The 57,671-nt window shown below is 44.4% G+C and carries 50 protein-coding genes (2 of these 50 running past the window's edge); 18 read left to right on the top strand and 32 right to left on the bottom strand.

Annotated elements, in window-relative coordinates; genetic code table 11:
• Both DXX93_RS07355 and DXX93_RS07350 read left to right on the top strand, forming a co-directional pair.
• A protein-coding gene (locus DXX93_RS07355; protein ID WP_116007529.1) for a M13 family metallopeptidase crosses the window boundary here: on the top strand, nt 1-896 show its 3' end. Its footprint begins 1,165 nt before the window's first position; the window shows 896 of its 2,061 coding nt (coding positions 1,166-2,061); its start codon lies off the left edge, out of view; its stop codon occupies nt 894-896.
• Nucleotides 897-1,200: 304 nt separating this feature from the next.
• Nucleotides 1,201-2,025: an L-type lectin-domain containing protein gene (locus DXX93_RS07350; RefSeq protein WP_116007528.1), complete on the top strand. Its 825-nt coding sequence runs from the start codon at nt 1,201-1,203 to the stop codon at nt 2,023-2,025.
• A gap of 197 nt (nt 2,026-2,222) precedes the next feature.
• Here DXX93_RS07350 and DXX93_RS07345 read toward each other — a convergent pair whose 3' ends face one another.
• Nucleotides 2,223-3,011, bottom strand: a complete 789-nt coding sequence (locus DXX93_RS07345) for a substrate-binding periplasmic protein (RefSeq protein ID WP_181902166.1) — start codon at nt 3,009-3,011, stop codon at nt 2,223-2,225.
• Nucleotides 3,012-3,405: 394 nt separating this feature from the next.
• Between DXX93_RS07345 and ahpC the strand changes: the two genes are divergently transcribed.
• The 4 genes from ahpC to DXX93_RS07320 all read left to right on the top strand — a co-directional run bounded on the left by ahpC (nt 3,406) and on the right by DXX93_RS07320 (nt 6,883).
• Nucleotides 3,406-3,975, top strand: a complete 570-nt coding sequence (ahpC, locus tag DXX93_RS07340) for an alkyl hydroperoxide reductase subunit C (RefSeq protein WP_116009866.1) — start codon at nt 3,406-3,408, stop codon at nt 3,973-3,975.
• A gap of 196 nt (nt 3,976-4,171) precedes the next feature.
• The gene (ahpF, locus tag DXX93_RS07335) at nt 4,172-5,752 is read left to right on the top strand and encodes an alkyl hydroperoxide reductase subunit F (RefSeq protein WP_116007526.1); all 1,581 of its coding nucleotides are present in this window, start codon (nt 4,172-4,174) and stop codon (nt 5,750-5,752) included.
• A gap of 210 nt (nt 5,753-5,962) precedes the next feature.
• Nucleotides 5,963-6,397: a CBS domain-containing protein gene (locus tag DXX93_RS07325; protein WP_220347556.1), complete on the top strand. Its 435-nt coding sequence runs from the start codon at nt 5,963-5,965 to the stop codon at nt 6,395-6,397.
• Between the two features lie 24 nt (nt 6,398-6,421).
• On the top strand, nt 6,422-6,883 hold the full coding sequence (locus DXX93_RS07320) for a GNAT family N-acetyltransferase (protein ID WP_116007523.1): 462 nt from the start codon (nt 6,422-6,424) through the stop codon (nt 6,881-6,883).
• Between the two features lie 296 nt (nt 6,884-7,179).
• Here the strand turns inward: DXX93_RS07320 and DXX93_RS07315 are convergent, their stop codons facing one another.
• Both DXX93_RS07315 and DXX93_RS07310 read right to left on the bottom strand, forming a co-directional pair.
• Complete coding sequence (locus DXX93_RS07315; RefSeq protein WP_116007522.1) at nt 7,180-7,785, bottom strand: DUF2306 domain-containing protein; 606 nt, start codon at nt 7,783-7,785, stop codon at nt 7,180-7,182.
• A 188-nt stretch (nt 7,786-7,973) separates the two neighbouring features.
• Nucleotides 7,974-8,822: an AraC family transcriptional regulator gene (locus tag DXX93_RS07310; RefSeq protein WP_116007521.1), complete on the bottom strand. Its 849-nt coding sequence runs from the start codon at nt 8,820-8,822 to the stop codon at nt 7,974-7,976.
• A gap of 256 nt (nt 8,823-9,078) precedes the next feature.
• Between DXX93_RS07310 and DXX93_RS07305 the strand changes: the two genes are divergently transcribed.
• Nucleotides 9,079-9,546: a YHS domain-containing (seleno)protein gene (locus DXX93_RS07305; protein ID WP_116007520.1), complete on the top strand. Its 468-nt coding sequence runs from the start codon at nt 9,079-9,081 to the stop codon at nt 9,544-9,546.
• A 10-nt stretch (nt 9,547-9,556) separates the two neighbouring features.
• Nucleotides 9,557-9,868 (top strand): thioredoxin, encoded by a 312-nt coding sequence (gene trxA / locus DXX93_RS07300; protein ID WP_116007519.1) that lies wholly within the window; start codon nt 9,557-9,559, stop codon nt 9,866-9,868.
• A gap of 183 nt (nt 9,869-10,051) precedes the next feature.
• Here the strand turns inward: trxA and kdsA are convergent, their stop codons facing one another.
• The 10 genes from kdsA to hemA form a co-directional block, all read right to left on the bottom strand.
• Nucleotides 10,052-10,897 carry a 3-deoxy-8-phosphooctulonate synthase gene (kdsA, locus tag DXX93_RS07295; protein ID WP_116007518.1) on the bottom strand — a complete coding sequence of 282 codons (846 nt, stop codon included), beginning with the start codon at nt 10,895-10,897 and terminating at the stop codon, nt 10,052-10,054.
• A gap of 16 nt (nt 10,898-10,913) precedes the next feature.
• Nucleotides 10,914-12,161, bottom strand: coding sequence for a DUF819 family protein (locus tag DXX93_RS07290; protein ID WP_116007517.1), 1,248 nt, complete (start codon nt 12,159-12,161; stop codon nt 10,914-10,916).
• 14 nt (nt 12,162-12,175) lie between these two features.
• Nucleotides 12,176-12,973 carry a SirB1 family protein gene (locus tag DXX93_RS07285; protein ID WP_116007516.1) on the bottom strand — a complete coding sequence of 266 codons (798 nt, stop codon included), beginning with the start codon at nt 12,971-12,973 and terminating at the stop codon, nt 12,176-12,178.
• 139 nt (nt 12,974-13,112) lie between these two features.
• Entirely contained in the window at nt 13,113-13,700 is a 588-nt protein-coding gene (locus tag DXX93_RS20965; protein WP_258872616.1) for an alpha/beta hydrolase family protein, read from the bottom strand.
• The gene (locus tag DXX93_RS20960) at nt 13,681-14,226 is read right to left on the bottom strand and encodes an alpha/beta hydrolase family protein (RefSeq protein ID WP_258872615.1); all 546 of its coding nucleotides are present in this window, start codon (nt 14,224-14,226) and stop codon (nt 13,681-13,683) included. Before DXX93_RS20960 ends, DXX93_RS20965 begins: the two co-directional genes overlap by 20 nt.
• A 30-nt stretch (nt 14,227-14,256) precedes the next feature.
• Nucleotides 14,257-14,982: a hypothetical protein gene (locus tag DXX93_RS20955; RefSeq protein WP_258872614.1), complete on the bottom strand. Its 726-nt coding sequence runs from the start codon at nt 14,980-14,982 to the stop codon at nt 14,257-14,259.
• 130 nt (nt 14,983-15,112) lie between these two features.
• Nucleotides 15,113-15,475: a SirB2 family protein gene (locus DXX93_RS07275; RefSeq protein WP_116007515.1), complete on the bottom strand. Its 363-nt coding sequence runs from the start codon at nt 15,473-15,475 to the stop codon at nt 15,113-15,115.
• 72 nt (nt 15,476-15,547) lie between these two features.
• The gene (gene prmC / locus DXX93_RS07270; protein WP_258872613.1) at nt 15,548-16,411 is read right to left on the bottom strand and encodes a peptide chain release factor N(5)-glutamine methyltransferase; all 864 of its coding nucleotides are present in this window, start codon (nt 16,409-16,411) and stop codon (nt 15,548-15,550) included.
• Nucleotides 16,412-16,428: 17 nt separating this feature from the next.
• A complete protein-coding gene (gene prfA / locus DXX93_RS07265; protein WP_116007514.1) occupies nt 16,429-17,517 on the bottom strand; it encodes a peptide chain release factor 1 in 1,089 nt (362 codons plus the stop codon).
• Nucleotides 17,518-17,559: 42 nt separating this feature from the next.
• Complete coding sequence (gene hemA / locus DXX93_RS07260; RefSeq protein ID WP_116007513.1) at nt 17,560-18,831, bottom strand: glutamyl-tRNA reductase; 1,272 nt, start codon at nt 18,829-18,831, stop codon at nt 17,560-17,562.
• A 494-nt stretch (nt 18,832-19,325) separates the two neighbouring features.
• Between hemA and lolB the strand changes: the two genes are divergently transcribed.
• From lolB to DXX93_RS07245, 3 genes are all read left to right on the top strand, one after another.
• Nucleotides 19,326-20,081, top strand: coding sequence for a lipoprotein insertase outer membrane protein LolB (lolB, locus tag DXX93_RS07255; RefSeq protein WP_116007512.1), 756 nt, complete (start codon nt 19,326-19,328; stop codon nt 20,079-20,081).
• 90 nt (nt 20,082-20,171) lie between these two features.
• Nucleotides 20,172-21,035, top strand: coding sequence for a 4-(cytidine 5'-diphospho)-2-C-methyl-D-erythritol kinase (ispE, locus tag DXX93_RS07250; protein WP_116007511.1), 864 nt, complete (start codon nt 20,172-20,174; stop codon nt 21,033-21,035).
• Between the two features lie 93 nt (nt 21,036-21,128).
• The gene (locus tag DXX93_RS07245) at nt 21,129-22,079 is read left to right on the top strand and encodes a ribose-phosphate pyrophosphokinase (protein ID WP_116007510.1); all 951 of its coding nucleotides are present in this window, start codon (nt 21,129-21,131) and stop codon (nt 22,077-22,079) included.
• Between the two features lie 256 nt (nt 22,080-22,335).
• Here DXX93_RS07245 and topA read toward each other — a convergent pair whose 3' ends face one another.
• The 4 genes from topA to DXX93_RS07225 all read right to left on the bottom strand — a co-directional run bounded on the left by topA (nt 22,336) and on the right by DXX93_RS07225 (nt 31,608).
• Nucleotides 22,336-25,023: a type I DNA topoisomerase gene (gene topA, locus DXX93_RS07240; RefSeq protein ID WP_116007509.1), complete on the bottom strand. Its 2,688-nt coding sequence runs from the start codon at nt 25,021-25,023 to the stop codon at nt 22,336-22,338.
• A gap of 566 nt (nt 25,024-25,589) precedes the next feature.
• On the bottom strand, nt 25,590-26,633 hold the full coding sequence (hppD, locus tag DXX93_RS07235) for a 4-hydroxyphenylpyruvate dioxygenase (protein ID WP_116007508.1): 1,044 nt from the start codon (nt 26,631-26,633) through the stop codon (nt 25,590-25,592).
• Between the two features lie 408 nt (nt 26,634-27,041).
• Nucleotides 27,042-28,811 carry a DEAD/DEAH box helicase gene (locus DXX93_RS07230; protein WP_116007507.1) on the bottom strand — a complete coding sequence of 590 codons (1,770 nt, stop codon included), beginning with the start codon at nt 28,809-28,811 and terminating at the stop codon, nt 27,042-27,044.
• A gap of 331 nt (nt 28,812-29,142) precedes the next feature.
• The gene (locus DXX93_RS07225) at nt 29,143-31,608 is read right to left on the bottom strand and encodes an Ig-like domain-containing protein (RefSeq protein WP_116007506.1); all 2,466 of its coding nucleotides are present in this window, start codon (nt 31,606-31,608) and stop codon (nt 29,143-29,145) included.
• A gap of 186 nt (nt 31,609-31,794) precedes the next feature.
• Between DXX93_RS07225 and DXX93_RS07220 the strand changes: the two genes are divergently transcribed.
• On the top strand, nt 31,795-33,132 hold the full coding sequence (locus DXX93_RS07220) for a dicarboxylate/amino acid:cation symporter (RefSeq protein WP_116009864.1): 1,338 nt from the start codon (nt 31,795-31,797) through the stop codon (nt 33,130-33,132).
• 222 nt (nt 33,133-33,354) lie between these two features.
• Here DXX93_RS07220 and DXX93_RS07215 read toward each other — a convergent pair whose 3' ends face one another.
• Together DXX93_RS07215 and DXX93_RS07210 are read right to left on the bottom strand one after the other, a co-directional pair.
• Nucleotides 33,355-34,005: a hypothetical protein gene (locus tag DXX93_RS07215; RefSeq protein WP_116007505.1), complete on the bottom strand. Its 651-nt coding sequence runs from the start codon at nt 34,003-34,005 to the stop codon at nt 33,355-33,357.
• Nucleotides 34,006-34,013: 8 nt separating this feature from the next.
• Nucleotides 34,014-34,739, bottom strand: coding sequence for a hypothetical protein (locus DXX93_RS07210; protein ID WP_116007504.1), 726 nt, complete (start codon nt 34,737-34,739; stop codon nt 34,014-34,016).
• 494 nt (nt 34,740-35,233) lie between these two features.
• On the opposite strand from DXX93_RS07210, the gene DXX93_RS07205 reads away from it, so the two are divergent.
• Nucleotides 35,234-35,629, top strand: a complete 396-nt coding sequence (locus tag DXX93_RS07205; protein WP_116007503.1) for a hypothetical protein — start codon at nt 35,234-35,236, stop codon at nt 35,627-35,629.
• A 117-nt stretch (nt 35,630-35,746) separates the two neighbouring features.
• On the opposite strand, the gene DXX93_RS07200 is transcribed toward DXX93_RS07205, so the two are convergent.
• From DXX93_RS07200 to smc, 10 genes are all read right to left on the bottom strand, one after another.
• Complete coding sequence (locus tag DXX93_RS07200) at nt 35,747-36,076, bottom strand: YbaB/EbfC family nucleoid-associated protein (RefSeq protein WP_116002332.1); 330 nt, start codon at nt 36,074-36,076, stop codon at nt 35,747-35,749.
• 96 nt (nt 36,077-36,172) lie between these two features.
• Nucleotides 36,173-38,443, bottom strand: coding sequence for a DNA polymerase III subunit gamma/tau (gene dnaX, locus DXX93_RS07195; RefSeq protein ID WP_116007502.1), 2,271 nt, complete (start codon nt 38,441-38,443; stop codon nt 36,173-36,175).
• A 6-nt stretch (nt 38,444-38,449) separates the two neighbouring features.
• A complete protein-coding gene (gene apt, locus DXX93_RS07190; RefSeq protein WP_116007501.1) occupies nt 38,450-38,995 on the bottom strand; it encodes an adenine phosphoribosyltransferase in 546 nt (181 codons plus the stop codon).
• Nucleotides 38,996-39,050: 55 nt separating this feature from the next.
• Nucleotides 39,051-39,428: a response regulator gene (locus DXX93_RS07185; protein ID WP_116007500.1), complete on the bottom strand. Its 378-nt coding sequence runs from the start codon at nt 39,426-39,428 to the stop codon at nt 39,051-39,053.
• Nucleotides 39,429-39,840: 412 nt separating this feature from the next.
• On the bottom strand, nt 39,841-40,629 hold the full coding sequence (locus DXX93_RS07180; protein WP_116007499.1) for a M48 family metallopeptidase: 789 nt from the start codon (nt 40,627-40,629) through the stop codon (nt 39,841-39,843).
• Between the two features lie 119 nt (nt 40,630-40,748).
• Nucleotides 40,749-41,309 (bottom strand): hypothetical protein, encoded by a 561-nt coding sequence (locus DXX93_RS07175; protein WP_116007498.1) that lies wholly within the window; start codon nt 41,307-41,309, stop codon nt 40,749-40,751.
• A gap of 110 nt (nt 41,310-41,419) precedes the next feature.
• Nucleotides 41,420-41,755 carry a DUF3392 domain-containing protein gene (locus tag DXX93_RS07170; RefSeq protein ID WP_116007497.1) on the bottom strand — a complete coding sequence of 112 codons (336 nt, stop codon included), beginning with the start codon at nt 41,753-41,755 and terminating at the stop codon, nt 41,420-41,422.
• Nucleotides 41,756-41,757: 2 nt separating this feature from the next.
• Nucleotides 41,758-43,791: an NAD-dependent DNA ligase LigA gene (gene ligA / locus DXX93_RS07165; RefSeq protein ID WP_116007496.1), complete on the bottom strand. Its 2,034-nt coding sequence runs from the start codon at nt 43,789-43,791 to the stop codon at nt 41,758-41,760.
• A gap of 95 nt (nt 43,792-43,886) precedes the next feature.
• The gene (zipA, locus tag DXX93_RS07160) at nt 43,887-44,948 is read right to left on the bottom strand and encodes a cell division protein ZipA (protein ID WP_258872612.1); all 1,062 of its coding nucleotides are present in this window, start codon (nt 44,946-44,948) and stop codon (nt 43,887-43,889) included.
• Nucleotides 44,949-44,960: 12 nt separating this feature from the next.
• On the bottom strand, nt 44,961-48,551 hold the full coding sequence (gene smc, locus DXX93_RS07155) for a chromosome segregation protein SMC (protein WP_116007495.1): 3,591 nt from the start codon (nt 48,549-48,551) through the stop codon (nt 44,961-44,963).
• A gap of 195 nt (nt 48,552-48,746) precedes the next feature.
• Here smc and cysZ point away from each other — a divergent pair, with 195 nt between their 5' ends.
• Together cysZ and DXX93_RS07145 are read left to right on the top strand one after the other, a co-directional pair.
• On the top strand, nt 48,747-49,496 hold the full coding sequence (cysZ, locus tag DXX93_RS07150) for a sulfate transporter CysZ (protein ID WP_116007494.1): 750 nt from the start codon (nt 48,747-48,749) through the stop codon (nt 49,494-49,496).
• A 116-nt stretch (nt 49,497-49,612) separates the two neighbouring features.
• Entirely contained in the window at nt 49,613-50,230 is a 618-nt protein-coding gene (locus DXX93_RS07145) for a hypothetical protein (protein ID WP_147302653.1), read from the top strand.
• Between the two features lie 116 nt (nt 50,231-50,346).
• On the opposite strand, the gene cysS is transcribed toward DXX93_RS07145, so the two are convergent.
• The gene (cysS, locus tag DXX93_RS07140; RefSeq protein ID WP_116007492.1) at nt 50,347-51,735 is read right to left on the bottom strand and encodes a cysteine--tRNA ligase; all 1,389 of its coding nucleotides are present in this window, start codon (nt 51,733-51,735) and stop codon (nt 50,347-50,349) included.
• A 202-nt stretch (nt 51,736-51,937) separates the two neighbouring features.
• Between cysS and DXX93_RS07135 the strand changes: the two genes are divergently transcribed.
• On the top strand, nt 51,938-52,429 hold the full coding sequence (locus DXX93_RS07135; protein ID WP_116007491.1) for a peptidylprolyl isomerase: 492 nt from the start codon (nt 51,938-51,940) through the stop codon (nt 52,427-52,429).
• Between the two features lie 115 nt (nt 52,430-52,544).
• Nucleotides 52,545-53,297, top strand: coding sequence for a UDP-2,3-diacylglucosamine diphosphatase (locus DXX93_RS07130; protein ID WP_116007490.1), 753 nt, complete (start codon nt 52,545-52,547; stop codon nt 53,295-53,297).
• Between the two features lie 103 nt (nt 53,298-53,400).
• Here the strand turns inward: DXX93_RS07130 and DXX93_RS07125 are convergent, their stop codons facing one another.
• Nucleotides 53,401-55,314 carry a DUF885 domain-containing protein gene (locus DXX93_RS07125; protein WP_116007489.1) on the bottom strand — a complete coding sequence of 638 codons (1,914 nt, stop codon included), beginning with the start codon at nt 55,312-55,314 and terminating at the stop codon, nt 53,401-53,403.
• Nucleotides 55,315-55,561: 247 nt separating this feature from the next.
• Here DXX93_RS07125 and miaE point away from each other — a divergent pair, with 247 nt between their 5' ends.
• On the top strand, nt 55,562-56,338 hold the full coding sequence (gene miaE / locus DXX93_RS07115) for a tRNA isopentenyl-2-thiomethyl-A-37 hydroxylase MiaE (RefSeq protein ID WP_116007487.1): 777 nt from the start codon (nt 55,562-55,564) through the stop codon (nt 56,336-56,338).
• A gap of 85 nt (nt 56,339-56,423) precedes the next feature.
• Here miaE and DXX93_RS07110 read toward each other — a convergent pair whose 3' ends face one another.
• A protein-coding gene (locus tag DXX93_RS07110; protein WP_116007486.1) for a M1 family metallopeptidase crosses the window boundary here: on the bottom strand, nt 56,424-57,671 show its 3' portion. It continues 594 nt past the right edge of the window; 1,248 of the gene's 1,842 nt are visible here — the last part of the coding sequence; the start codon falls outside the window, past its right edge; the stop codon is at nt 56,424-56,426.

Below are 57,671 nucleotides of genomic sequence, written 5' to 3'. Positions count from 1 at the left end.
AGCTAGTTGAGAATTTACGCAGCGCGTACGGTGCATCAATCGATGATTTGGCTTGGATGTCAGATGAAACCAAGAAAGCCGCTCACGTTAAACTGGCCGCCTTTACACCGAAAATTGGCTACCCAGACAAGTGGGAAGATTACTCATCATTAGCCATTAAAGGCGATGACTTAGTCGGTAATATCATTCGCTCGGGTATGATTGCTCACCAAAAAGAAGTCGAGAAATTAGGTGGTCCAATCCGCAAATGGGAATGGGGCATGACACCGCAAACCGTTAATGCCTACTACAATCCTACGGTAAACGAAATTGTTTTCCCTGCTGCAATCTTACAACCACCATTCTTTAACATGGCGGCTGATGACGCCGTTAACTACGGCGGTATTGGCGCGGTCATTGGTCACGAGATGGGGCACGGCTTTGACGACCAAGGTAGTCGTTACGATGCAGAAGGTAACCTGCGTAATTGGTGGACGGAAAACGATTTAGCGGAGTTCCAAAAACGCGCCGCCAACCTAGTTGAACAATACGACGGTTACCAAGTATTTGAAGATCTGAACGTGAACGGTAAGTTGACCCTTGGCGAAAACATTGGTGACTTATCTGGTGTCACGATCGCGTACAAAGCTTATAAAGCCTCACTTAACGGTAAAGAAGCGCCAATTATTGACGGTTTAACTGGCGACCAACGTTTCTTTATGGGATATGCCCAAATTTGGCGTTCAAAAATCGTTGAGAAATCAATGCGCAACCGCGTAGCGACTGACCCTCATTCACCGGGCGAATTCCGCGCGCTAGGCTCATTATCAAATATGAATGAGTTCTACGAAGCATTTGACGTAAAAGCAGGCGATGCCATGTATATCGCGCCTGAAAAACGCGTGAAGATTTGGTAATGCAAGCATAACGCTCAGGTCAACTAAATAGGCGACATCCTGATTTAGTTGACCTATTGCCTAACACTTAATACCTTTCGACAATTCTCCTCCCCTTCTCGCGCTGGCCTAGCTAAAATCAGGCAACCTCTCCCTTTTACTCAATCGACGGTTCGTCAGAGCGCAGACAACAGGCCAAAAAACTTGTAAATACAATGTTAACACTTTACTGAATTAGCTTTTTCGACTATATTTTGACCGGTTTAATATTCCAGCGATATGCGCTGGAATATTGTTATAAACAGTAGTAACACAAGGACGAAGTATGAAGAAGTTAGCTAGTATCATTGCAATATCATTGCTAAGTTTGCCCGCTTCGGCAGGCATAATATCAAGCCAAACAGACTTTTCTGACACCTCGGCATGGCAACTTAATAGCGATGCCAGCCAAAATAACAATCGCTTAGCGCTCACCCAAGGGTTGAGTCAAAGCGGTAGTGCGTTTTTACGTTCACCCATCAGTCTGTTAAACGACACCTCATTTAGCGCGTTTTTCACTTTTGAAATCTCTCAACCTGTCGGGTTAACCGACGTTGATGGCTTCCAAGGTGCTGACGGCTTAGTGTTTGTCGTGCAAACTAACGATACCAATGTTGGTAGTCAGGGGTTAGGCATCGGTTATCAAGGGATCGCCAATAGTATTGGCATCGAATTTGACACTTGGACGAATACGAGTTTGGGTGATGTCGATGGTAATCATGTTGGTATTAATTTAGGTGGCAATAGCCAATCGGTTGCGCAAGCCTCGGAAAGCTCAGCGTTTAACACCGGCGGTATTTGGTCTGCTTGGATTGATTACGACGGCATTAACGATTTACTCGAAGTGCGATGGTCAGACACAGGCACGCGCTCTGCTGATGCAGGCTTATCATTAAGCGTTGATTTAACCAGTGAATTAGGTAGTAATGATGCGTTTTTTGGTTTCACCTCAGGCACAGCCGCAGGTGGTGGTTTACACGAAGTGATCAGCTATGAGTTCCGCAACACCTTTGCACCGATCCCTTCGGTGACAGCCATTGATGCACCATCAGCCTTGGCATTGATGTTTGCCGGTTTAGCTGGTCTAGGTGTGCGTAGAAAATCGCAATAACCCCGTGTATGCATTTGGCTAAGTTAGTCACTCAAAAACAGCGTAAAAACTGAATAACGCTACATAAACGCCAAATCTGAACAGTAAAACGGCCACATTGAATTGTTAAATGTGGCCGTTTTTTTATCGCTGTGTTTCGCTTGCTTTAATGCTCTTAATTGCCTTAACTAATACCAATTGAAGTAAAGGGCTTTACGCTAATAATCCGCGACATAACGTGCGATTATTTTGTCAATTTCGCCTCGCTGTGCCATCGCGACTAAAGTCATTCGCCACTCTTCAGCCTCGGTAGACGACATAGTCAGTGGCCCGGCCAAATAAAGCTTTGTCTGCATCACAACTTCTTGCTCGATCAGATTCATGGGTGAATAACTAGACTTCTTAGTTAAAAATTGCGCCAAATGAAACTCAGTAAACCAGTGCTTAACTAGCCCTTCTGCCAACAAACTCAAACACGCTTGTTCACTGGTAACGGCAATATAATCAGTTTCGCCATTGCTTTTTAACCAGTCTTCCATCGGCGTATTGTAGTGAACACATAGTTTTGCTCGCACATGTGGTTGACGACTCTGTGGTGATTCTTGACGCTTGTCATGCGCTAGCGATTGGTTGGTATCTACACTTTGCTGATGTGCACTATCTTGCCAGCCCAACATACCAACTTGTACAGGTAAAATGGGGGCAACCCAAGTAAATAAGTGCTCCCTCTCAGCCGTGCGTGCAACGCCAACCATCAACACATTAGGCAAGCGCTCTACCATACTAAACGCTCGCTTTAGCGGTACCACTTGTTGGTGCACCTGATAGCCGAGTTGTTGGCCTGCTTGAGATATCACATCCATGTTGATCCCTCTGACGTTACCTTCCTCTTGCCAAGAAAATGGGGGAACTTGAGGGCCAATAAGCGTAATTTGATCAGCTGTCTCGCTGGCAACAGCGATCCCCATAAAGCTTATCAATAACAGTAGACTGGTTAATTTAGACAAGGCTGATAACGTAATGCGTGACAATAAGTGCTGTAACTTTAAGGGTTTCAACGGGTAAATCAAACCCTTTGGCGAATGTTTTTTGAACAGCCCTGTGTTCACTGAGGTGATAACTAAGTAGCCAACTGGCGACAAGTGTTGGCAGCAAGCGCAAAGTCAAACATTAATTTTTTGTGTTAGTGCGATGACAAGGCTGTTGTTAACACCACAAAAAATAGCTGCAGCCCTTTGAAAATAGCAAGTTCAGAAAAATCGCATCATGATTCAGTTTTTTCGAATATAACTATCTACACAATTAATTTTGACTTGGCAGCAACTTCACCTATCATTCTCCCCGTACTTAACAAACAGACTTTCAAACGTTCACTAGGAACGAATAATACGGAGAATGAAAATGACTCAATCATTAATCAATACAAAATTACAACCATTTACTTCAACTGCTTTCCACAACGGTGATTTCGTTGACGTAACTGAGCAAGACTTACTAGGCAAATGGTCTGTAGTTATGTTCTACCCTGCAGATTTTACTTTCGTTTGTCCTACTGAATTAGGTGACATGGCAGATCACTACGCTAAGCTTCAAGAAATGGGCGTTGAAGTATACTCAGTATCAACTGACACGCACTTCACTCACAAAGCATGGCACGATGCGTCAGACACAATCAACAAGATCAAATTCCCAATGCTTGCTGATCCAACTGGCAAAATCTCTCGCAACTTCGGCGTACTAATCGAAGAAGAAGGTTTAGCATTACGTGGTACTTTCGTTATCAACCCAGAAGGCGAAATCAAAGTTGCTGAAATTCACGACTTAGGTATTGGCCGCTCTGCAGCTGAGCTAGTTCGTAAAATTCAAGCAGCACAATACGTTGCTGAGCACGACGGTGAAGTATGTCCAGCAGCTTGGACACCAGGTGAAGAAACACTAGCTCCTTCTTTAGACCTAGTTGGTAAAATCTAAGCTAGCCTCTAGCTAACCGCTCTACTGATTGATACGGCTTAGGCCTAAGCCTTATCAATTGACTCAAAGAGTTTCTACATGGCTTAGCTCAATGATTTGCATACCTGTTGTTACTTTTACTGCAAATTAGCTAAGCCACCATAACCCTATTTTTTTAGCATTGCTGCATCAATTGATGTGAGCGCAGGAGTTGATCATGTTAAATTCAGACCTAAAAACGCAGTTGAAAACTTATTTGGCGAACATCAAAAAGCAAGTAACTCTTAGCCTTGCCCTTGATGACAGCGCAAAATCACAAGAATTAAAGCAGTTAGCCGAAGATATCGCCTCGTTATCAACGCTAATCACCATTGAAAACAGCACAGACGCCGCAGCACGTAAGCCGTCAATGACGGTTATCTCAGAAACAGGCACTAAATTAGCCTTTGCTGGTATTCCATTAGGCCACGAGTTCACGTCATTAGTGCTCGCACTATTACACTCAGGTGGTCACCCGATCAAAGTATCGGAAGAAGAAATTGAACAAATTAAATCGTTAGAAGGCGAGTTCCACTTTGACACTTACATTTCATTAAGCTGTCAAAACTGCCCAGACGTTGTCCAAGCCTTAAACATTATGGCGGCCATCAACCCGCAAATTACCAGCACTATGATTGACGGTGGCTTGTTCGAGCAAGAAGTAAAAGATCGCAACATTATGGCAGTGCCAAGCGTTTACCTAAACGGTGAAAGCTTCGGCCAAGGCCGTATGTCATTAACTGATATTTTAAAGAAAGTCGATAAAAACGCAGACGCTAAACAAGCACAAAAGCTTAACGAAAAAGAGGCGTTTGACGTATTAATTGTTGGCGGTGGCCCTGCTGGTGCATCAGCCGCTGTTTACGCCGCACGTAAAGGCATTAAAACCGGTATTGTTGCTGACCGCTTCGGTGGCCAAGTATTAGAAACTGTCGGTATCGAAAACTTTATTTCAGTCAAGAAAACCGAAGGCCCTAAACTAGTCGCTAGCCTTGAAGAACATGTAAAAGATTACGATGTTGACATTATGACGGGCGCAAAAGGCGTTAAACTAAGCAAAGATGAGCTAGTCAGCATTGAATTAGACAACGGCGCAACCCTAAAAAGTAAGAGTGTGATTGTTGCCACAGGTGCGCGCTGGAGAAAAATGAACGTGCCGGGTGAAGCGGAATACAGCGGCTCAGGCGTAGCTTACTGCCCACACTGTGATGGCCCACTCTTTAAAGGCAAGAAAGTTGCTGTGATCGGTGGTGGTAACTCAGGTATTGAAGCGGCGATTGACTTAGCCGGTATTGTTGAGCACGTCACGGTACTAGAGTTTGACTCAAAACTACGCGCCGATGAAGTATTACAGCGCAAAGCAAAATCTATGGGTAACATTACGATTTTGACGCAAGCACAGACCACAGAGGTACTAGGCGACGGTAACAAGGTAACTGGCCTTGCCTACACTGACCGCGCAACAGGTGACAGTCACGAACTTGAACTAGCAGGTATCTTCGTGCAAATTGGCTTAGTCCCTAACGCTGAATGGTTAGATGGCGACATTGATTTAACTAATCGCGGTGAAATCATTGTGAACGAACGCGGTGAAACGTCAATGCCAGGTGTATTTGCAGCTGGTGACGTCACCACTTCGCCTTACAAGCAAATCGTTATCGCCATGGGTAATGGCGCCAATGCCAGCTTAGCCGCCTTCGATTACTTGATTCGTCAAGTGGAAGAAACCAGCGACGAAGCGGCAGAGAAAGTCGCCTAACTTGAGCGACTTTCTAGCAACCTAATGGCGATAGTTAGTACGTTAACTAGGTCGCTATGCTCAGATAGGTTACACAGTGTAAAAAAGCAGCTTAGGCTGCTTTTTTCGTTTTTTGCGCTATAATCGGCAAAAGGCAAATTAACATTTACAAACAACAGCTTAGCATTTGATTGAAAGCTCAAAGACAGATTGCGACAGAAAGTGACGACAGTGCCTAATGTTTCTGAATTAATGACCCGCGAGGTGATCAAAATTAACCTTGATGAGCGGCTCGATAAAGTGAAAGAAATTTTTGATCAATATAAGTTCCATCACTTACTTGTGGTTGACAATAATAATGCCCTTTGCGGCGTGCTCTCAGATCGCGACTTGTTTAAAGCACTTAGCCCCAATGTTGGCCTTGCCTCTGAAACGGCAAGAGATGCCGCCACGTTAAATAAGCGTGTCCACCAAATCGCTGCCCGTTACCCTATTTCTTTGCCAGTCAATGCTAGCCTAACTGATGTGGTCAAACAGCTTCACGAACACCAGATCACCTGTATGCCAATTGTGGATGACAACCAGCGCCCCGTGGGTATTATTACCACCAAAGATATTGTGCGCCTACTTCATGATAAAATTGACACCGCAGAAGCGAATATTTAAAACACCCAAGTTAAGAACGATAATATGAACAAGATGACTATTCGGCCTGCAACGCTAGCTGATATTCCAACGCTTGAGCTTTTCGAACAAGGCGTTATTGCCGCCGAGCGACCTGTGGCAGAAAACTTACGTGATGGCAATATCACCTATTACGACCTACCGTCATTAATCACCAATGATACCTGCCAGCTGCTAGTTGCTGAAACCGCTGGCCAACTTATTGCCAGTGGTTATATCAAAGTCAAACCATCACCTGACCACCATAAATACCCGAATCACGGTTATATTGGTTTTATTTACGTTGAACCTGAATTTCGCGGCCAAGGGATTAGCCAACAAGTGATTCAAGCGTTATTTGAGTGGGCTAAGCAGCAAGGGATTGTTGAAGTCTTGCTGGATGTTTATAACGATAATTCACCTGCGATTAAGGCTTATGAAAAGCTCGGCTTTAATAAAAGCCTAGTGCAGATGCGGGTTGAAGTGTAAATAACCTTAGCTCTGGATAACTAATGCGCTTCTAGCGGCAATTTTTACTGCTACCAGCGTTAAATTTACTTGCAATACGCCCCCACGGATGGGGGAGATAGAGCGACGTTGGAACCTGAGCCGAGACTCGCTATTGACGCGCAAATTTGCCTTGATATCAGCAAAAATTTCTCGCTAGAAGATAACGACAAACATAAGTATTTGAATTTATTTATTATTCACTATTTTTATCCAAACCTAAGGTTAAATATCGAAAGCTGCTTTAGTATATTGATTCTGTAGCAATAAAAAGAGTATTAACCTTTTGAGGTTTTATATAGCTGAGTCAAAACAAACCATTCCACCAGTAGCAGATTAGGTACCCAGCAAATCCATGATAAAACAGGATAAAAATCGGAAAATTTAATACCAACAAGCGTGCTTAAACCAAGATACACCCTCAGCGTAACACCCGCTAGGGTTAACGCATAACTTCTAATCATCCAATCACGATGAGCAGTTACATCGCCGTGAAGAATATGCCAATATGCTGTCAAAGTAGTACCCAGCCAGCAAAGCGCCATTAAGCCAAAGCCAAACTGGCTAGCCATTCCACCAAAGGCATTTAATGCGAGAACCAAGCCGGAAAGACCTCCAAGTACTACAGCTAAAACATACAAACGACCTAACCAGCGGTGGACTCCAATATATTTAACTCTTAGCTGACGATTTAATTGTAAGGCACCAAAAATCATGGCACCAATGCCACCAGCTAAATGGAGTGAAATGGCTTCTGGAGATGTATCAAACAAGTTTGCAATAAACTGGCTTCTAAACGTTGGAATTGATAGGTTTAATAGCGCATACACTGCGACGCCAAAAGCCAACACTGTCATTACAGGCCATGCAAAATGCCGAAGCATCTAAACCTCCTTGTTAAATGATTATGAGAAGTTTTTGAAAAGACTGATAGAGAGTCATCCCCATGTAACTTCTAAATCTAGCAGCAAAACATCAGTGTTCAATATTCAAGTGCATTAAGTTCAGGTGCATTAAAAAATTTCGTCTGAATAGTCCAAGCCGTCAATCACTGACCGAACTCAACTTAAACCTAGACGCTCGACTCTGATGCCTCTTCCAGCGTTTTTTTCAACCAAGCCTTGGGAGATAACTGACACGTTTTGTTAAACGCGCGTGACAAGCTTGACGGGCTTTCGTAGCCAACCAATTGCGCGCAATGATCGACGCTCTTACCCGTCAATAAGTGTTTTTGTGCTAGCGATACACGCCAACGCGTTAAATAATCGTTGGGGGTTTCCCCCAGTACTTGTTTAAACAGCGGTGAAAACTTAGAGCGCGACATCAACGCGACCTCTGCCATTTCATCGAGCCCCCACGGGTGCGCAGGTTGACTGTGAATTGCACTGATCACCTTACTTAAAAACGGGTGAGATAAACCGGCTAACAAGCCTTGCTCAATTTTTTGCTCAGTAATTAAATGCCTTAGCAAGCACACAATAAAGACTTCCATTAAGCGATTAAGAATCGTTTGTTTACCCAGATTGTCTGATAGAGCTTCATTCACCATCCAAGCAAAGCTGTCGTTTAACGCCGTTGCTTGCCTCAGCGGCAAAATGATCACGTCAGGCAAAGCTTGCGTTAACGGGCTTTGCTGGCCAATTCCATACTGTACCGTTGCACAGATCACCTCCGCATTGTCAGACTCAGTTGCGGTTAAGCGATGCTGTCTCGGTCTAGGGAAAAAGACAATACTGGGTTCATCAAGCACTTGCTTAGCACCATTATTTTCGCTAAGTAACAAAGTACCTTGATGCAAAATATGAATATGCCCTTCCACTTGGCTTTCTTCACCAAACGTCGATAACCCGCACAGTTGTCCGGTATAAAACACACCGGCCTGAATACTAAAGTCTTGAATTATTTGTGATAACTGATCCATAAAAAATTATTTTTCTGTCAATGCTTAGGGCGTTAACCGCCAAACACTTACATTTGAACATAGGTTTGAACGTAAGGTTTAGACGATTTGCACGATTTTCTGGACGATTGTAGCTCAAGCCATCGCTTTCCGGCAGTACTATTTTCATCACAACGAAGAGCAGCTGCTAACACAGCATATAACTTTGGTTTAGCGCCTTTAGCTAGTAAATAGCCAGTAAAGCTCAACCGCTTACATTTAAATCAGGATATACAAGATGAAAAAATTTAACTTAAAGACAATGACTGCCAGTTTATTACTTGCCGCTTCTAGCATGAGCTTCGCTGCTGATATCGACATGAATGCTGATGCCAACGACCTGGCTATTAAAGGCTACGACCCGGTTGCCTACTTCACCATGGGTAAGCCCGTAAACGGTGACATCAACTACACAGCAACATACAAAGGCGCTATTTACCGCTTTAGCAGCGAATCAAACCGCGACATGTTCCGCGCTGACCCTGCTAAGTTTGCACCACAATACGGTGGCTACTGTGCCTACGGTGTAACGCGCGACAAGAAATTCGATACTGACCCAACAGCGTGGCGCATTATCGATAACAAGCTTTACCTCAACCTTAACAAAAGCGTACAAAAAGCTTGGTTAGAAAACACCCAAGCCTTTATTAATCAGTCTGACGAAAGCTGGTTAGTGATCAAAGACAAAACAGTAGACGAATTATAGGAAGTTAGTCATGGCGGCGATTGAAATAAACGATGTTGAACAATTTGCAGAGCTGATCACGGCGAACGACAAAGTTGTGATTGATTTTTGGGCCCCTTGGTGTGCACCTTGCCGAGCCATGATGCCAGTGTTTGAACAAGTATTTAGCAGTGACACGGTTAATGCCACAGGTGTGAAAGCCAATGTTGATGAACTGCCAATGCTGGCGCAAAAATTTGGTATCCGCTCAATTCCTGCCATTGTTGTGATAGAAAATGGCGAAGTCAAAGCACAAAGTTCTGGCTTAATGAACGAGCAAGCACTACGTGAATTGGTTGCCTAACTAATACCTATTAAATTCTCATCATGTTAAAAGTTAAGGCTAACAGGTTAATGCTGTTGGCCTTTTTTTAACGCTAGGGAAAGTGATAGCTATTTATAAAAAAGCCACTTGTCGATAATCAACAAGTGGCTTCTGATTTTTCAGCCCTGCATCAAGGGCTACGGCAAGTGCAAATTGAACAGCTTAGCTAGCGGTATCCAGTGGTTCAAAACCTTTGACTAAATCATCAATCGCTTTCATCTGTGCTAAATAAGGCTCAAGTTTATCGAGCGGCAGCGCACAAGGGCCATCGCACTTTGCTTCGTTTGGATTCGGGTGAGCTTCAATAAACAAGCCAGCAATACCTAATGCCATACCACTGCGCGCTAATTGCGCGGCTTGTGCACGTCGACCATCCGCCGAGTCACTGCGACCGCCAGGCTTTTGCAAGGCATGAGTTGCGTCAAAAATCACTGGCGCTTGCTGCGTCATTTCATCCATTGCTAGCATATCAACAACGAGGTTGTTATAGCCGTAGCAGCTGCCGCGCTCGCACAACATAATTTGCTCATTACCAGCTTCACCAAACTTGTTAATGATGTGGCGCATTTCGTGAGCCGCTAAAAATTGCGGTTTTTTCACGTTAATCGCCGCCCCCGTTTTCGCCATCGCGACCACTAGGTCTGTTTGTCTGGCAAGGAAGGCTGGTAGTTGAATCACATCGGCAACATCAGCAACGGGCTGCGCTTGATAAGGTTCATGCACGTCAGTAATAATTGGCACCTTAAAGGTGTTTTTGATTTCTTCAAAAATCTTCATCCCTTCATCAAGACCCGGGCCACGGTAAGAGCTCACCGAAGAGCGGTTCGCCTTGTCAAACGACGCCTTAAACACATAGGGAATCCCCAACTTTTGGGTGACTTCCACGTAGTGCTCACAAATTTGCATCGCTAAATCACGCGACTCAAGTACATTCATACCACCAAAGAGCACAAATGGATTGTTATTTGCCACTTCAATGCCTGACACAACAACCTTTTCAATTGTCATAAGTTTTCCTTAAAAATTAACCTGATGCAGCTTGCATTAAGAGGCCACAAAGATACGCCATGTAAGTGCCAACACCGTAGCCTAGCACAGCCAATAGTACACCTACTGGTGCAAGCGATGGGTGAAATGCCGAAGCAACCACAGGGGCAGAGGCCGCACCGCCGACATTAGCTTGACTACCCACAGCCATGTAAAAGAGTGGTGCTTTGATCAACTTAGCCACCGTCAGCATCAATGTGGCGTGGATTAACATCCAAATCGCCCCAATAACGAAATAAATCGGCGTTTCCGCGATGGCTAGAATATTCATATGCAAGCCAATCGACGCAATCAAAATGTAGATAAAACTCTGTGCCACTTTGGAAGCACCATAAGCTTCTATTTCGCGAACGCGGGTAAACGACAAACTAATACCAATAGTCGTGGCGATAACCACTAACCAGAAGAATTTACTGTTTAAGCTAAACTCTTTTGCCCAAGGGAAGGTTTCGCCAAAGTACGGCCCAAGAAAATCTGCACAGAAGTGGGCAAAACCCGTGATGGTAAAGGCAATAGCAATCATACGAATATAATCGTTTAACTGCGGTGTTTTGCTATTTTGTGCTTGGTACTCTTCAACTTTAACTTTTAGTTCTTCAATCGCAGAAGTGTCGGCACCAGTTTTCGCATCAATTTCTTTATGCTTAGCCGCCATAAACAGCAATACCGCCAACCATAAGTTAGCGACAATGACATCAACAGTCACCATGGCTGAGAAAATATCGCCGCCCACTTCAAACATTTCTTTCATTGATGCTTGGTTGGCACTGCCGCCAATCCAGCTACCAGCTACTGTTGTCATCCCACGCCATACCGCGTCTGGGCCATGCCCGCCAATCGCTTCTGGGACTAGCGCGCTCATGATCAAAATAGCAATCGGGCCACCAATCACAATACCTAAAGTACCGGTTAAGAACATGATCAAGGCTTTAGGGCCAAGGTTGATAATGGACTTGAGATCAATACTAATCGTCAACAACACCAAACAGGCAGGTAACAAGTAGCGAGAGGCAACATAGTAAACATTTGAACTATGGCCATCAGCAATACCAAAGGTGTTAAGTAGCGAGGGAATAAAGTAGCACAGCAATACTGCTGGTACATAAGTATAAAACTTACGCCAAAACGGGTGGCTGCTATGCGCGGTTTTAAACACTGTCCCTAGAATAAGGGCCAGCAAACCTAAGACCACCGCATCATTAGTGATTAAAGGATTATGAGTCATTAAGGCTCCGTGAATTAGTGTAAAATTGTATTGGAAATTTTTATATTATCTAATTGTATTTTTAGTATTTGTGCTGCCGGATCTTGTGGGCATTCATTCACAAAATATTGATAATCATCGTACGCCACTTTAAAGCAATCGAGTTGATGAAGCAAAAACCCGCGATCGCGGCGCTGAAAGGGATCATCGGGTTTTAAGGTGATAAGTACATCGACACAGCGCAGCGCTCCCGTGTACTGCTGAGCCTCTATTAAGGCATTCTTCAATGCGTTCAAATACTCAACTAATACTGCTCTGGTATCCATTGCTTCGAGATATTCTGAAGGCTCTTCTGGCAATTCATCTAAACGGGTATCAAGTTCTTCCCAGTTGAGTGATTCACCGTTCAATGGGTCAAAAATAATGGCAAACTGTTGATCGCATATCAGCCTTAACATGACTTTTTCCGGGACAAACACCAAGTCAATTTCAAAACCGCATTGCTCGCCTATCGTTTTAAAGACAACCGCTTTTAACACAGGATGAATTTCGCGATGTGATATGCCATGTGCCAATTGCAAAGCAGCCACGGGCCAAGTTTGTCTTTTCGTCTCAACAAAGAGTAAATCCAGGAATAAAAGATTAATAAAGTGCTCGGCCTGCGCTAATGGCTCTTCAATATCTGCCAGCTCTTGCTCGCAGTATTCAACCATGTCATCAATCAGCGGAAGCACTGACGACTTTTGTTCAAAGATAAATTCTTCAACCAGCATAACTGCACGTAGCAAGTCTTCCTGTTCGGTATTTATTTCAGACAACAGCAAATCATTCATGAAAAGAAAAATATGACCTAGAAAAAACTAAAGGGACAATATGGGGACTGAATGATGGGAATTAAAGAGCTGAATCGAAATGTTCAGCCTCTTTGCTCAAATAACCTACAGCTTGGCGGCTTCAATATAAAAATGTGGATTATTCATTGGTTGGATTATACTGGCCTAGAAACGATTCTATCGCCTTAAATGTTGTTAAACGATGGCGGTTATTACTCAAATAGTGGTCGCCACCGTCAAGTTCAATATATCTAACGCTCTTACCTTCATCTTTTAATTCGTCATACATACGCTCGCTGTGATTAACCCGTACAACACGATCTTTGCTGCCGTGTATCAATAGCACAGGCTTATCAATTTGCTCTGCATATTTTAGCGGCGAGTTGTCCCAAAGTTGATCGTAATCACTGCCGATTTGCTTTTTCACAATGTCGTAATTTGTATATCTTCGAGATTGCTTGACCAAGCGCTCAACATCTGTGACACCAGCAAATGATACAATGCAACGATACAGCTCAGGGGTTTTAACGCCGCCCATCAAGGCAGCATACCCACCATAGCTCGCACCCAGAATACAAATTTTATCTTTATCCGCAATATTTTGATCAATGAGCCACTGAGTGCCATCAGCAACATCATCTTGCATTGCTTGTCCCCAGCTAGCTAAACCTTGTTGCATAAAGTCATGGCCATAACCGGATGAGCCTCTAAAGTTCATTTGCAGCATAGCCTTTGCTTGCTAAGAACTGTGTCCAGTAGTCAAAACCATCGCTGTCGTAACTAATGGGTCCACCGTGCGGGAAAATTATGGTGGGTAGGTTGGTTTCAGGCTTACCTTTTGGCAAGGTGAGAAAGCCTTCAATTTCCAAGCCATCACGTGCTTTGTAACTGATCGCTTTTTTCTCACTCATCACCTCAGGCGATAAACGCTCGTAGCGAGATCCCAAAACGCCCAAAGTATTCTGATCTCTATCACCATATAAATACATGCCTGATTGGGTATCTGATGTGGCATAGACAATATAACGGCGCTCATCTTTACTCACAGAGATAATATGGTTGGTAGTATCGGGTAATGCTTTATCTATGCCCTTTTGAAAGGCTTTCCACACAGGGTGCCAGAAGGTACTACCGACACCAACCACTTCTTTAGTAATGCCTGAACGACGAATATAACCGTCAACATCATAGTTCTCATCAAAGTGCACAAGCTCTTGAGCTAATGTTTTATCGGTTAGGTCAACTTTGAACACAGCATCTTTACCCTTGTGAAGTGCGGATACTTATAGTTCATTGTCTTTTGCGCCAAAGGCAAGCGGCCAAACAGCTTCGCGACTAAACGCTTCAAACTCCCAAAGCGTTCGCCATGAGCTTTCCCATGCCAATTTCGCTCTTATTTTATAAGTCGTATCATCACGAGCGATACCAATACGCACTTTACCTTTAGCGTCGGTCATCCAATCAATCACATTTCTTTTCGTACGCTGCTCAAAGCTGGATTTTCCAGAGCCATTGAGGTTGATTTTTAGCACGCTCTCTTCTGGGCCACTGGCATAGCCCGCAAGAGAAACGAGAATATGATCTTTGTCGTCAGGTAAGAAATCAATCACATTGCTCATGTGATTTGATTGATACTTTTGCTTTCGTAATAAACTTCGTGGAATTACCGCTTTGATTTCACCCGTATTGGTGTCGAGCTTTACGATCCGACTTTCAGTGGTCGGCGTGCCGTAGCGAGATGCTGGAAAATCAGCATAAAGGATAACAGTTTCTTCATTAGCCCACCTTAACCCACGAATTTTGTATTTTTCGTTGTCAGTGAAAGCAATATTTTTTTGCTTACCCGTTTTCGTATTGACTATTTGGATAAGCTGTCCTTGGCGTTTTTCCGTTTCAACTCGCACTAACCAAATAATGTTTTCACCGTCTGGCGATAAACGCACACGGCTAAGATCTGGTAATGAGGCAAAGTATTCTGTTGGTAAATCGGTTGCCGAAGCAGAAGACACAGCAGAGAAGCAGAGAAGCAGAGAAGCAGCCAAACGACAATAAGGCTGCAAACAATAGATTTTGCATAGAACGTCCTTGTTACTTTAGATTTGTTTCTATTTTTTTATGTTAATTACTTAAAATTTTGTTTTAAAAGAAAAATGTTTCTTTGGTATGAGCAATTTTAAAAACTAGCATCACCCAGCCCATCGCACCGACATAGCCGAAAATTTGCATGGTGCGATTGCGAGCAAATTTTAAGACATAAATGCCGGTAAAAATATAAGCGACTATTGCCATCAGCTTTTCCGCTAGCCACAGTTGCTCTGTTGGGTTAAGGGCTAGCTTGACCGCCATCACAACACCAATACCAAGCAAGAAGGTGTCAATCACGTGGGGCGAGATTTTTACCCATTTTTTATCCAGCAGTTGCGGTGCTTTTAGCAGCCAAAAAAAGCGTATTGTAAAAAAGCTTACGCTGATGATGGCCAGCGTCATGTGTAAGTGTTTCATATTTCTACCTTAATGGTGTGCCCTAGAAAATTATTGTTATGAGGTTAAGCCAAAGCTGTTAACTCAGCCTGATTAGGCTAAGCATGCCCAAGTTATGCGATCATTGCCAGCTAAGTCTTGCTCGGTCTGTGCATTTTGATAGCCATTCGCCGTCAGGATATCTCTTACGGCTGCTCCTTGCTGATAGCCGTGCTCAAGATAAATCGCACCACCGCTCACAAGGTAACTTTTTGCCTCGCTAACAATGTGTTCAATATCAGCAAGCCCTTGGTTATTAGCTACCAGCGCAGATTTCGGTTCAAACCGAACATCGCCTGCCACTAAATGTGGATCAGCTTCATCAATATACGGAGGGTTGCTTACAATGATATCAAACTTATCTTCTTCACTTTGTACATTCACCGCGCTAAACCAATCAGACTGATAAATCTTAACGTGAGTTAATGCTAAATGCTGAGCATTACGCTGTGCCAGTGTTACCGCATCAGGGTTAAAATCAACCGCCTGTACATGCCAGCTGGGATTTTCGGAGGCAAGCGCTAAGGCGATTGCACCTGTACCTGTGCCTAAGTCTAATAGTTGCAGGTTATCTTTATCATGATTAGCTAAAACCAACTCAATCAAGGTTTCAGTATCTGGGCGTGGAATGAGGGTTGAAGGCGCAACAAAAAAAGGCAACGACCAAAACTCTTTAACACCGACAATATAAGCAATTGGCTCGCCTGCTAAACGTCTCTCAAGCATTTGCTGAAATACGCTTAATTGAACTTCGGTGAGCGGCTTATCATGCCAAGTAATAAGATAAGTTAACGTTTGCTCAAGTACGTCGGCAAGTAGCACTTTCGCATCAAGCAAGGGAGAGTCTGACACATCAGCAAGCTGCTGGCTTGCTGATGTTAGTATGGCTTCTATGGTAGGAAGTACTTCACTGTTCAAAACCAAAACTCGACAGTTTAGTTTTGATCAGCAAGTGACGCTAATAAGTCTGCTTGGTTTTCTTGCAGGATTGGATCCATCACTAAGTGTAAGTTACCTTCAATTACTTCGTTTAAGCGATATAAGGTCAGATTAATGCGGTGATCCGTCATGCGGCCTTGCGGGTAGTTGTAGGTACGAATACGTTCAGAGCGATCACCACTAGCGACTAGGCTGCGACGTGAAGACTCTTCTTCTGCACGGCGCTTATCGTCTTCCGCTTGTTGCAAGCGCGCTTGTAGTACAGACATCGCTTGCGCACGGTTTTTATGCTGTGAACGTTGATCTTGACACTCAACCACTAAGCCCGTTGGAATATGGGTAATACGAATCGCCGAGTCCGTTTTGTTAACGTGCTGACCACCAGCACCTGAGGCGCGGAAGGTATCAACTTTTAAGTCAGCTTTGTTAATTTCAATCGCTTCAGATTCAGGAATTTCTGGCATCACGACCACAGTACAAGCAGAGGTATGGACACGGCCTTGTGATTCGGTTTCTGGTACACGTTGTACGCGGTGACCGCCCGACTCGAACTTCATCTCACCGTAAACGCCTTCGCCATTGATTTTGGCAATGATTTCTTTGTAACCGCCCTGCTCGCTTTCATTCATGTTCATCACTTCCACTTTCCAGCCTTTTTTCTCGGCATAGCGGCTGTACATGCGGAAAATATCACCAGCGAAAATAGCCGCTTCATCACCACCAGCACCGGCGCGAATCTCAACGAAACAGTTGTTATCATCGTTTGGGTCTTTAGGCAGTAACAGAATTTGTAGCTCTTGCTCTAACTCTTCAATCGCCGCTTTGGCTGCCTTGTGCTCTTCTTGCGCCATTTCGCGCATATCTGGGTCACTGTCTTTAAGCATTTCATTGGCCATTTCCAAATCGTCTTCAGCCGATTGGAAAGTTTGGAACACCTTAGTCGTGCCTTCTAATTGAGAAAATTCTTTTGACAGGGCTTTAAATTTGTCTTGATCAGCAATGGTTTCAGGATCAGACAATAACGCCTGTACTTCTTCAAAACGCTCAACGAGACCTTCGAGCTTGCGGTATACAGATTCTTTCATGGCTTTTCTTATTTAACGTGTATCTTTTAACGGCGCGGGTAATTAGTTTTTGGGCTTATCCAAATCAAAAATGTCGCGCAAGTAAATGAGTTTATCGAGTTCGCCGCCTTGAGCAGCAGATTGCAATGCACTGGTTGGTGCATGCATTAGTTTATTGGTGAGCTTAGTGGCAAGCTCTGCCACTACCGCTTCTGGGTTCTTGTTGTTGTTGAGTTGTGACAGTGCTTTTTCCAACAAGGCATCGCGCTCGCCCATACACTGCTGGCGATAACTTAACACCGCATCTTGGGTATTGAGCCCGCGCAGCCAGGACATAAAGACGCCTGATTGCTCTGTAACGATACCTTCTGCTTGCACCGCAGCTTTACGGCGATTTTCAATGTTTTTGGCAATGATGCCCTGTAAATCGTCGACGGTGTAAAGGAAGACATCTTCTAAATCGGAGACTTGCTCTTCGATATCGCGCGGTACCGCCAAATCCACCATAAAAATAGGTTGGTGCTTGCGTTGTGCCAGTGCACTTTCCACCATCCCTTTACCAATGATCGGTAAGGTACTGCCCGTTGAGCTGATCACAATATCGGCCTTGGCTAAATAATCAGGAATTTGCGCCAGGGTGATCACGTCTGCGCCAATTTGCGATGCCATATTTTCGGCACGAGAAATCGTGCGGTTCGCCACGGTAATACTGCCAACATTGTTGTCGTATAGGTGTTTAGCAACCAATTCGATGGTCTCACCTGCACCAACAAGCAATACGCGCGCATTTTTCAGGCTGGCAAAAATATGTTTCGCCAGATTTACCGCAGCAAAAGCAACGGAAACAGCACTTTCACCAATTTCAGTTTCGGTGCGAACTTGCTTGGCGACACCAAAGGTCCGTTGGAACAAACGATCCATCACCAAGGCCATCGAGCCAGCCGCTTTTGCTTGCGAGTAGGCTTGTTTCATTTGGCCAAGAATTTGCGGCTCACCTAAAACCAGCGAGTCTAAACCACAAGCGACGCGCATCATGTGATTGACTGCTTGTTTGTCGGTATGCCAATAAAGGCTAGGAATAATCGCGCTAGCTGGAATGTTGTGGTATTGCTCTAGCCAGTTAACGACTTTTGCTTGCGTGGCTTCTAAACTTTTATCTTGCACAAGATAAAGTTCAGTGCGGTTACAAGTCGATAATATCGCCGCTTCGTTACATTCCACTTCTGCCAGCATTTCTTGCAATGCTGAGCTTAGCTGATCAGGGTTGAAAGAGATTTTCTCTCGTACCGAAACCGGAGCAGTTTTATGATTTATACCAACAGCAACTATGGACATATTTCGTATTATCAGCCTAACGCAGAATGTATATATGACGCAGAGCGTCATGTGATGGGTACGCTAGAGATTCCTATTTAATCGACAACTGAACTTAACCAAACTTTTAACCTAACTTTATACCAAACTAAAAGTTAAGCCTTAGCGAGTCATCTAGTAAGTATAGGAAAAATACCCAGAAAAAATTTGGCGCTAATTTTACGGAATATTAGCCTTGATTGAAAGTGGCTAACCGACACTATATTCAAATATAATATTCGAAAAAAGCGAATAATGGTTTGGTTTAGCAGATAGTTAGCAATAAGAACTAGCCGCATTCTCATTTAGTGAACTAGAGGCTATTAGCTGGTCATAAGCGAGCAAATTATTATTCATTCATAGCTGATAGGTGTCAGTTGACTATCATTTGCGCTAACATCATGCGCAAACGTGTAAATTTTTGCAGCTTGGTTAACATCAAGTGCTAACTCTGGCTGGTAAGCACAAATATTAAAATGAACATTAGTGCCAGCATTAACATTAGGAAAAATCCGTTGCTACCTGTTACTTCCCCCTCTCTGACACCTGCTGAGCCACTTGCCGAGCCAACTGTTGAGGGGCACTCAAAACAAGCCACTCACCCAAATTCGACACTCAAAACACATCAGCACTATTGGTTGCTATGGCTGATGCTCGTGACGAGTGCTTTTCTTTCTGGCTGCGCTCAACTTGGCGGTGTGGGCAAACCGCAACACTATGACCCAAACCTAGATCGTACTGAATTATTGAGCACGATTAATAATTGGCAAATAAAAGGGCAAATCGCTTTTATACAACCAAGCAAACGTGAGAAAGCGAGCATTTTTTGGCAGCATGATGAAAGCAGTCAATCACTTAACTTAACGACTTATTTAGGCATCAACGTGATGTCACTAGAAAGCGTCAACGGTATTCACCAATTGACGATTGATGGCAAAGATTATCAAACCCGCAACCTCGACCAATTAATTTGGCAACTAACGGGCCTTACGTTTCCCAGCGATGCATTAACGTATTGGGTCAAAGCCGTACCTTATTCAGAAAGCGATGAAATTAACTTATCCGCTGAAAATCAGCTACCTGCCACTATCACCAGTTACTACAATAACCAACAATGGCATGTTCAATACAGTCGCTATCAAGAATTTCAAGGGGTGCAATTACCAACTAGCATCTTGATCAAGCAACAAGGATTAACCATTAAGCTGGCAATAAGGCAATGGCAAATTTGATAAGCCATACCTATATCAATACAAAAATTTAATCTTTTGAAATTAAAACAAAGCATTAACTTCAAATCACTAACTAAAAACACCCATTAAATGACAAATACAACCTACACACTGCCTTCCCCGGCCAAGCTTAATTTATTTTTACACGTTAACGGCCGCAGATCAGACGGTTATCACGAACTGCAAACTTTATTTCAGTTTCTCGACTATAGCGACACCATTTCACTCACGCTAACTGACAATAATAACGTCACTTTAACCACACCGATTGAAGGCGTAGCTCAAGCAGATAACCTAATTGTTAAAGCCGCTAAACTGCTTGAGCCGCTAAAAAGCAATCAGTTAGGGGTCGAAATTGCCATCAATAAAGTGTTACCGATGGGCGGAGGATTGGGTGGTGGCTCGTCGAATGCCGCCACAGTTTTGCTAGCACTAAACGAGCTATGGCAACTTAATTTGCCGCTAGAAAAGCTTGCTGAGCTGGGCTTGTCTTTAGGGGCTGACGTACCCATTTTTGTGCGCGGCTTTGCCGCGTTTGCCGAAGGTGTTGGCGAACAATTAGTGCCCGCAAACCCGACAGAGCACTGGTATGTCGTAAGCAAGCCCGATGTTCACATCGCTACTCAAGAAGTATTCCAAAGTGATGATTTACCTAGAAATACTGAAAAAATTTCAGCTAAAGCGCTAAACACTGATCACCGTCAAAACGATTGTGAAGTGGTGGTAACAAAACACTACCCTGAGGTTGCCAAGCTGTTGGCGACATTGTTAGAATACGCGCCGTCTCGAATGACGGGCACAGGGGCATGTATTTTTACCACTTGTGCCAGTGAACAAGAGGCGCGCGACATTCAGGCTAAACTGCCAACAGGTATAACGTCGTTTGTCGCAAAAGGTGTCAACCAATCGCCTACCCACGTTGCGTTAGAAACACTGCGCAAAAAAGCGGGCTAATTAACTGGCGAAATATGAATAGTTTGCTGATAGTTAAATCACGCTGGCTATCAGTGTTTACGTTTAATGTCATAAGCTTCTGAGGAACTTACAGTGCCTGACATGAAGATCTTTGCGGGTAACGCCACCCCTGAACTGGCTAAAAAAATTGCCGATCGCTTATATATCGGTTTAGGTGAAGCGAAAGTAGGTAGTTTTAGTGACGGGGAAATCAGTGTTGAAATCACTGAAAATGTTCGTGGTGCCGATGTGTTTATCATCCAATCAACCTGCGCACCCACTAACAACAACCTGATGGAATTAATTGTCATGGTTGATGCCCTACGCCGCGCTTCTGCAGGTCGTATCACCGCTGTTATGCCATATTTTGGCTACGCTCGCCAAGACCGTCGTGTCCGCAGTGCTCGTGTACCAATTACCGCTAAAGTAGTAGCGGACTTCCTGTCAAGCGTTGGTGTTGACCGTGTCCTTACTGTTGACCTACACGCTGAGCAAATTCAAGGCTTCTTCGATGTACCAGTGGATAACGTATTCGGTACACCTATCTTGTTAGAAGACATGAAAACCCGCAATTTAGAAAACCCTGTTGTGGTTTCGCCTGATATTGGCGGTGTTGTGCGTGCTCGCGCGGTAGCGAAGTTACTTGATGACGCGGATTTAGCGATTATCGATAAGCGTCGCCCGAAAGCCAACGTTGCGCAAGTAATGCATATCATTGGTGATGTGGAAGGTCGCGACTGTATTATCGTTGACGATATGATTGATACCGGTGGCACATTAGCGAAAGCGGCAGCTGCGCTGAAAGATCACGGTGCAAAAAATGTTTACGCTTATGCGACACACCCAGTACTCTCTGGCAATGCTGCACAGAACTTAAAAGAGTCTGTTATTGATGAAGTGATTGTCACTGATTCAATTCCATTATCAGATGAAATTAAAGCGTTAGGCGACCGTGTTAAGCAATTAACGTTAAGTGGTATGTTATCTGAAGCTATACGTCGCGTAAGCAACGAAGAATCAATTTCTGCGATGTTTGAAGCTTAATCGCAGCAAACAATACAGACGTTAAAAGCCGCGCTCAAGCCAACTGGTTAGCGCGGTTTTTTTTGCCTACAAGTTACCGCTTCACTTTTAGAAAAACACAAAGTAGCCCTCAACCTGTCGCTTTAATTCACCAATCTATTTGCAGTAAACGCTTAATGGCTGTAGAGGCTTAATGATTGTTTAGTGGTTTGTATCTACCATCAAAAACGGCCTCAATTGAGGCCGTTTTTTAGCTTCTTTTAAGAAGGTCTTATCGCTATGACGCTTTTTTCTTAGCTGGTGTTTTCTTGGCGGCAGCCTTTTTAGCTGGGGCTTTCTTGGCAGCGGTTTTCTTGGTCTGCTCTTCTTGCCATTTACCGTCGACATATTTCGCAACCCAGCCAGTCGCTTTACCTTCCACCTCAGTCATGACGTACTGCTCTTTGGTTTTACGACTAAAGCGAACAATGGCTAAATTGCCCTCAGGATCTTGCTCTGGCGCATCAGCTAAGTAATAGAACTTAGATGAAATTCTATCTCTAAAACGCTTTAATTCAGCCACTTTAGGTGCACGTGTCTCGCGTGATTTCGGGAAAGTGCTGGCTGCCAGGAAAATACCCGCTGCGCCATCACGTAAGACAAAGTGCGCTTCCGATTTTTCACAAGACAGCTCAGGCAACTGCACCGGATCTTCTTTTGGTGGCGCAGCTTCACCATTAGCCAATAGCTTACGGGTGTTTTTACACTCGCTGTTAGTACAGTCGAAGTATTTGCCGAAGCGCCCTGATTTAAGCTCCATATCTGAGCTACAGCGATCACATTCTAATACTGGACCATCATAGCCTTTGATCTTGAAATCGCCCTGCTCTAGCTCGTAGCCATCACACACCGGGTTATTACCACACACATGTAATTTGCGCTTTTCATCAATAAGGTAACTGTCCATCGCCGTTGAACACTTAGGGCAGCGATGCATCGCACGTAGCGCTTCGGTTTCTTCATCTTCCGCCAGTACGCTTACCGCTTCTTCACCCGGAATAAGGTTCATGGTGGTGGTACAGCGTTCTTTTGGTGGCAACGAGTAACCTGAGCAACCCAGGAAGACACCAGTTGATGCAGTGCGAATACCCATTTTACGAGCACAGGTTGGGCAATCAATATCAGTTAATACTGGCTCGTTGCTGCGCATACCCCCTTCTTCCAAAGGTTTATCAGCATTTTCTAGCTGGCCTTTGAAGTTGGCATAAAACTCATTAAGCACGGCTTTCCATTGCGCAGAACCTTCCGCGATATCATCAAGCTCTTGCTCCATGTTTGCAGTAAAGTTATAGCTCATCAGGTTTTCAAAGCTTTCTGACAAACTATCAGTGACGATTTCGCCCATTTTCTCGGCGTAGAAACGTTTTTTCTCTAAACGCACATAACCGCGATCTTGAATCGTGGAAATAATTGAGGCGTAAGTCGACGGGCGGCCAATAGAGCGCTTTTCCAATTCTTTTACCAGTGACGCTTCACCAAAACGCGCAACAGGTTTTGTGAAGTGCTGCGTTGGGTCGAGTTTATCAAGGGTAACCGCATCACCTACCGCTAAGTCAGGTAAGTGTTTGTCATCACCTTTATTAAGCTGCGGGTGCACACGCGTCCAACCGTCAAAGCGCATAACACGGCCCTTTGCTTTAAGATCAAAGTCGCCTGCACCTATGGTTAGCGTGGTTACGTCGTAGCGTGCTGCGGTCATTTGACATGCCACAAACTGGCGCCAAATTAATTCGTACAAGCGTTTCGCATCCGCATCAACACCCGTTAGCAATGCCGCTTCTAGTTTAACATTTGATGGACGAATTGCCTCATGCGCTTCTTGCGCGTTGCCTTTGCTGCCGTAAACTTTTGGCTTTTCAGGTAGGTAATCCGCGCCGAATTCATCGGCGATAAAATCACGTGCCATCTTCACGGCATCAGCACTTAAATTCGTTGAATCGGTACGCATATAAGTAATGTGGCCTAATTCATACAAACGCTGTGCTAAACCCATAGTGCGTTTAACGCCATAACCTAGCTTAGTACTTGCCGCTTGTTGCAGCGTTGAGGTAATAAAAGGCGCTGATGGCGAGCTTTTCGAAGGTTTGTCTTCGCGTTTAGCAACCGCAAACTGCGCTTTTTCTATTAGCGCGACGGCTGCCATGGTTTGGGCTTCATTGGTTGGTTTAAACGCTTTGCCCTTCTCGTGGGTAACCGCTAGCGTTAATGCTGTGCCATCAGCCGTTGTTGTATCTGCACTGACTTCCCAGAATTCTTCCGGGATAAAGGCTTTAATTTCGCGCTCGCGCTCAACCACCAGTTTTACTGCCACTGATTGCACACGACCTGCTGACAAACCTCTAGCGACCTTCTTCCACAGCAGAGGGCTAACCATAAAGCCAACCACGCGATCTAAGAAACGGCGTGCTTGCTGGGCATTTACGCCCGGCATACTTAATTCGCCTGGCGTAGCGAACGCTTGTTGAATGGCGTTTTCGGTAATTTCGTTAAACACGACACGCTTAAACTTGTCATCGTCACCACCGATGATTTCTTTTAAGTGCCATGCAATGGCTTCTCCCTCTCTATCCAAATCGGTTGCGAGATAGATAGTGTCGGCTTTATCGGCTAATTTCGTTAACTCACTAACGACTTTTTCTTTACCTGGTAAGATGTGATAAGACGCTTGCCAATCGTTTTCAGGGTCAATACCCATGCGATTTACTAGCGCTTGGCGATCGCGTTTAGCTTTGTATTTTGCTTTCGCTTCAGGCGACATTTTACGTACTTCTGCCGCTGGCTTAGTGGCGACTTTTTTCCCTGTGCTGCCCGTAGGCAAGTCACGTACGTGACCGACACTCGATTTCACAACGAAGTCTTTACCAAGGTATTTGTTAATTGTCTTTGCTTTGGCTGGTGATTCGACAATTACCAATGATTTTGCCATATAGTTTCTAATTCCTGCTTAGACAGCCGACATTTTATGTGTAAGCGATTTAACGCCGTCGAAAAAGTTAAGGTGTGTGCGAGCTACAACTGGACTAACTTTGACGCGAGGCAGATAAAGTTTGTCTTAAATATCGTGTAAATAATTATTAGTAGATATATCCATAATTATGCAAGGTGACAAGTATTTATTCACTTTCGCCAGCTTAAATGCTTTATTTGATTATAATATCCACCAGTTTTCGCGCATCATAATCGACTTTGATGAAAAATTTAAGAGCCGATTGATAATAAAATTAAATCAGTTAGATTTCTAACCAGAAAACTAACAAACATTACGCAAGAGCGGCCAATTAGGCGTTAACGACAGCTGCTGCCGAGATGTTTGCTAGTGAATATAACGAATGGCAGCATAAAATGTATTACTTTTACTAACACTATGCGATTGGCGAAATTTGTGAAGAAATAAGCGAAGGTCGAATTAACTTGGCATAAGAGGACAAAAAAGCTGGCAATGCCGGCTTTTTTAGGTGAATGAGTTCAGTAAGCGATCTGCGAACAAACAGACTAAAGCACCCCTCGTTCCATTTGGTTTAGCTCTATCGACTTAAACAAGGCGGTAAAGTTACCTTCACCAAAACCTTTATCGTCAACACGCTGGATCATTTCGATAAAAATCGGGCCAAAAATATTTTTGGTGAATATTTGTAATAAATAAGAGTTTTCTTTTTGGCTATCCACCAAGATTTGGTGTTGACGAATGCGCTCGTGATCTTCTTTCACCCAGGGAATTCGCTTGAATACATCATCGTAATACTCAGGCACAATATTGAGCGTATCGATAATCTCGCTATCAATTTTATCTAACGAGCTCACTAAATCATCGGTAATAAAGGCCAAATGTTGAACGCCTGGGCCATTGTACTCATCCAAGTACTCATCGATTTGGTTGTTATTGGTGCCCTTGCCTTCGTTGATGGGGATCGAAAAATTACCACAAGGCGATTGCAAGGCATAAGAGACAAGCGCCGTTTTCTCACCTTTAATATCGAAATAACGCACTTCCGTAAAGCCAAAGACCTCTTTGTAGAAATTCGCCCACTTTTCCATAGTGCCTTGATAAACATTGTTGGTTAAATGATCGACCGCTTTAAAGCCTTTGTCTTGCACAAGCACAGGTGCTGGGTGCGCTTCAAAGTCATCTTGATAAATTGACTCATGCGGACCAAAACGGTCAATAAAATAAATCAAACTGTCACCAATGCCATAAATCGCGGGATATGGCAGCTTATTAGCCGCATTTACGGCAGATTTTGCCCCGCGTTTAATCGCTTGCTCAAACGCAAACTCGGCATCTTCTACTCGCCAGCCCATTGAACAAATTGCTGGGCCATGGCTTTTCGCAAACTCTTTTGAAAAACCTGATTGCTCATTATTCAATAAGAAATGAATATCGTTCTGGTTGAAATAGTCGATATCACGGCCTTTAAACTTTTTGGTTTTTGAAAAACCAAAACCGTAAAAAGCCTTCTCCATAAAATCGCTGTCAGGCGTCGCATATTCTGTAAATTCAATACCACATAATTTCAGTGGGTTCGCAGCGTCGTTCATTATTATCTCTCTGTGACCTGTTGTACCTTTCCCTTTATTATTCACGGAAAGTCTGTGGAGAGAAGCTAACTGGTAGCTAAGCGAAATCTGGTCATGTAAATCATGCGATACGTTGGTTTTGCTAAAAAACTGGTTAACACCTAGCCAGCCTAGCTAGGCTCTGTAGCCAGGCTGTAAAGTTAAAGTTACACCTAAATATTTAGTCACCAATTTAGCTCGGATAGTGAGTAACTAGGTTCGCTAAAGAAAGTGAATAAACTTGCACATAAGGCGGCTGGAATGGCATTAGCAAAGGCAGGTGTTCTGATGCTGAACGCTGAAGAAGGGTATTAAAAAAGGTGCTGTAGCCTAGCTAGCAGCACCTTTTCGAATCTATTTTAGCGTAAGGCTTAAAAGCCTTAGTCTTAATTAGTCGTTGTTGCGACGCTCACGACGTTTTGGACGTTCAGTGACAACAGGGGCGTCTGCTACTGAAATCTCTAACGCTTGACGACGAATACGAACGCGCTTTAACTGCTTGAACGAAGCCGTTGGCATACCTTTCGGTAACTGGACAAAGCTATGACGCTCGTGCAAGTTAATCGCACCGATATAACTGCTATCTAGTGAAATTTCGTTAGCAATTGCGCCGACGATATCCCCCGGCTTAGCACCGTGCTCTTTACCGACCTCTAAGCGATAAGTTTGCCAGTCAATATCATTACGTACTGGTTTTGCTTTACGCGGCGCACGTTCACCGCGACCATCGCGCTCACCGCGTTGACCTCGGCCATCACGCATATCGCGACGGCGGCCATCACGGCCACGGTCATTGCGATCGTTACGGTCAAATTCGCGACGCGGTTTTGGATCTTCTTTTGGCTGAAGCGGTTGTTTTAATTGCTTTAAGTAAAGCAATGCTGCAGCTAAATCAGTCATTGACGCTTCTGATGCTTCGGCCATCTGCTCGATAATAGCACGCATGCCGTCAAGTTCCTTTGATCCAATAACGTCAAGCAACTGCTGTTTGGTTTTCTCGATACGCGCTTTGCCAATTTCTTGAATACTTGGTAATTCAAATGGGTTAATAACACCTGAGGTTAAGCGCTCGTAGTGACGTAATTGGTACATTTCTCTTGGGCGAACAAAAGAAATTGCCGTGCCGCTGCGACCCGCTCGACCCGTACGGCCAATACGGTGAACATATGACTCATTATCACCCGGTAGATCGTAGTTAATGACTAAGTCAATACGAGGAATATCTAGACCACGGGCGACAACGTCTGTCGCGATAAGAATTGACGAATGACCGCTCTTGATTTGATCAACTGTGCGCTCGCGCTGCGCTTGGTTCATATCACCGTTTAACGCAACCGCCGGGTAACCTTGGCGCTCTAATTTTTCTGCCACTTCAACGGTATCGTTACGTGTCCGTACGAAAATAATCATGGCATCGTAATCAAACGTTTCAGCGATACGCTCTAACGCCGTTAATTTATTGATACCACTGACTTTCCAAGCATACTGTTCGATATTGGCTTTCGCTTTTTTCACTGCCGCAATCTTGACATGCTCAGGATCCGTCAAGAAACGATTTGCCACTTTACGAATGGCGGGTGGCATAGTGGCAGAGAATAACGCCATTTGCGTATCGTCGTTTAAATGCTCAAGGATCCACTCGATATCTTCCAAGAAGCCCATGTTAAGCATTTCATCAGCTTCGTCTAACACACAAAGCTTGAGTTCATTGAGTTTTAAGCTCTTACGACGCAAGTGATCCATTAATCGACCCGGCGTACCAACAACAACTTGTGCGCCGCGCTCTAACTGCTGGAATTGCGGACCATATGATTGGCCACCGTATAGGGTAGCGACGCGTAAACCTTTAATGTTGGCAGAAAATGATTCAATGGCTTCAGCAACTTGAATCGCTAACTCACGCGTTGGCGCGAGCACCATTAACTGAGGCTTGCGAACGCTAGGATCAATGGCAGCAAGCGCCGGCAAACTAAATGCCGCCGTTTTACCTGTACCAGTTTGCGCTTCACCAAGTACGTCACGACCATCTAGAAGTGGTGGAATCGTTTGCGCTTGAATAGCGGTTGCTGATTCAAAGCCAAGCTTATTTAAGGCTGAAAGGATATTTTCAGGCAAGCCTAACGCATCAAAGCCGATAACGGCATTGTTCTGTTCACTCATAATTTTTTATCTCTTGGCAGGAAGTCCTGCGATACAACTTTGAGGAAACCACCAAGAAGACTTGAGGCACATTCGAAAGGACAGCGTTTTCGCTGAACAAGGCAAGTCTATTGGGCGGATATAACCCCTACGAAATTCGACATCATTACCGACATTCACTGTTAAACAGTACGATTAATTGAGCCGATAAGATTGAGGCGCGCATTATACAGATACTTTAAAAGTAAGCAAGGTTAACAGCCGGGATAGTTTGTTAATTAGTGTATTCTTCTAATAAAAAGCCCCAGTCAAAGTGGGGCTCTTCTCTTATTTCTAGTGGTAAGTATTGACGCTACGGCGTTATATTAATGGTAATAGGTAATACATGACCTACACCATTAGGCGTTTCTATCGAAATATCGAGTTGAGCACCGCCAGGTTCTTCGCCTGCTTTGATATTTGCGCCATAAGCAAGCCCACCATTTCGGTTTGTGCTAGACATAGTAAAACTGCTTTGCCCAATCAAACTTGCGTCCCCTGTGACGTTGAACGTAATTGTTGTGCCAGCGGGCATCGGCTGGTTGTGCAAGTCAGCAATAATCACCCCAACAGAAGCAATAGCTTCAACACCAATAGATATTTCTCTACTTCCATCAGGCTCTGCTGCACCGAAGTTAGGGCTAGCCACTGAAAAGTAGGGGTCACTGCCTGACATAACAAGTACTAAAGAACTTCTAACATTGACAGACTGTTTATCCGTCGAGCAGCCTGCATGAGCAGGTACCGAGCATAACACACCATTGTAGAGTCTATCGTTTTGCGTAAAAGAGCCATCACTATTGAAGTCAACGAACTCCTCTTGGGCACCGCTATTATTGGTATTATTGCCACCTGGCTCACCAGGGTTATACACACCATCTTCGTTGTGATCGACAAACGCTTCTTTTACGTCAAATACTTCGCCACTAACATCAGTTCCCCCCACAAAAGATGACATTTCACTAGCATCAAAACGGCCATTACCGTTTAAATCTGGGAAGGACTCTTCACCAATTGCCGTCGCCAAGATCGTTGCTCGACCACCAAATTTTTGACCAAGTGTATTCACAGTGTTGGCACAACTACGGGGGATATTCGTAAAATCGTCCAAATAGCAAACTTCACTCGTTAATAATTCCCCCTCAGGTCGAGGTTGTTGGCCTCGCCAAGTCACTGAACAACCGCCATTTTGAGTCACACAAGAAGGATCTATTGAGCCCCCCTCGGTGGTAAAATTAACGGCTGTGCCATCAGGCACTGGGTTATTAAACGCATCTGCCATCAAAATATTAACTTGTACACCCGCTAATTCTTCACCATCGAACTGCCAAGCTTCCGGATTCAATGAAGATGCAGATAAGCTCATGCTGTCTTGATCTGGAATGCCCGTTGAGACAACCAATAAGCTGGATTGCGTTGCGATTTCTGGACTTGAACCATCTATTGCCGCTTTCACCCGAACCGTGGTTGCAACAGTACCTGAGTTTACAACCGTTTGCACTTGACCATTAATATCGGTTGTCGCTGACTCAGGGATAAGTTCAACACCTCCCGTTTCGGTATTAAGCGAGAAATTGACGAGCTGATTATTAACTGGGTTGCCATTTGTGTCTAGTACTTGGAAGACGACCGTCGAACTCTCATCGTTTCCAGTACCCAAAATTGCAATATTTTCAGGGGTTGCTGACTCAAATTTAATGCTACCCACATCCGCTGGTAGCACATTTACGGTTGCAATCGCTGTGAGATTAACCCCACCAGCGTTAGCGGTTACATTTATGGTGTCATCACCAACACAACCTCTGGCTAGGTATATGCTAGTAGCAACACCATTTAACGTTGGTACAGGTGAACTCAAAGTCGCTGTTGGCGTGCTTAGGCTAGAACAGCCAGATGAAAATTGCACATCAATCGTTTCGTTAAAAGGTTGGCCGTCATCATCGACAACATGCACGGAAACAGCAGTCGTCCCACCGGCCGAAATTTGAGCCAAACTCAGCTCCGCTTGACCTTCGACAAATGGATCACCACTTCCCATGCGAACATCAGTAGCACCGACGATAACCAAAATATCCGCTGATGCGTCAATGTCATCCGCATCAATAGAAACAGTAACTATGCCCGCTCCTACTTCGCTACCAGCAAAAATATCAACGCTGGCTTGGTTGCTATCATCAGTCACCGCTTTAGCAACGGGAATTTGACCAATATTATCGACCGTGCTGAAGTCTACAATCACGGGCGATGTTATCCCGTTAACATCGGCAATAATTCTTCCGGGGCTGGCTGCCGTTATGGTATCGGTCTCATTGCCATCAGCATCAACTAACCGTAGTGTGATGCTAATATCTCCAACGCTACCAGAGTCATCACCTTGGGTAGTAAAGCTCACCGTATCTGTGACGTTAAATTCCTCGACTTGTGCAGTAACGGTTCCGGCACCTCTGGAGTCGCCAGCGGTAAGCGTTATCGTTGCTATGCCCTCGGCATTAGTTAATGCCGTTCCAGATTGCGGAGATAAGACACCAAGAGTCGTTGTAAATGTGACAACTTGGCCTGACACAGGAGTAGAGCCGGTTAGCAAAGTCGCGCTGACGGTTGCGGGGTTTTGACTGGATATATCAGTGGTTGAAATTGAAATGCTGAGTGTAGTATCGCTGTTACTACCATTATTGCCAGAATCTGGGTTTCCTTCTGAACTTAGACCTCCATCACCACCGCCACAACCGACTAAGGTTAACAGCGCCATGGCAAAACTTAAGCGTCGAAACAGTTCCATACTGTCATCTCCATGAACGTTTTTTATTATAGATCGCATCCATCTTAACTGATAAAGATCGAAAACGTCACTACCTAAATACAAAAAGCCCGACCAGTTCAGCAATTAATTTTGTTTTTTCAAATAAATTTAACTGTTACTCTTACAACCAAATTTCTATAACAATAAATGGTTGTATTCATTACCATGTCATCTGATCAAAGTTCAAACCTGACACGCCGTATTGTCATTGCAATGATCTCCGGCATCCTGCTTGGTGCTTTATTACAATGGTTGATGCCTAACGGCAAAGATTTTGTTATCCCGCTCGGCTTATTTGACTTCTCGCTACGCGGTTTCTTGGTTGACGGCGTATTTGAAGTTGTCGGTAAGATTTTTATCGCTAGCTTGCAAATGCTAGTCGTTCCCTTAGTGTTTGTATCGCTAATTTGCGGTACTTGTTCCTTAAAAGACACTTCTAAACTGGGCAAAATCGGTGGTAAAGCCGTTGGTCTTTACTTAATTACAACGGCTATCGCGATTAGTTTTGCGATGACACTGGCGCTCGTTATAAGCCCAGGTGAAGGGGTCAATATGGCTGCAGATACCACCTTTGCGAGCCGTGAAGCGCCATCTCTGGCGCAAACCATTATCAATATGTTCCCCAGTAACCCGTTTGCTGCATTTGCCGAAGGTAATATGTTGCAAGTAATTGTCTTCGCATTGCTGTTCGGTATTGCGATTGCCTTATCTGGCCAAGCCGGCGAGCGTGTTTCGGCGATTTTTGAAGACCTGAACGTCGTCATTATGCGCCTAGTTACGATATTAATGAATATTGCGCCTTACGGTGTTTTCTGCTTATTGGCAGGACTATTTACTGACCTATCAATCGACACGTTCGGCAATTTAATTAAGTACTTTATGGTCGTCTTTTTCGCTTTAGTGATTCACGGCCTTGTTACCTACTCTGCACTACTAAAACTCTTCACAGGTTTAAATCCTGCAATATTCCTTCGCAAAATGCGCGAAGCCGCTATTTTCGCATTCTCAACATCAAGTAGTAATGCCACTATTCCGGTAACGTTAGAAACAGCGACTAAAAAAATGGGCGTTAAAAACTCCATCGCCTCGTTTACTGTGCCGCTTGGCGCCACCATCAATATGGACGGCACGGCAATTATGCAGGGGGTTGCCACTGTATTTATCGCACAAGTGTTTAGTCAAGATTTAACACTGGTTGATTACCTAATGGTGGTATTAACTGCGACTTTGGCTTCGATTGGTACAGCTGGTGTACCCGGTGTCGGTTTAATCATGCTGGCGATGGTGTTGGAGCAAGTTGGTTTACCGGTCGAAGGTATTGCCCTGATCATCGGCGTGGATCGATTATTGGATATGACAAGAACCGCAGTGAATGTCACAGGTGATAGCATGGTATCGCTAGTGGTAGGCAAATCTGAGGGGCAATTTGAATCAGACACTTATCATAATTTAGATGCTGGCAAAGAGCTTGAAAATATCGATTTTCATCATTTAAAAGACTAGTGATTAGCGCAAGCTCTTGCTAGCCACGTAATATTAAGCCCGATCTATTTCGGGCTTTTTTATCACGGAACCTTGCTCATGATAATATTAGCAGTATTCACTATAAGTGCTCTGATGTTGGCAATCGCCTTTTCATGCGACGATAAAGCATTAGATTAGCTCATCAGCTGTAATTATTTTAGCTGGTCGCTTTAACCACGCGTAATAAGCTACTTATTACGTTCATAATGAGCAATTTTTTGGCGGTAACACCGCGTTTCTATGCTCAATGATCCGCTCAATAAGTTTTTTGGCACTCCCCTGCCCCATCAATTCACTGACCTTCATTTCAAATGCGCTGACATAAATTTTATCCCGATCATTAATATCTAAACATTGAACAGGCTGTTCGCTATCCACTTGGGCATAATCTGTGTCATTCCAAATTGTATCAATCCAATGATATGCCATCTTTTGGTGAGGGGCATGAATATAAAAGCGTAAAACAGTTTCTGACTCTGTAACTGATTTCTCAATATCTTTACCATCGGGCTCTTCAGTGCCATCTATATTTTCATCAAACACGCCAGTATCGCTTATATGTTGAATTGCTAACATCCAGTCACCTAACGCTTGTTTACCTTTTTCGTCGCCGTGATAAAAGAAGAAATTAGAGGCAACGCCCGGTAGCATATCCCAAGCCCATCGCTCAAGCATATTAGTTGACCGATTACCTGGAATAGTAAATTTAGCTGAATTCCACATAAGCGGAGCCAAGTTTAAATCATCATTTTCAATCACTTCAGATATAAGCTGGTGGACTCTCTGATAATAAGATGCAAGTAAACGGTGTGCTGTGCGCACTTGTAAAAATAAGTCGGTTGAGTCGCTCATATTATTCCTTATTTAGCAGTCTCTAGTGGCCAAATATCTAATGCAGATAAAGTCACAGAATAGTGCTCGTTAAATTCTTGTAAGCTTTTCCAGCCTAGCTTTCTTACTCGAACGCCATATAGCTCCAAAGCTTGTAACATATCGCGTAATATTCGCTTATCTTGAAGAGGTACAGAAGTTTGCTTCACCATGTTACGCAGTTGATAACCAATGGTTTGCCACTCTATGCCTTTTATATTTTTGAAGTCTGGAAATTGCGTTTGTATTGTCGAACAATCAAAGCTAGAAATGAGCTTTCCAACCCCACCAATAGCTAAAAAATATAACGGCTTTGACGCTTGATCCTGTTCAAAGTAACCAATAATTTCCCGTTGCCATTGTTCGTGGTATTGCTCCTGACCAGGAGGTTTGATCTCAACTAATACATCAAGCTCTTTAAACTGCAGCAATAAGTCTGGTTCGACTCTTTTTTGCTTGTGTTCATAAGCACTATCGTCATCCAAATAATAACTCGGCCAGTACTCGATGCTTTCAAATTCGGTGAAGTCGCCACTGCCTAACCACAGTTTAAATAACTTGTGTTGTGTTAACTCAGATAAATAGCTAAACCGTGAAAAAAATGCGGCCGTCAGTAAATCTTCTCTTTCTCGATAAAGTTGTCGCCAACTTATACTTTCATCATTCGAATTGAGCTCAATACGGCCTGCTTTTCCATGAATAATTGCATTAAGCATGATTAATCCTTATCTAGGGGTCTTACTTTACTTCTAGAGTGTGTGAACACGACTCTTCTACTGCTGAGGCTGAAATTCCTGTGATCTTGCTACTTATATCCGTCACTACACTGTCATCGAACAGGCCGAATATCCCCTCAAAATAAATATCAGAAAATGGCAGTTGCGCTAACATTGCAGGGCTCATCACACCGTTTTCTGCCAAGTATTGAATGATGGTATCGACGAAACGAATTAAATAGACTTTATTTGTCCACTTCCCTTGAAGTCCCTTACCTATAAGCCCATATATATAACAAGTTCTTCCACCGGCCCTAAAGCTGAAAGAGCATTTACAGAGGTTGAATACTCAAGGATACTCTGAGGTAAGACCTTTGCTCGGGATGAAGACTCCCTATCGGGACTCATTGTGGATTCAAATTGTGCAAACCCAAACGGGTTGCTCGCTCGTGACTTATCTGTGAAGAAAGTTACGATTAACTTTGGATCATGCAATGCCTATCACAAGTAACTTAATACCGAAAGAAACTAAACAATACTGCGAAAACGTATCTTATGAACATCAAGTCGCCTCTTGGCTACTAAAAGACGGTTGGGAAGTCTACATACCTCATGTCGATCACGGGGCTAAAAACGATGTTCTCATTTCTGATGGCGAGTATTATTACCGCATACAAGTTAAGTCGATCGACAGACATGATGAGTGTGCTGTAGTCAAGCCTATGTGGGAAAAGCATGACAACATAGATTTTGTCATCTATTTTTCGAAAAAAGGCCAATGGGGATACATAGCGCCGCAGTTCCATAAACCTAGAAAGCTCAAACACCCTGAGCACGAGCGTTTTCATCAAAACTCGACAAACTTTTTAAAGGCGTTCGCTAAGGTTTAAGCCCATAAAAATAAAAAGCTCAGCCTTAAAAAACTGAGCTTTTTACTTTGATTTGTCCAATATTTGTCTAAGCTAGACAAAAGACTAGAAAAATCCTTGTATTTAATGCACTTACAACTAGAACGGCATTTTGAAGCCTGGAGGCATTTGCATACCGCCAGTTAAGTCTGCCATTTTAGACTTATTTTGCTCTTCAACACGACGAACAGCATCGTTAAATGCCGCAGCAACTAAGTCTTCCACCATGTCTTTGTCGTCTTCCATTAAGCTTTCGTCAATTTCAACACGGCGCACACTGTGAGAACCTGTCATGGTCACTTTAACCATACCTGCGCCTGACTCACCAACAACTTCCATATTTGCTAGTTCTTCTTGTGCTTTTTGCATTTTAGCTTGCATTTGCTGGGCTTGTTTCATTAAGTTGCCCATGCCACCTTTCATCATAATATGTCTCCAAAACGTAGTTGTTGCCAAAGATAGTGACTCTTGGCGAACAATTCAAGGGAATTACGGATCACCAAACAGTTTTTCATCGCCTTTGCGTTATCTCGCAATGATGCTCGATTCGTCGAGAATCGCCTGAAAGTGTGTTTGTAAATAGTTCACGATAGGGTCAGACGCTAATACTTGTTTAGCATAATCATATCGTTTGTCATTGATCTGACTTTGAATTTGCAGTGGATCGTCTACGGTTTCGTCCACCACCACAAGATCAACCATCATTGGCTGATTAAAATGCTCTGAAACAAAGCTGCGTAGCTGGGTCAATGCTGAATCAGTAATTAAGTGCTTCGCCGATTGATTGAGCTCAAGCACTAAGTGCTCGTCAGTAGTCGCCTGGCCAATCACCGACTGCTGCGCCAAAATACGCAAGCGGCCATTAAGTGCCATGGCATCAATCATATTCGCCCACTTATCCACTTGATTCGCTTTTTTAATCACTGATGGGTCAACCTGCTCAATCGCAAAACCTTGCGTGGGTAAGGTTTCGATTGCGGGCACATCAGGTTGAACAGTGTTTTTTAGAACGGCTGTCTGACGCTCGGTAGCGTCGTCAGACTTTTTTACCGATTTGCTCTCCAGCTTTTTTTTGCGACTTCTGAGCATATTTCGAGTGGCCAATGCTGATTCAACACTGGCGCTCAGAATGCCTTCTTCTGATGTCGCAGGAGGCGATTGATTCGATTCGCCAGCAGCTGCACTGGGAGCGCTAGCAGGTAACTCAGTGATATGTTGAGCTGGCTGAGCAGTAGTTGCGTCGCCATTTATGCCATTTTGGTATTGCGCGGCTTCAACGGACTGTAATGCTTGCTCAGGCTGTTTTGCGCTCTGTTTCTGCGCAGCACTTTCAACGGGTTCTTCTAACTGTGTTGGAGCCGGTGGCGAAGTCTCTTGCAATTGAGCTTCTTGCGGATGAGTTTCTGGTAAAGAAGCTTTTTGTGACTGAGCTTGTTGCTCAATCGCTAATAGTTCTTGCGCTAGTTGTTGCTCGCCAGCATCTTGGTCTACTGTCGAATTGTCAGCTGTGAAGTCGTCAATGGCCGAGCTATCAAGGCTAGCGCTGTTTGCCGTAGAAACTGGTGCAGCGCCATTTAGGGTATCTGCTTGTGTCGCTTGTTTTACTTGCGTCTCAGGGAGGGCAATATCATCAAAAGTGGCAGTTGTTTTATTTGCTATTTGATGCGCTGTTTGACTTTCTCTTTGAGTAGAAACAGCAGCATCAGCTTGCGACATTGGCTTAAAGGCTAATAATCTTAGCAAGGTCATATCAAATGCCGCTTGCTCATCACCAGCATATGGCAAGTCTTTCCTACCATTCAATACCAGTTGATAGTAAAGCTGAATATCTTGCGCAGACATAGCGCTAGCAAACTTTTTGACCAGCTTGCTGTGCTCGGTGGAGAGGTCGAAATGCTGCTCAGTAATTTGGTACATGGCAACATGGTGTAGCAGCTGCAAGAGTTCGGCATGTAAGCGCTGATAGCTCGGGGCATAGGCTGCAATTTCTTGCGACAATGTCATTAAGCCATTGGTGTCTTGCTTTACCAGCGCAATAAGAATTTTATACGGCCAATGTTGGTCAACACCGCCTAGCATATGCTGTAAATTATCAACGCTAATATGGCCTTGGCCTTGTGCAATTGCTTGGTCTGTTAAGCTCAGCGAGTCACGCATACTGCCGCGAGCTGCTTTAGCCAGCACATTTAAGCTTTCCGCTTCAAACGTCACTTGCTCAGCGTTGAGGATTTTTTCCAATTGCTGCTCTATTTGCCCAACTGACAAGGCTTTTAAATGAAACTGTAAACAGCGTGAAAGCACAGTGACAGGCAGCTTTTGTGGGTCAGTCGTTGCGAGAATAAATTTAACGTGCTCGGGTGGCTCTTCCAGTGTTTTTAGTAAAGCATTAAAGCTGCTTCTCGACAGCATATGCACTTCATCTATTAAATACACTTTATAGCGACCGCGCGTTGGCGCGTATTGCACGTTATCTAAAATTTCGCGGGTATCATCAACCTTAGTCCGCGATGCGGCGTCGATTTCCAGCAAATCAACAAATCGACCTTGGTCAATGTCTAAACAGGTGTCGCATTTACCACATGGCTCTGCGCTGACACCTTGTTCACAATTTAAACTTTTAGCGAAAATACGAGCTATCGTGGTTTTACCAACGCCACGCGTACCGGTGAATAAATACGCGTGATGCAAGCGCTGCTGGCTAATCGCATTAACAAGTACAGAAACAACGTGCTCCTGCCCCATCAACTCAGCAAAGGTTTTCGGGCGCCATTTGCGCGCCAGCACTTGATAGCTCATTTGAGATTATTCGCCTTCGTATTGAATTAACGTGGTAATGTTTAACCCAAGTTTTTCAAGCTTAGCTTCGCCGCCAAGAGCTGGTAACGAAATGACAAAGGCTGCGTCTTGGGTCGTAGCGCCAACGCGACGAATTAAGGCTGTTGTTGCTTCAATCGTTCCACCCGTTGCCAATAAATCATCAATGATCAATACCTTGTCTTCCGGTTGCAAAGCGTCTTGATGAATTTCCAGCGTATCTGTGCCGTATTCTAATTCGTAGTCTTGTGCGAACGTTTCACGCGGTAATTTACCGGGCTTGCGCACAGGTACAAAACCCACGCCGAGTGCTAAAGCTAATGGCGCACCGAATAGAAAACCTCTTGCCTCTGTACCCACAATTTTGGTGATACCTTGATCTGCATATTTGTTTTTAAGCAGCTCAATGGTTAGCGAAAATGCTTGGTGATTTTCTAAAATTCCCGTGACATCACGAAACATAATGCCTGGTTTTGGGTAATCTTCGATGGTGTGAATGGCACTTTTTAAAAGTGAAATATCTGATTCTGTCATTGCTTCATTTAAGTCTTAATCTTGGAGGTTAAGGATAAATGAATTTGAATGATTTTTACAGAGAAGCGACGCGAGTATTTTGCTTGTTCAGCTGCGCAATTAGTGCTAGGAATTGCACTTCATCGAGTGGCTTGTCGAGAATACAATCACACAGCGATTGCTCAATCAAATGTTTCATGGATTCACGCCCCTGCGTGGTCATAAAAATGATGGGGGTTAGCTGATCGTGTTGGCGAATATTTTTGAGTAATTGAACGCCATCCATTAGTGGCATCAAGTGGTCGATAATAAGCAAATCAAATGCTTGTTGCTGGTATTTTTCATACCCATCCAAGCCATTTTTCGCATTGATTACACGGTAGCCGCGGCCAGCGAGTAAGCCGTTAACTTGTGCCAATACGCTTGCATTATCATCTACCACTAAAATGTTCATAAATACGTTCGATAAAGGGGGCGACCTATTACACTAAGTAAGTGTACCAACCCATTAACATAGGTAATAAAGGCATTGAAACTATAGCGACTAATGCTAAAAACAGGTGACGTTTTGACGCGCTATCTTTGAAATTTTCATCGTGAGACATCTTTCACTTCCTACACAAGTTAAAAACGTCGCGCATTATAATGGATGATCTGTTTTTTGAACAGATGTTTTGATCTAGATCAAACTTATAACCAACATACTGGCAGTAAATATGCTTGCTAAGTACTTGAAGCTACATAAGATCGCCATAAAAATTTTATGCTTATTTAGCATGCTAAGCCAGTGCTCAGATCGCTACTCGCTGAGCACTGGTTATTATCAAACTGGCAAGCAATTAGGCTGAGGTTATATCTTTGAGTGACTAGCCTAGGTGACATTGCCCTTTACTTGAGGCTTGGTAGTCACCATTAACGTTGGGAAGGTTATTGGTGAGCTGACGAATACGTGTATCACTTGAGGGATGCGTTGACATAAATTCAGGCGGCGCACCTTTGCTTCCTTTGGCCATATTGCGCCACAGCTGAATCGCCGCTTTGGGATCATACCCCGCTTTTGCCATGAGTTTTTGGCCAACAATATCCGCTTCAGACTCATGGGTGCGCCCATAAGGCATGAGTACCCCGTATTGCAACCCTAGCCCCAAGCCCGCCATCCACGCGTTTCGGTTTTGCACGTTTTGGCTTGCCATCGCGGCATCAGCAGCTTGTAAACCGATCTGCGCAAGCTGACCTGAAGACATACGCTCATTAGAGTGTTGCTCAATCACATGCGCGACTTCGTGACCAATTATCGCGGCTAATTGCGCCGGCGTTTCAGCCACCTTCAAAATACCGGTATAAACACCTATTTTTCCCCCTGGCAGTGCAAATGCATTGACTTGCTCAGAATCAAACACCACCACTTCCCAATCACTTGGTTTAGGGTTACCCGGTAACTGCTCAATAATGTCGTTAGCTATACAGCGCACATAGCGGTTTGTGGCACTGTCTTGGTAGATTTTTTCTTTTTCTTTGAGTTGCTCAAACGATGCTGCGCCCATCTTGTTTAGCTCTCCCGAAGAGAACAAGGTAATTTGCTGGCGACCTGTTGACGAGGTTGAACAGGCATTTATCAACAAAGTTAATGCGATAACTGACAAACTGCGTTTCATACTAATTCCTTCTACTTGCCATGGATAAACGTTATTTTGTGATATTGGGGCACTTGTACTCAATACTCTAGCGTAAACTTGAAGCGACTTTTAAGCGATTGACCTAATAAGCTATTGCTCTAGTCAACCAGCGTACTTTCATCTTTACGCACGCCATAAATATCTGAGGGCGAAAAGCCTAAGGTTATATGAAAGTCTTTCGGCGACAAGCCCAAGTGTTTGCGCATTGCATCAGCCTCGGCTGACGACAAGACAATAAAATAAGCCTTGCCATTGCCTTTAATCACGCGCCCTAGCCCTTTGACTTGAAAATCAAACACTGTCTCACTGGCCAAAAGCTGATGAACCTGCTGCTCGCTCACTTCTTTTATTTCAAATGGGTTAATGAAAGTAACGTGAAACTTGCCGTGATCTCGGCTAGCTTGGCCGGCACGTAAAGTCTCAAAACTATCCGTTTCCATGGTTTTTAAGCGCTCTAGATAGGTTGCGATTGTTGCTTTTTCAACTATGCCACCAACATATTGTAAGCCCGCACTATCACTTAGCTCACTCGCTTTTACGGTAATGGTTTCCACATTGGCTTCCTTATGCGCTGGCGACTTATGTTGGTGCGCTTGGGCACTTATTGGGAGTGCTGAAAATAGTAATAAGACAAGTACGCTCAGTGCTCTAATGTTCATGATAATCTTCGCTGTTCTTACTGTGTTGCTTAATTCAAAGGCTCATATTTTTTATTTTTACGTTTTTGTGGTTTGGGCATTTATTTTGCCCTTGGCTTTCTCACATCGAATTATATATGGCGCTGTTTTTGCGCATACAGCCCAAGCCCAACAAATACTGAGACCACGGCTGGTACCAAATACGGGGTAGGAATTCTCGCTAACAAATCCGTTAATAACGCACTTAACCAGACGGTTGCCGCACCGTAGCCAAACGCACACACCACCACAAAGATTAAGGTTCGCACCACCAAGTGCTGCTGCTTAATTAATTGACGGATAGATTGTGAAATCTCGCCGCCAAAAAGTACCAGCAAAGTGGCGATAATCGCCATCGCGCATTGGCTTTGATAAGGACGAAACCACAGCCCCAGCTGGCTGGCCAGCTCCATCAATTGTGCTTGCACAATTACGCCTCGTGTTTAGCCAGTAAATCAACTAAGTCTTGCTCAGTTAACACCGCAACCCCAAGGTCTTGTGCTTTGGTTAATTTTGAGCCAGCTTTTTCACCTGCAACCAAAAAGTGTGTTTTTGCAGATACACTACCTGAGACTTTTGCCCCTAATGCTTGTAGCTTCGCCTTAGCTTCATTACGCCCCATTTGCGACAAGGTGCCAGTTAATACAAAAGTTTGATCCGTCAGTGGCTGCTCGTCTGCTGATTTCACTTCAATTGAAGGCCAGTTAACCCCTGCTGACAAGAGCTTTTCGATCACAGCCAAGTTAGTTTCTTGCCCAAAAAACACCGCAATGTTATTGGCAACCACCTCACCAACATCTGATACCGATTGCAGAGATTCTCGGTTAGCCTGCTGCACCGCTTCTAACGTTAAATAGTGATTAGCAAGGTTAGCCGCTGTCGCCTCACCTACTTCGCGAATCCCTAGTGCATAAATAAACTTGGCTAACGTCGTCGTTTTGGCCGCTTCTAGTGATGCGACAAGCTTTTCAGCAGACTTTTTCCCCATTCGCTCTAAACTGCTAATTTGCAACTCAGTTAGATCGAATAGATCCGCCGGCGTCGCAATCAAGTTTTCGTCGACTAATTGTTCAACTAATTTGTCACCTAAGCCATCGACATCGAAGGCTTTACGCGATGCAAAGTGTTTGATGGCTTCTTTGCGCTGAGCGCCGCATATTAAACCGCCTGTACAGCGCAGCACCGCCTCACCTTCCGGTTTAGTGACGGGTGAGTCACATACTGGGCAAGCATTAGGAAACACAACAGGTTCAGCATCGTCAGGGCGACGCTCTAGTACCACACTGACAACTTGAGGTATTACGTCACCTGCCCGGCGAATCACTACCGTATCGCCCTTTTGCAAACCCAAGCGTTCTATTTCGTCTTGATTGTGCAGCGTCGCGTTACTTACCGTTACGCCGCCAACAAATACCGGCTTTAAACGCGCAACAGGCGTAATCGCGCCGGTGCGCCCCACTTGAAATTCCACGTCTTCAAGCAGTGTAATTTCTTCTTGCGCAGGGAATTTGTAGGCCGTCGCCCAGCGGGGTGCTCTGGCGACAAACCCCAATTGTGTTTGCAACGCGATATCGTCAACTTTCAATACGGTGCCGTCGATTTCATAACTTAGCGCATCGCGTTTGTTCAAAATATCTTGGTAAAAGTCTTCACAGTCGTTGGCACTGGCGAGGAACTTCACCTCAGGACACATTGGCATACCAACAGCTTTTAACTGATTCAATCGCGCAAAGTGCGAGTCGGCCAGCCAAGTTTGACCTTCCTCACTGACATAGCCAATACCATAAGCGTAAAACGCTAAGTTGCGCTGTGCGGTTATTTTAGAATCAAGCTGACGCAAGCTACCGGCGGCAGCATTGCGCGGATTGGCAAATACTTTCTCCCCTTTTGCCTTGGCGCGCTCGTTTAGCGCTTCAAAGCTCGCTTTCGGCATAAACACTTCACCGCGCACTTCTAATACGGCTGGGTAGTCTTGGCCAATTAGCTTGAGCGGAATAGGTTTTATGGTGCGAATATTCTCTGTGATATTTTCACCAGTTGTGCCATCACCTCGTGTTGCAGCTTGCACGAGTACGCCCTGCTCGTAACGCAAGCTTACTGCTAAGCCATCTAGCTTAGGCTCTGCGCAAAATGCCAGTGTTTTAGTCGTTGCCAGTCGATCATTAATACGAGTAACAAAGGCTTGCCATTCGTCTTGGGAAAACACGTTATCAAGCGATAACATAGGTAATTGGTGGGTAACTTGGCTAAACGCTTTTAACGCTTCGCCTCCCACCTTTTGCGAGGGCGAGTCAATACTCTTTAATGTTGGAAACTCAGTTTCAAGGGCGATGAGCTCACGCATTAGTCGATCGTATTCGGCATCCGGTACCGAAGGTTGGTCTAATACGTAATATTCGTGATTGTACTGGCGGATTTGCTCGGAAATTTTTTCCACTTGCTGCTGTGCAGTTTCTAGTGACATATTCAATTCTTTTCGTTCGTAAAGCTTTCGGGTCGTAAAAGCCGTCGTGAAAAAAGCCTCCAACGGGAGGCTTTTTTAGCGGTTAAATCATACTGTTAACTTTGTGCAATCCGCTGCTTGCGGTCGAACTCTCTGATTTTGCTCGTATAATGTTGCTCAGTTTGCTTAGTCATGGCGCTGCGCTTGTCATCAAGGATCTGGGCATTGAATTCCTGCGCCAGTTGCTTGGCCGCCGCTAGCATTTGTTCAAACACTTCAAACGGATCACCAGCATTGGGCAAGGTCATAAACATGCTCACCCCTTGCGTGGTGAAGTTTTCCATATTGTCCAAATCGAAGGTGCCTGGGTTCATCATATTGGCAAGGCTAAACGTTACTTTGCCATTACCTGCATTGTCTTCATGGCGATGGAAGATATTCATATCACCGTACTTCATACCAAGCGTTAATAGGCTTGGCAATAAAGCAGCACCAGACATTAATTGTCCTTGTGGCATAACCACAGATAACACAATCACTTCTGTTTCAATTTCTGGTTGCTCTAACGTCGGTGTCTGGTCAGAAGTTTCAAGTTCGTCACTTGGCTGAGAGCCAAATGTCGGCTCTTTGCGCTCACCACTAGCGCTAGTATCAATACTGTCATCAAAGTTAAGCTCAATTTGGTTTTTCTTTAGTGACGCGTCGCTGGTTGTTTTTGCCGATGTTGAAACCGCTGCTGTAGGCTTAGCCTGAGTCACAGGTGTTTGATAAACACTTGGCTCTGACTCCAAGGCTAACTCATCTGCTATCTCTGATTCTGAGGTAGTCGGCACAGGATTATCTGCTGCCATTGGCTGCTCAGCAATATCAACGGGTAATGGCTCGTCATTGTAAGTTGGCGCCGGTGCTGGTTGATTAGGAATTTCCTCATCCGCTGGCGGATGTTCAATTTCGCCGGTTAATGCCGAACCTGAAACAACACGTGCTTCACCGACACCGTCTTGATCAAAGCCCTTGCCATCAAAGTCGCGACTCATCGGCTCCACTTTGGTGTCATTGGTTTTTAATTTGTACGGGTTTCTATTCTTGCGAATGGTCCACAAACCGTGGATAAAAATGGCGGCAATTACAATTGCACTGATAATGATTAATGCGTTTCGAAAATTATCTTCCATCATCGAGCCTGTTTATTATGATACTTCTGCCATGGCAATTGCTTCATCTATATCTACTGAGACCATGCGAGACACGCCGGGTTCCATCATGGTCACGCCAGTTAGATGTGAAGCCATCTCCATCGCGATTTTATTATGACTGATATAAATAAATTGCACAGTTTTAGACATTTCACCGACCAGATTACAAAAACGCTCAACGTTAGCGTCATCCAGCGGTGCATCTACCTCATCCAGCATACAAAATGGTGCGGGGGTCAGTCGGAAAATGGCGAACACTAATGATAATGCCGTTAACGCTTTTTCTCCACCCGAGAGCAAATGAATTGTGCTATTTTTTTTGCCCGGTGGACGCGCCATAATGGTGACACCGGTATCAAGCAAGTCATCTGAGGTTAATGTCAAATACGCTTGCCCACCGCCAAATACTTTCGGGAAAAGTGCTGAAAAACCTTGGTTAATCTGCTCAAAAGTGGTTTTAAACTTTTGGCGGCTTTCTTTATCAATCTTTGCTATTGCCGATTCTAACGTGGCAACTGCTTGAGTTAAATCCTCAATTTGTAAATCTATCTGATTTTTTCGCGTTTGTTGCAGTTGAAACTCATCAATTGCTGCTAAATTAACCGCCCCAAGCTCGGCAAGCTTACGCGACACTTGTTTTAGCTGTTGTTGATAACTAGCAATCGACCCTGTTGGTTCGCCAAAAACTTGCTGCTGGTTTAGCTCTTTAAGTTCACTTAATGACGCTTTAGCCGCATTAAGCTCGAACACTAATTGCTCTTTTTTCAACGCTTGTTGGTGAGCTGTATCGTTTTGTTGACTCACTCTGGTTTCTTGTAGGGTAATTTGCTTGGCGAGTTGTGATTTTTGAGCCTTGCTATCATCGAGCTGCAATTCGGCAGTTGCCAGTTTTGCTTGTGCTTGCTCAACAAGCTCGCTGCTTTCATTCACTTGCTGCGCGAGCGCATCGGTTTTAGGCAGTTTGGCCAATTCTTGCTGATAGTGCGCCAGTTGCTCTTCGGTGCTGCGTTGTTGCTCGTTAGCATGCACTAATTGCAGCTCAGTTTGACGCAAGCTTAGCGAGTGCTGTTGATGTTCAAGCTGTACTTGTTGCAACGCGTGTTGAGCTTCATTAACCGCTTGCTGACTCGCATGCTTTTGCGTCTGTAAAGCTGTGACTTGCGTTTGCAAGTTGGCTAACGCTTGCTCGGCTTGCTGTGTTTGTTGGGCGGTTTGTGAATGAGCTGCAACCTCGACATTTTTTTGTTCAATGATTACAACTAACTCGTGCCGCTCTTGGGTAAGCTCATCAATTGCCTGTGTTAACTGCAAAACTTGGCGGTTGTGCTGCGCTACTTGCGCACTTTTAAATTCAAATTCACTGATGACTTTTTGCTGTGCGAGTTTTTGAGCTGACTGTTGACTCGTCAATTGCTCAGTGCGCTGAACCAATGATTGCTGCGTCGCTTTCAGTCCCGCTTGTTTATTTGAAAGATCGTTAATTAACGGCTCTTGATTTGCTAAATGTGCTTTAAGCTCGTCGTATTGGCATTGCAGCGCCAAGCGATTCGCCCCTTGCACCTCGCGCCCCTTTGAACTGGCAACTCTCGACCATAAACTGCCGTCTGGGCAAACGATGTAACCATCATCTGTGTCACTGTTATCAGCTGAAGTACTTAATAGTGTCGCTAACGCTGATTTATCATGGGCAATTTGCACTTGGTTTAATAGCGGCAAAAAACCAATATCGGTGCTGACTTTTGTCGCCAAACTTCCCAGCTGAGCATGTTGTTGTAGCTTACTTTGATTGATTAACCAGTAGCGCTCCGCTGTTTGCGTTACTTTTTCAAGAGTTTGCTCAGCAGTTGGCAACAGTTGCGCAAAGTCTTTATTATCCAGTAAGAAAGCATCCAGCCAATGGCCGAGTACTTTATCGACCGCCACTTGCCATTTTTTTTCTACTGAGATGACCTTTCGATAACTTTGTAGCCCAGTAATGCCCTGCTCAGTGAGCCAGTGCTCACATTCGCTTTGCCACTCTTCTTTAACCGCCAATTGAGTTTCCAATTGTTGCAATTGCAGCTGCCCCGCCAGCTGAGCTTGGTTAGCATCAGACAAAGCTTGCACTGTTGCTTTGAGCTCGGCATCGACTTGTCGTTTTTCATCATGTAACGCATCTAACGCCTCTTGTGTTGCTGCCAGATCGTTAGTCAGCGACTGCTGTTGGGCTGTCAGTTCGTCAAGATCGTCCAGTGTTTGCTCATCAAGCTCATCGAGCCGTGATTGTTTTGCGTCAAGCTGTGCATCTAACTTAGCGAGCGCCTCTTGGTGCGCAAGCGCGGCTTTTTGTTGCGCAATGCGCTGCTCTTGCTGTGCTAAGCGCTCCCGATTCTTGGTGTGGACTAATTGCTCTTGCGCGGTTAACTGCTGTTCAAGGCTTAGTAATTGGGCTTTAGCAGCAACCAAGGCCTGCTCTGCCAGTAGAATTTGCGGCGCAAGCTCTGCCAATTTTTTTTGCCAGTTACCAATTTCTGTTTGAAATTGTTGGCTTTTCTCGCTGGTTTCTCGTTGTTTTTCAGCGTAACGGGCTAATTGCTTTTCATTGTTTGCAAGCAAGTGCTGTGCGGTCGCTAACTCTTGTCGGCATCGGCTATTGGCTTGATTAGCACTCGTTAACTCGTGCTGCGCTTGACTAAGTCGTTGGTACTCTTGCTCGATTGCTTGCTCTTGCTTAGTCAATGCCGCCTTTTGCTCACCAAGTTCCTGTTTTGCCGTGGTCATTTGCTGGCTTAATTCAGCAATAACGGTACTCAGTTTATCCAACTGCTGTTGCGCGGCTTGATACTTAACCGTGGCAATAATGGATTTTAATTCTCGCTCTTGCGCTTTGAGCTTGCGATATTGGCTTGCTTGCGTTGCTTGCTGATCTAAGACATTAAGGTGAATGCCAATCTCTTGGCTAATATCGCCAAGGCGCGATAAGTTGTCACTGGTGTGATCCAATTTAAGCTCGGTTTCACGACGGCGCTCTTTATATTTTGAGACACCCGCCGCTTCTTCAACAAATACCCTCAACTCTTGTGGTTTTGACTCAATGAGCCGAGAGATCATGCCCTGCTCAATAATCGCATAGCTTTTCGGACCAAGCCCAGAGCCGAGAAAAACATCTGTGATGTCTTTTTTACGACACTTACTGCCATTTAGATAATATACGTTTTGACCGTCGCGGTTGACGGTACGCCGAATAGATACCTCATTGCGTTCAGCTAAATTAGCGGCGAGATGAAAGTTATTCGTTGGCGAGTGCTGCGTGCTCTCGGCATTGGTTTCAGATTGGGCTTCAGATTGAGTTTCAAAAATCAGCTCAACACTTGCCTGCCCTATCGGTTTTCGCTCGGCTGAGCCATTGAAAATAACATCTGTCATGGCATCGCCGCGCAGGTTTTTGGCAGAGCTTTCGCCCAGTACCCAGCGCACGGCATCAATAATGTTAGATTTTCCACAACCGTTCGGGCCAACGATCGCAGTCATTTGATGGGGAAAAGGAACTTTTGTGACATCGACAAACGATTTAAAACCAGCAAGTTTGATTTGTTTTAAACGCATATCTAAGTGAAGTTAAGGCGATGCCAAGTTATTTTTGTTAGATGCGCAATTTATCAAATTTCGTCACACTTTGTCACACCTAATTCAGCTTTGCAGCCCTGTTAATACTTGGCTAACAATGAAATTTTCTTATAATCGATATTATTTTCTGGCTGGTGACAGTATTTTCACCAGCACAAGAGCACTAAGGCATATATGTTAGCAAACAGCGGTTCAGGCTATTTTTTTCAAGGTTTTAATTTAATTAATTCGAAAGGGTTAAGACGTTTTGTGCTTATCCCTTTAGCCGTTAATCTCGTTATTTTTGGCTTCACTTTTTACTGGCTGTTATCACAGTTAAATGCTTATATCGGGCAGTTTTTAGGTTGGTTGCCTGAGGCGCTACTCTGGCTCGAATATCTCGTGTGGCCAGTCGCAGTTGTCGCCATTCTTATCGGTTTTTCCTTTATTTTTAGTGCCATCGCTAATTGGTTAGCGGCGCCATTTAATGGGCTACTAGCAGAAAAAGTGGAAGCTAAACTAACCGGCCAAGAAGATACCAGCGGTGGTCTCGCTGATGTGTTTAAAGACATTCCACGAACGCTAAGCCGCGAATGGTGTAAATTGCGCTACTACCTGCCGCGCGCTATTGGTTTTTTCATCATTATGTGGGTACTGCCGTTGATTGGTCAGCTCATCTGGTTTTTGTTTGTTTCTTGGATGATGGCGGTGCAATACCTTGATTACCCGTTTGATAACCACAAAATTAACTTTGATTTAATGCGCGGGCGGCTCAACGAACACAAAGGACAAAGCTACAGCTTTGGCATTACCACAGCGCTGTTTTCGATGATCCCTTTTGTCAATTTAATTGTCATGCCCGTGGCTATTTGTGGTGCCACAGCGCTTTGGGTTGATCACCATAAACAAGCCATGAAGGCACAAGTAAACACTCGAGATAAGTAAAACTAAAAATGAACTTGTCGCTATAATTCTTTTTCAATTCAGCTATTTTGGCCAAAAAGGTTGACCCTAATATCGCTAACTTTTACAGTTAACTAAAAGTTATGGAGCAATTTTTGATGAAAGCTAAATTAACTGTTAGCGCCCTGCTGGCGATATGTCCGCTGACATTGGTTAATGCGCAAAGCACGGAGGTAACCGCTGACCAGTCTAGCGCGTCAGCGCAGAGGGAGCTAACCGAGGGACAAACTGCACCACAAGCAATTAACTCATCTACTCAAGTAGCAGCAACAGCTCAAGAACAAGCAGACGAAGCATTAGCCAAGCCCCAAGCTAACATCACCGAAGCTTCATTCGAACAAAGCGTTCAAGAAGATTCACAGGGTTTCAATCCTGAAACACTAGACAGCGAAGATGCGTTTAGCCCTAACGCCTATAACTTTGTTCGCCCAATTCCCGAAGAAGGCGATGTCTATATTCCAGTGCTGTCCGATGCCAAAGTATTTGCCGAGTTTATTGATGAGCTGCCCGCTGTGGTTAACTTTTTTACGATGGCAAGTGAAGATGAAATTATCGCTTTTTATCGTGACAACTATGGTGAGCCAGTCGAGCAAGAGCGTAAACGCGGGCGTTTAAATCTAACTTACTACCTAGAAGATATCGCGACACGCGTTGTTATTTCAGAGCAAGATAATCGCCGCCAAGTAGACGTATTACAAGAAAACGCGGCACTTTAAGTTTATTCCCTGATTTACTGCGCAATTTGTAGCAATAAGAGATAACAAAAAGCCGCACGGTTAATCAGTGCGGCTTTTCGTTTACCTTTAAGCTTAGGGCTGCTTTAGCCAGAGCGTTAAGCTTTACGCCAGGTCGTTTTACCTGCGCTGTCTTCAAGCACAATATTCATCGCTTTTAGCTTGTCGCGAGCTTCGTCGGCCAATGCCCAGTTTTTATCAGCACGCGCTTGGTTGCGCTGTGCGATTAAGGCTTCAATTTCAGCCACCTCATCACTATCACCGCCGCCCTGCAAGAATTCAGCTGGGTCTAATTGCAGAATACCAATTAAGCCACCTAAACCTCTGAGTGTGCCTGCCAGTTCAATCGCCAGTGACGTTTCACCTTGCTGCTTGGCAACGTTTAATTGCTTCGCTAATTCGAACAATACGGCAATTGCCTGTGGCGTATTAAAGTCGTCATCCATCGCTGCACAAAACTCAACGACTTGCGGATGTGCTTTATCAATCGCGAAGTCAGTAGGCACTTCAATATCGCGCAATGCTGTGTAAATACGCTCTATTGACGAGCGCGCTTGATCTAAGTTTTCGGTTGAGTAGTTCAACTGGCTACGGTACTGGCCTGACGTTAAGAAAAAGCGCGTGGTTTCTGCATCATACTTTTCCAAGACTTCACGAATCGTAAAGAAATTACCTAATGACTTAGACATCTTCTCTTGATCCACTTGCACCATGCCGGTGTGAATCCAATAGTTCACATAAGGCGTGTCTAACGCGCAGCAGCTTTGCGCCACTTCGTTTTCATGATGAGGGAAAGATAAGTCTGAACCGCCGCCGTGAATATCAAAGTGATGGCCAAGCTCTTTGGCATTCATGGCAGAACACTCAATATGCCAGCCAGGTCGGCCATTGCCCCACGGTGATTCCCAGAAAGGTTCACCGGGTTTTGCCGATTTCCACAAGACGAAATCCAGTGGGTTATGCTTTGTTTCGTCTACGTCAACACGTGAGCCAGCCTGCAATTGCTGTAAGTTTTGACCACTTAACTTACCGTAGTCTTTAAAGCTAGATACATCGAACAGCACATCGCCACTCTCCGCCACATAAGCATGCTTTTTAGCCACTAATGTGTCGATCATTTCAATGATTTCATTCATATGCGTGGTAACGCGCGGCTCAATATCTGGGCGCAATAAGTTTAGCGCATCAAAATCGCGATACATTTCGGCAATATTGCGCTCGACAAGCGCTAGCGGCTCTTCACCATTTTCGTTGGCGCGTTTGATAATTTTGTCTTCAACATCAGTGATATTGCGCACATAATTGACCTCGTAACCAGAGAATCGCAAGTAGCGTACAATGTTATCAAAGCCGATGTACGTTCTCGCGTGACCAATGTGACACAAGTCGTAAACAGTAACACCACAAACGTATAACCCCACCTTGCCAGCTTCAATCGGTTTAAACACTTCTTTTTGTCGAGTTAGGGTGTTGTATATTTGCAACATTGTGTTTTGGTTTCCTTTAGTACAAACAAATTAATAAAATCAATGCCTAGCTCTAAAGTGGGCGATAAAAATCGTCACTTTAAAGTAGCGCGACATTGTAACGTATCATTTATAGGCAAACCACAGCCAAACAGAGACAAAACGAGAAAAAGCGAATTAATTAAGCTACAATCTGCCGACACTTTAAAAACAGGGTAAATTCATGATTACTTTTAAAACAAATTTAGGCGACATCAAAATCAACTTAGACTTTGACAACGCTCCTGTTACCGCAAAAAATTTCCAACAATACGCTGAAGATGGCTTCTACAACGGCACTATTTTTCACCGTGTGATTAAAGGCTTTATGGCACAAGGCGGCGGTTTTGCTTCGGGCATGGAAGAAAAAACAACACGCGAGCCGATTGAGAATGAAGCGAACAATGGCCTAAGCAACAAGCGCGGCACATTAGCCATGGCGCGTACGCAAGATCCTCACTCAGCGTCGGCGCAATTCTTTATCAACTTGGTTGACAACGGTTTCTTAGACTTTAAAAGCGAAGACATGCACGGCTGGGGCTACTGTGTGTTTGGTGAAGTGGTTGAAGGTATGGAAGTCGTTGATAAAATGACAACGCTTGAAACTGGTCGCTTTGGTTTCCACGACGATGTGCCAAAAGAAGAAATCATTGTTGAAGAAACGATTGTCGAATAATTCAGCAGAATAATTAGCTAGTTGACTATTCAAGCCATTGAGCCATTGAATAGCTCAGCACTGCAATTATTTCATCAGATATGGCTAAGCACTGCGCTTAGCCACTTTATCGTTCATGACTAATTCAAATTCCGCACCAGCGGTCAGCTATTTTATTGCTGACCTACATTTAGCCGATAACAGGCCCGATATTACCGCTTGTTTTATCTCGTTTTTACAACATCAAGCACCGCACGCTGAAAAACTCTTTATTCTCGGTGATCTATTCGAATATTGGCTCGGCGATGACGACGATAGCCCTTTCGTTGCGTCAATTGCTACGGCGTTAAAAACACTTAGCGCACAAACCGAGATTTTCTTTATCCAAGGCAATCGCGATTTTTTACTGGGTAAGGCTTTTGCCAAGCGCAGCGGTATGACCTTGCTACCCGATGTTGAAAAAATTTCGCTATATCAGCAAGAGCTCGTCATTTTGCACGGTGACACCCTTTGCACTCGCGATGTGGCTTACCAAGCTTTCCGCAAAAAATCACGCAGTTGGTGGTGGCAAGGCATCATGAAAAATCTGCCGTTGTTTTTGCGTAAGCGCATTGCTGAAAACTACCGCCGAAAAAGTGCTGCTTCTACGGCGATGAAATCGCAAGACATTATGGATGTGACACAAGAAGAAGTTGAACGTGTGATGGCAGAGCAACAAGTGAATTTGATGATTCACGGCCATACTCACCGCCCTGCGGTGCATCATTTCACCAGTGATAATAATGCCCGCACGCGTGTTGTTTTGGGCGACTGGTACGATCAAGGTTCATGGTTAAAGTTTACCCCGCACGGTTACGAACTACTTAACCAGCCATTTGATAAAAGTTGATAAATCTTCATAAAGAAAACAAAAGCCCGTCAGCACCACCAGTTGCAGACGGGCTTTTTTGTACCAATGTGAGTTCACTAATTGGTATTAAATTAAGCTAGCGCTAACCTTTGAGCTTAACGTTATTAACCCAGCGTTTAACGCGCTTTTCCAACAAGGGTAATGGCATCGCACCGCCGCCAAGCACAGTGTCGTGGAAGCCTTTGATATCAAAGCGCTCTTTTAATGAGTCTTTGGCAAATTCACGCAATTTTAGAATCTCTATCATACCAACTTTATAGGCGGTTGCTTGCCCTGGCCAAACAAGATAACGGCGCACCTCGGAAGTCACCGCATCTTCGGCAACTGGCGCGTTGGCTTTAAAGTAATCAATTGCTTGTTGCTCAGTCCAACCTTTAGCGTGTAAACCAGTATCCACCACTAAACGCACTGCTCGCCATATTTCGGTAATTAAACGGCCAAAATCAGAATAGTCATTCTCATAAGCGCCCATTTCTTTTGCTAATAGCTCAGAATAGAGCGCCCAACCTTCTACATAAGCAGTAAATTGTGCATTAGTGCGGAACTTTGGAATGCCCGTGAGCTCTTTTGCAATGGAAATTTGCATATGATGGCCTGGGTTACCTTCGTGATAAGCAATGGCTTCCATTTCATTTTTAGGCATCGAACGCATATCCGATAAATGCGCATAATAAACACCAGGGCGAGAGCCGTCAGCTGTACCAGGGAAATAGTGCTGAGCGGCACCATCTTGCTCCCTAAACGGCTCCACTCGCTTCACGACCAAATCCGCTTTAGGCAAAATGCCAAAATAATTAGGCAACTGCCCTTTGATGTAATCTAAATAGGCTTCGGAGTCTGTGATATAACCTTGACGCCCTTCATCTGTGTTTGGATAAAAGAACTGCGCATCAGTTTTAATAAACTTGAAGAAAGCTTGTAAATCGCCCTCAAAACCAACTTTCTCTTTAATCGCTTTCATCTCACCGATCAGTCGCTCAACTTCCGCTAATCCAAGGGCATGAATTTCTTGAGCGGTTAGGTCTGTCGTCGTTGAGTGCTTTAACCGCATGTTGTAAAAATCAACGCCGTTTGGCTGCTTAGCGACACCAGTAGCAATCTTGTCTGCATTGGCGATATCTTGCTCGAACCAAGTAACCAACGACTGATAGGCTGGTAAATAGTCATTCATCAACGCCGATTTAGTTTCGCTTAGCAGCTGCTCGGATTGACTATCGTCAAGTTTTCCGGCTCCTTTTAACGCGGCAATTTTGGCTTTTGCATCGGCCCATAATGGCGCATCACTGGCGTCTTTATCATCGCTAAATGGTTGGCCAGTTATCACATTTTTCGCTTGTTCAATCACGCCAAGGTAAGCAAATTCCGGCGGTCTTACACCGTATTCAGCATGTTCTTTTGCGCGCGCAAGCAGGCTGGTTAATGCACTCGATAAACCACTGATTCTTTTGTTATAAGCTTGCATGTCGCTAACATCGTCAACTTTATGAAAGTTGATCATAAATTGCGTTAAAAAAGCCTGTGCGCCATTCATTTGCGTGAAAACATAGCCATTTTTGGGAAACTCAGCAGCCTCTTTCGCTTCTTGATATTGATAAAGCCACAAGTCGTATGACTCTTTGGCATCGTCATCTAATTTTTCGTAGTTAAACTTACCTTTGAGTTCATTAACCGTGGCCGCATGCCAATCCAGTAACGCTTGCTCTTCTTCGCGAGTCATGGCATTAAACTCGTCATAGCGATCTTTACGCCCCAAAAACGTCATCATTAATGGGTTTTTCTGCAATTGCTCTTCGTACTTTTCATCAAACCACAGATTGAGTTTTTCTGACTCTGTCATCATCGCTTGTGCAACACTTGATTGATTCTCTGCTTGCGCTTGCGCGCTAGACTGGGCACTGCTGCTTTGTGTGGTATTGCTATTTTGTGTGGACTCGTTGTTTGGTTGGCACGCTGCCAGCACCGCAAGTGCACAGGCGGTAAACATAAAAGTACGCATCTGACTTCCCTTTGTAATTGTTATCATTTTGTTACTATCGATGATATTAGCCAACTTATTGAGATGCGAGCAAGAAAATTAAGTAAGCAAGTGCTTCCTCAAACGCATATAAAATTGCGTTTAGTGCATAGCCCCATTGCGAGTTCGGCTAAATTACCGTGGAAAAACGATGCAGATCATTTTTTCTTGGTCGCCAACAAGGTAAAATGCCGCCAATTTTGTTTCCCAAAGAACGACAGCAAAAGCTATGCAAGCTGAACATCAAGCATTACTCGAACCCATTAACCAATTTCTTCAATGCGCAACGCCGCCAGAGTGGATTGAAGCCGCTAAAAAACCTGAAAATCTGCCCATGATTTTGCTCGACCACCTCGTTTGTGAACTCAAAGCCGGCCAGCAGGCGATGTATTTGATCCGCAAATACGCGGTCGATAAAGAAAGTGGTGACGCATTATTAAAATGGTTGGAGCCATTTGAGCGCCTAATCTACAAAAAAGAAGGTGACTGGCGTGAGCTTGCCAGTAAAAACAAGCTGTCGAAATCGGTACTGCCTAAGTCTGACTCACCTTATGGGCAAGATCTTATCGACAAAATGGTGTTGTTGATCAAAGAAGAATTGCACCACTTTTATCAAGTACTAGAAATTATGGACGAATACGACATTGCATACCGCAGCATCACGCCTGCACGTTATGCGAAAGGCTTGATCCGCAATGTTAAAACTTACGAGCCAGATACGCTAATTGACAAGCTCATTATTGGTGCCTACATTGAAGCACGCTCGTGTGAGCGCTTCGCAGCACTTGCCCCTCATGTTGATAAGCGCCTGAGCGATTTTTATATTTCGCTATTAAGAAGTGAAGCGCGTCATTATCAAGACTACTTAGCGCTTGCTAAGCAAATTGCGGGCGCTGAAAACGAACACAAAGTTGATGAGCGCATTAAGTTCTTTGGTGAAATAGAAGCTGAACTCATTAGTTCACCTGATAGCGACTTTAAATTCCACAGTGGTGTGCCAGTTTAGAAACGAAACCCACACCGCAGCTGTTTCATATAAAAAACCGCCCATCTGCTAGCAGATGGGCGGTTTTTCGTATGATGCAGTCCGACTATTTCAAAATGCTGTCGACTGTTCCTTGAGCGAGCGGATGGTAGCCCGGGCGGGCTTGTTGGTAGACGCGTGTTGCCCATGCTTTACCTTGCTCCGTTTCAGCCAATTTTTTGTATAACGGAACGATTAACTTACGACGGCCAATACCGACTAAGTAACTTTCCATCGCAGGGTAAACGGCTTCATACCCTGTTCTTAGCGCTAATAAGTACCATGCGTGGGCTTTTTCAGCATTGGTACTATTGGTTAAATTAAATTGCTCATCTAGCGTTGCCATTTGCGCTGGGCTAATGGTCAATGGCAAGTTATTGATAAAGTGCAGCCATTGATGAACGGTCCAAGTATCGGTTGGTAAATCCCCCACGGTCAAAGAGCCACCAATAAAGTCGTTGATCTGTTGGTCAATGATCGTGAAAGCGTTTGACTGTGGTTTAGGCACGTAACTAGGTAAACCTTGCTCGAAAATCCATTCGTTAATTTCTTCTTTTGACACTATACCCGGGTGCTTAGCGAGTAATTCTGCGTTGATATATTTCACGAAGGCGGCAGTGCCAATTGGCTGGAATGCATGCTCGTCAAAATACTTACGGACAAAGTTATCAAAAACGTCGCGGCCAAATTTTTGCTCTAGGTAGATTAAGAATAACTGACCTTTGGTATATGGCACGCCCGAAAATGCATCATCAGGGTCGCGACCAGCCAAATCAATATAAAGTTGCGTATCACCCGGTGCTAGCTCTGCGATTTCGTAGCTTAACCCTTGCGCGTCAAGTGATTGCTCCATGACGGCTCTATCGCGACCAAAAACACGCTCCATAATACGGTTTTCGACATAGCTGGTAAAACCTTCGTTTAACCATAAGTCGCGCCAGCTTTCATTGGTCACTAAGTTACCTGACCAAGAATGTGCGAGCTCGTGGGCAATTAAATTAACTAAGCTCTTGTCGCCAGCAATTACAGTTGGCGTGATAAACGACAGTCTTGGGTTTTCCATGCCACCAAATGGGAAGCTTGGTGGCAAAATTAACAAATCGTAGCGCCCCCAACGATATGCACCGTACATAGCTTCTGTGGCATCAATCATGGCTTGGGTATCGTCAAATTCCGCAACCGCTGAGTCCACTAAGCTAGGCTCTGCGTAAATCCCTGTAATATCACTCATTGGCTTAAACACCAAATCGCCTGCGGCAATGGCAATTAAGTATGGTGGTACGGGTTGTGGCATATCAAAAAAGTAATCGCCATC

Origin of the sequence: Thalassotalea euphylliae (genome assembly GCF_003390335.1) — a bacterium.
Lineage (GTDB): Bacteria > Pseudomonadota > Gammaproteobacteria > Enterobacterales > Alteromonadaceae > Thalassotalea_F > Thalassotalea_F euphylliae_B.
The sequence above is the reverse complement of the archived record's forward strand: the minus strand, read 5'-3'. Positions and strand labels throughout refer to the sequence as shown.

Coding starts and splice junctions, on each gene's coding strand:
- smc (WP_116007495.1), bottom strand. CDS start 48,551: ATGCGTTTAAAACAAATCAAACTTGCTGGTTTTAAATCGTTTGTCGAT.
- dnaX (WP_116007502.1), bottom strand. CDS start 38,443: ATGAGCTATCAAGTGCTGGCGCGCAAATGGCGCCCGAAAACCTTTGCT.
- apt (WP_116007501.1), bottom strand. CDS start 38,995: ATGACAGAATCAGATATTTCACTTTTAAAAAGTGCCATTCACACCATC.
- cysZ (WP_116007494.1), top strand. CDS start 48,747: ATGTTAGCAAACAGCGGTTCAGGCTATTTTTTTCAAGGTTTTAATTTA.
- DXX93_RS20965 (WP_258872616.1), bottom strand. CDS start 13,700: ATGCTGCAAATGAACTTTAGAGGCTCATCCGGTTATGGCCATGACTTT.
- DXX93_RS07185 (WP_116007500.1), bottom strand. CDS start 39,428: ATGAACATTTTAGTGGTAGATGATAATGCAAGCGTATTGGCACAAGTT.
- ligA (WP_116007496.1), bottom strand. CDS start 43,791: ATGTCACTAGAAACTGCACAGCAGCAAGTGGAAAAAATTTCCGAGCAA.
- prfA (WP_116007514.1), bottom strand. CDS start 17,517: ATGAAAGAATCTGTATACCGCAAGCTCGAAGGTCTCGTTGAGCGTTTT.
- DXX93_RS07215 (WP_116007505.1), bottom strand. CDS start 34,005: ATGAGCGACTCAACCGACTTATTTTTACAAGTGCGCACAGCACACCGT.
- cysS (WP_116007492.1), bottom strand. CDS start 51,735: ATGTTGCAAATATACAACACCCTAACTCGACAAAAAGAAGTGTTTAAA.
- DXX93_RS07180 (WP_116007499.1), bottom strand. CDS start 40,629: ATGAAACGCAGTTTGTCAGTTATCGCATTAACTTTGTTGATAAATGCC.
- DXX93_RS07130 (WP_116007490.1), top strand. CDS start 52,545: ATGACTAATTCAAATTCCGCACCAGCGGTCAGCTATTTTATTGCTGAC.
- ispE (WP_116007511.1), top strand. CDS start 20,172: ATGACAAATACAACCTACACACTGCCTTCCCCGGCCAAGCTTAATTTA.
- DXX93_RS07315 (WP_116007522.1), bottom strand. CDS start 7,785: ATGCTTCGGCATTTTGCATGGCCTGTAATGACAGTGTTGGCTTTTGGC.
- kdsA (WP_116007518.1), bottom strand. CDS start 10,897: ATGACAATTGAAAAGGTTGTTGTGTCAGGCATTGAAGTGGCAAATAAC.
- DXX93_RS07350 (WP_116007528.1), top strand. CDS start 1,201: ATGAAGAAGTTAGCTAGTATCATTGCAATATCATTGCTAAGTTTGCCC.
- hppD (WP_116007508.1), bottom strand. CDS start 26,633: ATGAACGACGCTGCGAACCCACTGAAATTATGTGGTATTGAATTTACA.
- DXX93_RS07310 (WP_116007521.1), bottom strand. CDS start 8,822: ATGGATCAGTTATCACAAATAATTCAAGACTTTAGTATTCAGGCCGGT.
- DXX93_RS07230 (WP_116007507.1), bottom strand. CDS start 28,811: ATGAGTGAACAGAACAATGCCGTTATCGGCTTTGATGCGTTAGGCTTG.
- lolB (WP_116007512.1), top strand. CDS start 19,326: ATGAACATTAGTGCCAGCATTAACATTAGGAAAAATCCGTTGCTACCT.
- DXX93_RS07220 (WP_116009864.1), top strand. CDS start 31,795: ATGTCATCTGATCAAAGTTCAAACCTGACACGCCGTATTGTCATTGCA.
- DXX93_RS07125 (WP_116007489.1), bottom strand. CDS start 55,314: ATGCGTACTTTTATGTTTACCGCCTGTGCACTTGCGGTGCTGGCAGCG.
- DXX93_RS07145 (WP_147302653.1), top strand. CDS start 49,613: ATGAAAGCTAAATTAACTGTTAGCGCCCTGCTGGCGATATGTCCGCTG.
- DXX93_RS07135 (WP_116007491.1), top strand. CDS start 51,938: ATGATTACTTTTAAAACAAATTTAGGCGACATCAAAATCAACTTAGAC.
- zipA (WP_258872612.1), bottom strand. CDS start 44,948: ATGATGGAAGATAATTTTCGAAACGCATTAATCATTATCAGTGCAATT.
- DXX93_RS07275 (WP_116007515.1), bottom strand. CDS start 15,475: ATGAAACACTTACACATGACGCTGGCCATCATCAGCGTAAGCTTTTTT.
- DXX93_RS07205 (WP_116007503.1), top strand. CDS start 35,234: ATGCCTATCACAAGTAACTTAATACCGAAAGAAACTAAACAATACTGC.
- DXX93_RS07210 (WP_116007504.1), bottom strand. CDS start 34,739: ATGCTTAATGCAATTATTCATGGAAAAGCAGGCCGTATTGAGCTCAAT.
- ahpF (WP_116007526.1), top strand. CDS start 4,172: ATGTTAAATTCAGACCTAAAAACGCAGTTGAAAACTTATTTGGCGAAC.
- ahpC (WP_116009866.1), top strand. CDS start 3,406: ATGACTCAATCATTAATCAATACAAAATTACAACCATTTACTTCAACT.
- DXX93_RS07290 (WP_116007517.1), bottom strand. CDS start 12,161: ATGACTCATAATCCTTTAATCACTAATGATGCGGTGGTCTTAGGTTTG.
- DXX93_RS07225 (WP_116007506.1), bottom strand. CDS start 31,608: ATGGAACTGTTTCGACGCTTAAGTTTTGCCATGGCGCTGTTAACCTTA.
- trxA (WP_116007519.1), top strand. CDS start 9,557: ATGGCGGCGATTGAAATAAACGATGTTGAACAATTTGCAGAGCTGATC.
- DXX93_RS07320 (WP_116007523.1), top strand. CDS start 6,422: ATGAACAAGATGACTATTCGGCCTGCAACGCTAGCTGATATTCCAACG.
- DXX93_RS07175 (WP_116007498.1), bottom strand. CDS start 41,309: ATGAACATTAGAGCACTGAGCGTACTTGTCTTATTACTATTTTCAGCA.
- topA (WP_116007509.1), bottom strand. CDS start 25,023: ATGGCAAAATCATTGGTAATTGTCGAATCACCAGCCAAAGCAAAGACA.
- miaE (WP_116007487.1), top strand. CDS start 55,562: ATGCAAGCTGAACATCAAGCATTACTCGAACCCATTAACCAATTTCTT.
- hemA (WP_116007513.1), bottom strand. CDS start 18,831: ATGTCCATAGTTGCTGTTGGTATAAATCATAAAACTGCTCCGGTTTCG.
- DXX93_RS07305 (WP_116007520.1), top strand. CDS start 9,079: ATGAAAAAATTTAACTTAAAGACAATGACTGCCAGTTTATTACTTGCC.
- DXX93_RS07285 (WP_116007516.1), bottom strand. CDS start 12,973: ATGAATGATTTGCTGTTGTCTGAAATAAATACCGAACAGGAAGACTTG.